Here is a 57,264-nt window from a genome sequence, read left to right as displayed (position 1 = left end):
CTGCCCCTTTTTCAGACTATGGTCCTTCCTGCCATAAGACACTTTACCACCCTGCATGGAGGCCCCCTTGAGCCAGATGCTCACGGATTTTTATGTAAAACCCACATCGGATATTTTCATCAAGTTTCTCTTCGGCAAGGAAGAGCATAAGCCCATTCTCATTGATTTCATCAATGCCGTTATGAAGAACTCAGGATTCCCTCTGATCACAGACCTTGTGATTAAAAACCCTTTCAACATCCAGACCATCCTCAATGCCAAAGAAACCATACTGGATATCAAGGCAAAATCTTCTGACGGCAGGTGGATTGATATGGAAATGCAGAACTCGRATAAGGGCTTTTTCGGGGAACGGGCTTTGTATTACTGGACTGACCTCTACGGAGATCAGCTGGTTACAGGGGATAATTATTCTACCCTGCGTCCTGTGGTCTGCATCAATATCCTTGATTTTAAGATGTTTAAGAATGTGGATCGATACCACCTTTGCTTCATGCTTAGAGAAAAGGATACGCCGGAACTGCTCCTGACGGATCACCTTGCCCTGCATTTCCTTGAACTTCCCAAGATTACTGATTACAATCTGGATAAGAGTCTGGACAACTGGCTTTATTATCTCAAAAATGAAGGCCTGAACAAGGAGGATGGTATTATGGAAAACATCTTGAAGAACAATCCTCAGATAGCCAACGCCAGAGAAAAGTACATGAGTTTTACTCAGGACGAACATATGCGTGAAGCTTATAATTCCCACATCAGATGGAAGCGGGATCATGAATCTGCTTTGTTTCTTGCCAGAAACGAGGGTTTGAATGAGGGGTTGGAGAAGGGTGAGACCAGAGAGAAGTTCCAGACTATCATGCGTTTACAGAAGTACAGGATGCAGCCAGAAGAGATAGCAGACATTACGAGTCTCACCCCTGAAAAGGTAAGAGCTGTTATTGCCGCAGGTGACAAGGGTCTGGATCTGCTTATGGAAGATGATGCTACCAGGCATTAAGCCTTCTTGCTTTGCTTTTTTAACTACATGCAGCCAGAGACAGCCCAGAGTGTGTCTTACATCCGGTGAAGGCTTTGAGGGTTATTTTGTGGCTTCGGTGTGAGAGAGTGTGACTCTTGCAAAAAAGAAAAGAGGAAAGCAGAGATTGAAAAAAGACTAAGACAGCCCCTGTAAAAGAGGCTGTCTTCAGATATTGCCTTGTTCTTACAAAAACCTGCCTTGCCTACAGGCTTCGGTAAAAGTCTTTGCCATCCTGCCTCTTACCGAAGCATAGGCAGCAGTACCCCTTCTCCGAGATTTTCCAGATCAATGTAAGTCTCCGTACTGTCTCCCCTGTTGCAGACTACCGGGATATTGCGTCTGCAAATCTCTTCGACAAGACTACAGGAGAATAATGAAACCAGCTTCTTACAGCTGACAACTCTGCCAAAGCTCCCTTCTGCCAGAAAAACTCCGTATCTATTCTGGCTTCATACACCGGGTATTCTGTCTCAGGGCCTCCGGCTCCATAGATGTGCAGAGTCATGTCCAGATCCCCCCAGTGACAATCCTTTACCAGCTCAAAACTTATCAGGGAAAGGTCAGCAATAGTCTCCTGTACACTGTTAAACTCAGCCTGGATCAGAAACAACAAAAATCCACAAAAACAAAAGAACTTCCCACAGTCACCAAAGCCTCCAAACGATCAATTTCCCCCTTTCAGATTATGCAGTTTCAGGATATTTTGATATAAGCATGAATGGCAAAAACAGATAAGGTTTAAAATGATTAGACGGCTTGTTGCAAGAGGTCGTAGAGAGGTGTTTTAAGAGTCTTTGGCTCTTTTGTTCTCCCCCTCCCCACATTCACGACGAGGTAGGCTGGAGTCAAGATCTTGAATTTATAGATAAAGATCTTCAGAAAATAGTCAGGAATTCTAATGTGGGAAGGAGTATCAGAGAAGAGTATGCAGAAGATTTTTTTATATCATCCATCAGGAGTAAAGCAGCGATGAATACCCCTTTTTTTCCAGCAGACAGAGATGCCCGCAGATCAAACCTTTCCATTAAAGAAAAAAGGGAGGTGCTGCATTCCGGATTGTCATTTGTTTTTTTTCTGATTTTGATTCTTGCCTTAAGCGCATGCTCGGGCAAAAGACCACCCCTGCCGGACCCGGAAGCCGCACAGCCGGAAACTCATCGTCCCCTGATCCGGCTCAGTCCGGAAGCCTACCCGGTTTTCAGTGATGATCTTCAGTATGAGGGCATGCTGGCAGTCCTCTATAAAAGTCTTGAATTCTACAGGAGGATTTCCCCGGACAGGCCTGTTCGTTTTGGTGAGGATGTGTATCCGGCCAGTCACATGATAGCAACAACCCGTGAACTCATGGCCCTTGTCCACACCCGTCCTGACCGAGAAACCCTTAACCGGGCCATAAGGGAGAAATTTCTTGTGTACCGGGCCGCAGGTACGCCTCCTCCGGGGAGTGATTCAAGGCCCGAAGGAAAAGTTCTTTTTACGGGGTATTATGAACCCCTTTTGAAGGGCAGCCTTTCCCAAAGGGAAGGGTTCAATGTTCCTTTGCATGGCATGCCCGAAGATCTTGTTGAGGTGGATCTTTCCCCCTTTGGTCAGGAATATCAGGGCAAGCGCATCCGGGGCCGGTGGACTGGAAGTACCTTTGAACCCTATCCGGACAGGGATGCCATTGTCTACAAAGGAGCTCTGAATGGAAAAGCCCCTGTGGTTGCCTATCTTTCCTGCCCCATAGACAAATTTTTCCTTCAGGTACAGGGATCGGGCATTGTGTATCTGGAGGAGGGTGGTTTTATCCGTGTGCATTACAGGGGGCAGAATGGCAGGGCCTACCGCTCCGTTGGCACCCACCTTATCCGTACGGGCAAAGTTCCAAGAGAAGAAATGTCCATGCAGCGGATACGGCAGTATCTTATGGAAAATCCCGAAGAGCAGAGGGAAATTTTAAGCTATAATCCCTCCTATGTATTTTTCCACACGGTTCCGGACGGGCCCATTGGTGCTCTGGGCTTCCCCCTGACGCCGGGGCGGTCTGTGGCTGTGGACCGAAGAATTTTTCCAGATGGCGCTCCGGTTTTCGTAGAAGCAGAAAAGCCCGTCATCTATGCCGATGGCAGCATTGCAAACTGGCAGCCCTTTTCCCGGTTCATGGCAGCTCAGGATACGGGAGGGGCCATACGGGGCAGTGGCAGGGCAGATATTTTCTTTGGTAATGACAGGTACGCTGAAATTGCCGCAGGCCATCTGCAGCATGCAGGGGAAATGTACTTTCTGGTGCTTCCCATGCCATAAAGCTCCCGAATCCGGCGTTCAGGATCCTTAGGCATTTTTGCTCCCCTAAAGGGCCTGTTTTTTAGTTTGAGTGCCGGACTGCGTCGCAGGTAAACAGGCTGGGTTCCTTTGCCGCTGTCTGGCAGAGATGGCTGTTAGCAATCGTAAATTTGACGGGAATTTACACTTTTTTTATAAGTAAAAACTTGACGAAGATTCTAAAATAGGATTTAGTTAGTACACAAGTTATTATTCATGGGGCCTTATGGCTGATTGGATATAAAAATCTTTTATTTGCAGGCTCTTTTCAAAAACATAAAAATATAAAAAATGTTCGTATGCAACCAGATTAAAGGAGGCAGTATGACCACCCAGATTCGGGGAATCGATCCCCTGTTCCAGCCCATCCAGATCGGCAGCATGACGGTAAAAAACCGTATTTATATGCCTGCCATGCACCTTGGTATGTGTGAAAATTATGAAGTATCCGATCAGGTTACGGCCTTTTATGAGGAAAGGGCCAGAGGTGGTGCCGGTGCCATCTGCGTGGGTTACGCTTCCGTTAATGAACTTTCCGCCAACGTCACCCACATCGGTGCCCACGAGGATGCCCACATTCCCGGCCTTAAAAAAATGGCCGATGCCATAAAACAGCATGATTGTCGTGCTCTGGTTCAGCTCAACCATGCAGGCCGTTACAACCATTCCATGCTGCTCAATGGTAAACAGCCCGTTGCACCGTCTGCCATTGCTTCCAATCTCACCCGTGAAGTTCCAAGGGAAATGACAAAGGAAGACATTGATCAGACTGTCGCGGATTTTGCTGCTGCCGCAGGCCGTGTGAAGGCTGCCGGTTTTGACGGCGTGGAAATCCTGAGCGGCACGGGCTATCTAATCAGCGAATTCCTTTCTCCTTTGACCAATAAACGGGAAGACGAATACGGTGGTCCCTTTGAAAACCGCTGCCGTTTTGCCATGGAAATTTTCTCAGCCATCAGAAAAACCGTAGGGTCAGATTATCCCGTTGTGGTCCGCATGAACGGTAACGACCTCATGCCCGAAGGCATGGGCCGGGTGGAGCTGCGGGAATATGCAAGAAAACTTTCCGATTCCGGCCTTGTGGATGCGGTATGCATCAATGTGGGGTGGCACGAGGCCCGCATTCCCCAGATTGTCACCAGCGTTCCCAGAGGCGTGTATGCCTATCTGGCAAGGGGCATTAAGGAAGTGGTTTCCATCCCTGTCATTGCCAGCCACCGTATCAACGACCCCAAAGACGCCCGCAGGCTTATTGCCGATGACATGTGCGACATGGTGGCCATGGGCCGCAGCCTCATTGCTGATGCCTTCCTGCCCAAAAAAGCGGAAGAAGGCCGGGAAAATGAGGTCATTCACTGCATTGCCTGCGCCCAGGGATGCTTTGACAATCTCTTTAAATTCAAGCATGTGGAATGTCTCTGTAACCCGAGAGCTGGCTATGAATTTAAAATGGCTGCGGTTCAGACAGATAAGGCTAAAAAGGTCTTTGTCATCGGCGGTGGTGCTGCTGGCATGAGTGCTGCTCTGTCAGCCAGGGAAAAGGGCCATGACGTTACCCTTTTTGAGGCTTCCAGCCGACTGGGAGGTCAGCTTTATCTGGCAGCCGCACCTCCGGGGCGTGAAGAATTTGCAGAGCTTGCAAAGGATCTTGCCACCCAGGTACAGGTGAACAATATCCGGGTTATGCTTAAAACCACAGTGGATAAGGCCCTGCTGGAAAAAGAAAAGCCCGATGCCGTGATCCTTGCCACCGGTGCGGAACCCATCTCTCCGCCCATTCCCGGTGCAGATCTTCCCCATGTGGCTCAGGCCTGGGATGTGCTGGAAGACCGGGCCCATACGGGTAAAAACGTGGTGGTCATCGGCGGGGGTGCCGTGGGGGTGGAAACGTCCATCTTCCTTGGGGAAAAGGGTACCCTTTCCGGAGAAGAGCTGAAGTTTCTCTTTGTGAACAGGGCCGATGACGTGGATAAACTCTACGAGCTGGCCACAAAGGGCACCAAGAACGTGACCCTCATCGAAATGACCCAGTCTGTGGGCAAAGATATCGGCAAATCCACCCGCTGGACCATGATGCAGGAGATGAAGCGTATTGGTATTCGCACTGACGTGACCACAAAAGCCCTTGAAATCACAAAAGACGGTGTGAAGGTGGAAGGCAGCGAGGGTATTGAGCTGATTCCTGCGGACTCCGTGGTATTGGCGGCAGGCTCAAAGCCCGTTTCCGCACTGAAGGAAACCGTGGAAGGCCTTGGCATTTCCTGTCAGGTAATCGGTGATGCGGCAAAAATTGGCCTTGCCTTTGACGCCGTGCATCAGGGTTATGCTGCTGGAAGGGCTGTGTAAAATCTTTGTTTTTTATGCTTAATTGCTTCTGTAGCCCTGACTTCTCAGGAGAAACGAGCGTTTTGAGAAGGTGTACAGGCCTTTTGTGAGTGACATTGCAATCGTTTCGGATCAGAGCTTTGAAGGCCTGTGCGTAAAGAATCGCCAACTGTCTGAAGTCGGCACAAAAGGCAGCGTACTAAAGTTGCTATGGTAAAACAAAAGCTTAAGCTGCCTGTGCCGACAAGTTTTGGCGATTCAGCACAGGACAAGAAGCTCCCGAATAAGATTGCGTCACGAACAAAGGGCCTGTATGCCTCATATCAACTGAGTCTGAACAGGTTTTAATCTCCCGCCATAAATGCTCCGGACACCTTTTTTAAGGAAAGGGTCCGGAGTTTTTTATCTGAAATTCTTCCGCAGCAATAAACAGAATGGCCTGCCGTTAAAGGCTGAGATCCATCCGGATACCCGTCAGCAGCTCCCCCGTATCCGCCGCACGGATGGCCTGCACACAGCGCAGCCCATTTTCTGTATCTTCCCTTGTTGTGTGTACCCTGACGCTGCGGGGAGGGCCGATATCATGGTGGTATCGGATATCAAGCTTTCTGATGCGGCAGGGAAAAAGCTCCGATGGCGAAAGGGCTTCCAGCGCCCACTTGAGGTAGGCTGCATTGTTGGCGTGGCGGTTGTAATCCATATCTTCCTGAAGTACTTGAAAATCCATGGTCCGGGCCGTATCCGGAGGCAGGGGGATTTCTTCCATATCAAAGGGAATGCTGCCGTCATTTTCGCACAGCTCTGGAGGCATGGCCCTGGACAGTCGTACAGGCTTCCCCGTATTTTTATCCACCAGCACCCAGGCACAGGTGCTTCCCATGAGAATCTGGTCCTTTTCATCAAACAATTCAAAGCGCCTGATCTCATAGAGCCTGCGAAGGGGTGCCCGCCAGGACCTCAGGGTAAAGACCTCATCCCAGGCCGGGAATCGATAAAAATCAAAGTGATATCTGTTCACCACCCATATTTTGTCCTGGGGTGCCAGATGCAGGGCCGAAACGCCCATAGCAAAGGCATGGCGGCTGGCAATGTCCTGACAGAGATTCAGTACGGCTACGGGTTTTAAGTATCCGTCCATCCCCACATGGGAATAGGGAACCCTTCCTGTCTGGGTGAATACGGCAGTGTCATGTTCTGTTTTCATCATTTTTCCCGGGAAAAAAAGTGGAAGACACAGCTGTGTCTCCCGGTGCTGTCAGATAGAAAGACAGACATCATCCATGCATTTTACCGCCAGTGGCAAAATCAGCGGGTGAAAAGTCATCAAAACGTATCCAGATTTTGGAAGGATCAACTTCCATGTTTTCAGCAACAATACGGGTTATTTCTTCGGCAACCTTTTTTTTCTGTTCCTGGCTGCGGCCTTCTTTCAGGGCAATGGTGATGATGGGCATGGGATCTTCCTTATGAAAAAAGTGTTTTTGAAAACAGGGCCGGATCTTCATGGTTCTTTCCGCCATTAATACTTTATAGCCGTAAACCGTCATTTTCCCAAGTATGAATTTTCGTAAGTGTTGCTGGATAATCAGCATATGTCCATGACAAAAGCGGGTTGAAGAATAAGGCATTGTAAAAACTCGTTTTGAATGGAATTTCTTTTTGTTTCTTGACTTGGTTTCCGTCTCTCTGTAAAGAAAATTCAGATGGTCCTGATTCTGAGACGAAATTCCCTTTTGTCCAGACCATCCCTCTCCCCTGAACCTCCATGAAGGAAACACCTGTCCATGCTGCACCCCCATACGGAAGTGCGTTTTATCAGTGAAGAAATTGGCAGAGGCGTTTTTGCCACCCGGCCCATTCCCAAAGGCACAGTTGTCTGGGTACAGGACCGCTTTGACAGGGTTTTTACGGAAGCGGAAGTCCGCAGCCTTGAGCCCGTTTATCAGGAAATACTGGAAACCTACTGCTTCCGGGATCGCTGTGGCCGGTGGATTTTCTGCTGGGACAATACCCGCTATGTCAACCACAGCTTTTCGCCCACCTGCATTCTCACACCCTATGGCTTTGAACTGGCCGTACAGGATATTGAAGTGGGGCAGCAGATTACCAATGATTACGGATTTTTTAATATTATTGAACCCTTTGACTGTCTTCCGGAAGAAGGGTGTCAGCGCAGTCGTGTCCTGCCCGATGATATACTTCGTTTTGCAGAAATCTGGGATACCCGGCTGGCGGAAGCCTTTACTTTTTTTAACAGGGTGGCTCAACCCCTTTCAGGTCTGATTTCAAAGGAGAACCATGATATCGCCCTTGCCATTGCAAAGGGGGAGCGGAGTGCAGACTCCATCCGCTGTTGCTATTTTGCCGGTGAAAATGCCTGCTGCCATGCTTGATTTCACTATCCTCACAGCGGATAATTTTCATATGTTTGAAAAGGACATTCTGGCTTCCGAAGAAATTTTTCCTGAAAACATAAGGGAATCTTCGGAAAGCTGTCTTGGAACACTGGAAAGTACCGGAGGCATGGGGCTGGTGGCTTTTTTTCAGGACCGATATCTGGGCAATGCGCTTGGATTTCAGCCCCTTGGAGATGTGTTCACGGATCTGAAGCTCCATGAGGTGTATGGAGAGAAGAGAGTTAACCTCATCTATCTCAGCAATATAGTTACCCTGCCTGAATTCCAGCATAAGGGCTTTGGCAGGCAGCTTCTTAAAGCCTTTGTGGATGCCGCTGAAAAGGCCGGATTTAATAGGGTTGGCGGACATTTCAGGTGTAACGGGTCCCTGAAAAATTTTAAAGCCCTGGGAGGGCAGGAGCTGGCAAGCTTTGACAACTGGTATGATACGGGTGAGACCTACACCTATTGTGACCTTGCTCTGGGTGACTGCAGACCTGCCTGACAGGTTTTGCATTATCGGGCGTAATGATTCAGCATCTTTTATCCTGAAAAATTGCGTCATGAACAAATGGTTCGGTTGTCCATGCACCTGATTAAAGGCATTCGATTTACCGAAGAAAAAGTGTGCTGAACAGTTACTAAATGGCAAGATACCTTTCCACGGCTTCGGCACTGGCCATGCCGTCCATGGCTGCAGATGCGATCCCACCTGCATAGCCTGCCCCTTCTCCGCAGGGGAAAAGTCCGGACACCTCCGGATGCATACGGGTTCGTGAATCCCTTGGAATACGGAGGGGTGAGCTGGTGCGGGATTCCACCGCAAGTAAGGTAGCTTCTTCACTCAGATATCCCCGGTGGCGGCGGTCCAGAAGGCGAAGACCCTCGGAAAGTCCCTTTGCCACCACGTCCGGCAGCCACTGATGCAGGGGGGCACTGTATATGCCGGGAATATAGGATGTCTTTGGAAGATCCGCAGACAGCCGCGCAGCCACAAAGTCAGAAGCCCGTTGGGCAGGGGCTTTCTGGCTGCCATCTCCTTTGCTGAAAAGGGACTGTTCCAGCGCCTGCTGAAAATGAAGCCCTGCAAAGGGATTGTTCTCCGGATCTTCAAGATCCCTAAGCCGTATTTCCGTTACAAGACCTGCATTGGCAAAGGGGCCGCTGCGCTCGGCAAAGCTCATGCCATTTAAAACCAGCTCCCCCGGTGCTGTGGATGCGGGAACCACAGAGCCTCCCGGACACATGCAAAAGGAAAAAACTCCCCTGCCCGAAGCCTGACAGCTGATCCTGTAGGAAGCGGGCGGCAGGGCAGGGTGACGGGGCGATGTGCCATAGAAAATCCGGTCAATGCTTTCCTGGGGATGCTCAATGCGCACTCCCATGGCAAAGGGCTTGGCCTCCACAAGGATGCCCTTTTCATGGAGAAGGGCATAGATATCCCGGGCCGAATGACCCGTGGCAAGGATCAGGGCATCACCCTCCACCCTTTCCCCGTCTTCCAGAACAGCAGCCTTAAAACGTCCGTCTTCAAAGAGGAAATCCTTCACAAAGGCGTTGAAGTGAACCTCTCCACCAGCCGCTATAATGGCTTCCCGCATGGATTTTACAATGGCCGGAAGGCGGTTGGAGCCGATGTGGGGATGGGCTTCAGTACGGATGGCCTCACTGGCACCAAAGGAGCAGAAGAGATCCAGTACCCTTCGGATATCTCCCCTTTTTGTGGCACGGGTATAGAGCTTGCCGTCGGAATAGGTGCCAGCCCCTCCTTCGCCAAAACAATAGTTGGAGTGGGGATGCACCTCTCCTTTGTACAGGGTCTTGATGTCAAAACGACGGGAACGCACATCCTTTCCCCGTTCCAGCACAAGGGGCTTGATGCCCCTTTCCAGAAGACTTAAGGCCGCAAAATACCCCGCAGGTCCGGCACCAGTAATCACAACCCTTTTGCCGGAAAGGGCTTCTGGTTCAAAGCCCCGGATCTTTTCCAAAGGTGGAGCTTCACCCTCCCAGCATTCAATCAGAAGAACAAAAAGGGGCTTTCTGCCCCTGGCATCTAAAGACTGTTTACGGATGCGCCAGTCAAAACGCTTTGGATCTCCGGAGCCTGCCCTGGCAAGGATCATGTGGTGGAGCTTTTCCTTGTCTTCCATCTCTTCCGGAGAAACCCGTATGTCAAAACGTTGCATGGTTGCTTCTTTATTGGAGGGTAAATATTATTGCACCGGTTAAGGCCGGAATTTTATGACTTCAAGATTTTTAAGTATTTTATAGTGTCTATCATTGGCGGTAAGAACGGGCAGGCCCTGTGAAATTGCAGTGGCTCCTATCAGGGCATCTGCCAGCTGTATGGAATGGCTGAGATAATGCTGCTCTACAAAAAACATTGCCTGAATGGATATTTCTTCTGAAATATAAATGATTTTTGACTTCCAGTTGTGGAGAGCCTTACGAAGGGCATTGAGTTCGCCTTTATTTCTCATACCCTGAACCAGCTCCATATATGTAACAACGGAAACGAAAAAAACCCCGGCCTCCTCAATGATGCGGTATGCCTTTTCATTTCCCTTCATGTACCAGATCAGGACATCGGTATCGACAAGCATTCAGAATCTTCCTTTTCTTAATCTACGGACATAGGCAGCCACATCCTGAATTGTATCCTTATCTTTCCAGATTCCAAACAGTTCGTTTTCAGCAGGATCTTCTTTTTTTTCACTGTAGGGTATTAGCTTTGCGCAGGGTTTGCTGCGATAGGTTATGATCACTTCCTCACCCCTGCTTATTGTATCCAAAAGCCTTTTTGAGTTAAACCGAAGCTCTTTTGCCGTTGCTTTCATGGTCTGTCCTCCATTGCTTGAAGTTTATATCTTGAAATATAAACTGCTGGACAGGCTGTGTCAATTTTTTCCCGGAGCAGAATGATCTGTTCCCATGTAGCGCTGCCAGATATGTCGAACCCCTTCCCTGAGTTTTTCAAACCGGAATTCCGGTACACGGGAAGGCTGATTCTGAAGATTTTTCCGGTGCACGGCCACCCGGAAAAGCAGATAGGCGCTGCGTAGAAAGGTGGCCTCTTCCTGCCGCATGACCCCGGTTTCCGAAAGGGTTTCCAGAATGCGGATGTTGTCCGTCCAGCGTGTGATGGCCGGAGTATCGTGGGCATGGGCCAGAACCATATACTGAACCAGAAACTCGATGTCCATGATACCGCCGGGGTCCTGCTTGAGATCAAAAATACCCGGCTCCGGTCTGGCATGGGCGCTGCGCAGTTTTTCCCGCATATTCACAATTTCTGTCCGAAGGGGCCCACTCTCCCTTTTCAGGCAGAGCACTTCACGGCGGGTGGCTTCAAATCGTTCTGCCATACGGTGATTGCCGCAGACAGGCCGGGCACGGACAAGGGCCTGATGCTCCCAGGTCCAGGCCTGACGACGCTGATAATCTGCAAAGGCGGCAACGGGCACCACAAGAATCCCGGTATTGCCGTCGGGCCTCAGGCGCAGGTCGGTTTCGTACAGGGTTCCTGCACGGGTGTGGGCCTTGAGACAATGGATAACCCTCTGGCCGAGGCGGGTGAAAAACTGGGATGAAAGCAGGGGCTTTTCTCCGCCTTCGGTCATGCCTTCCGTATCATCATGGAGAAAAACCAGATCCAGATCCGAACCATAGCCAAGCTCAAGCCCGCCGAGCTTGCCATAGGCAATGACGGCAAAACCCCAGCCTTCCATGGGTTTTTCCTGACTGTCCAGCGGCCTGCCATGGCGTCGGACCAGATCCCTGTGGGAAAAATTCACAATCTCGTTCACCACGCACTCGGCAATTTCCGTAAGGCGGTCGCTGACCTTCATCAGGGGAAATTCCCCCGTAACGTCCGCAGCAGCCACCCGCAGAAGTCCGGACTGTTTGAACACGCAGAGGTTTTCCAGTCGGATTTCAAGATCTTCCGGGTCCAGCTCTTCCAGCCGACGACGGAGATCTTCCTCCATCTCCCCGCGCTCCGGTGGACGGTAAAGGGTTCGGGGGTCCAGAAGTTCATCCAGCAGCACCGGGTGCTGAGAAAGAAAATCCATGATCCACGGGCTGGCATTGGCAAGGCGTACCAGATGATCCAGAGCGGAAGGATATTCCAGAAAAAGGGCGAAATAGGTGCTGCGTCGCTGAATGGCCCTCAGCAGATCAAGAATGCGGCCAAGGGATTGTGCCGGATTTTCACCCCTGCCACAGGATTCCAGCAGAAGGGGCATAAGGGTGTCCAGCCGCCGTTTGCCCTGACTGCTCATGGCCTGAGCCGGAAGGCTGTCACGGAAATACCCCAGCATGCGGAAGGCGGCGGACGGGTCCCTGTAACCGGCCTGGGCAAGAAGGCCTTCTGCCCTGTCCGGCTCCATATGACGCTGGGTCCACAGGGCCACCATGGGTCGTACGGATTCTTTACCTTCGTCCTCAACGGTAAGGAGTTTCCGGAAGTGGTCATGTACCCGCTGGCGCTGCTCATCCAGATCGGCCATAAAGCTGTTCCAGTTTTCAAAGCCCATGGCTGCAGCCAGTGCTTTTCGGGCCACGTCTTCCTTGGGCAGCTGATGGGTCTGCCGGTCTTCCCAGGCCTGAATGCGGTGCTCCGTATGGCGCAGAAAGACATAGGCTTCCGTAAGATTATCCCTTGTTTCCTGAGGAATGAAGCGGAAGCGTACAAGGGTTTTCAGGATTTTCAGAATTCCCCTTTGCTGAAGACCCGGCACCACCCCACCCCTGAGCAGCTGAAAGGCCTGACCGAAGAATTCCACCTCCCGGATACCACCGGAGCCGGTTTTGATGTTGCTTTCCATCCCTTTTCTGCGGATTTCAAGCATGATGGACTGCTTCATTTCCCTCAGGCTGTCAAATACGCCGAAATCCAGATATCTGCGGAAGACAAAGGGCTTCAGGCTTTCCAGAAGTTCTCTTCCGTCATCCTTATTGCCGGAGATGGGGCGGCATTTGATAAGGGCATAGCGTTCCCATTCCCGGCCCTGGGTCTGGTAGTAAAATTCCATGGCATCAAAATGCATGACCATGGGACCGTTTTCGCCAAAGGGTCTCAGCCTTAAGTCAACCCGGAAAAGGGGACCTCCGGTGTTGCCGCTGAAAACCGCCGTCAGCTTACGGGCAAGACGGATAAAAAAGGTTTCATTGGTTATGATCTCAGGGCCACTGGTTTCTCCCGGTTGAGGGTAGGCATAGATCAGATCGATGTCGGAAGAAAAATTAAGCTCACCGGCCCCAAGCTTGCCCATGGCCAGCACCACAAGACGCTGGGTTTTGCCGGAATCCTCTCCCAGGGGTTCCCCATGGATGGCGGCCATTTTTGTATGGAGATAGTTCGCGGCTTCGTCCACCACGGCTTCAGCCAGTTCGGAAAGGGATGCCATGGTTTCTGCTAAGGAAGCCCTGCCGGATAGATCCCTGAAGCAGATGCCCATCATGGAAAGGTGGCGGATTTTTCTTAAACTTAAGGACAGAAGGCTTTCCGAATCCACGGTCCGGAGTGCTGCAGAGATTCTCTCTCTGGCCGGAGCCGGGGGCGCAGTCAGGTTGCTGTCCATGAGTTCTGCAAGGGTATCCGCATCCCGGAGCAGGCCCCTTGCAAAAAAATCACTCATGGCTGCCACCCGGCGCAGGTCATCCCCAAGCCCATCGGGAAGGGAGCCGGAAGCTGCATCAAGCAGGGCAAGGGTGTCCGGATGGCGTTGTGCCAGAAGGTCCAGAAGCTCCTCGGATACCAGAGGAACTGGGGTTTTCATTTCTTCTGTCATACAGATTCTTTCTCGCTGGATGATGCTTTTCTTGTCTTTGACGAGCTTCACGACCTGGCCTTTTTCAATCACAATTTTGCTGCCCATCCGTTTTGTTAGCTGTATTTTTTAAATTATTCCAATGATTAATATGTTGTATCGTCAAGGAGATAAGGCAACTGCTTTTCGCTTTGATCGATTTCAATTTTTTCACGGTTAACAACATAATCCGCAATTTATCATGATAAGCAAAAAGCCTCATGTCTTCGATTTTTCAGCCCCCGCCTGAGTTCTTTCAAAAAGAATACTCACACCCACGGCAACCAGAAATCATTCATTTTTTTAAACCAGCCCTTCTTCCATGACAAGCAGTTCTTTACCGAAAGTCGCCGTAAAGCCCCTGGCTTTAGCCATGGGGATATAAGGCGACGGTTTTGAATTGATTTGTATTGAAATATACAGCTTCTTGATATATAAATCAGGTATGAAATATAAAAACAATAACAATGTCGTATACTCCTGTAAATACCATGTAATATGGTGTTCAAAATATAGAAGACAAGTATTGACAGGAGCCGTTGCTGAACGGCTCAAAGATCTTATAAATCAAGTTGCTTCTGAGCGTCAATCTGAGGTCATTGAACTGAAAATTATGCCGGATCATGTGCATCTGCTGATAGAAGTTGATCCCCAATATGGCATTCACAGGTTGGTAAAGCAGCTTAAAGGCTATTCATCAAGGATACTACGCAAGGAATTTTCAACTATAAAGTCACGCCTGCCAACTCTCTGGACAAACAGTTATTTTGTGGCAACGGTAGGAGGTGCGCCTCTTTCCATAATAAAACAGTACATCGAGGAACAGAAGAACCGATGACTGAAACCTTCATACATGAGATACCGCTGATAACAACACCCCATGACGAGGCAGTGCTTGATGTGCGTCTGGATGCGGGAAGGAACCTGTACAACGCCTGCTTGCGTGAGTCTTTGCGCAGGCTGGATCTCATGCGTGAATCAAAGATGTTTCGAGCTGCACGCAAAACTCCCAAAAGTAAAGAAAGAACTGCCCTATTCAATGAGTGCAATAACAGGTTTGATTTTAAAGAATACAGCATTCATGCCTTTGCAGCAAAAACCTGTAAAGCCTGCTGGCTTGGGGATCACCTTGATGCATTCACAATCCAGAAGACAGCCTCAAGAGCGTTTAATGCCGTAAAAGAATATGCCTTTGGTGGACGGGGAAGACCCCGTTTCAAAAGATACGGTTGGTTCACCTCCATTGAAGGCAAAAGCAATGCTTCGGGTATTCGATGGAGGAAGGGGCGTGTTCTCTGGAACGGTCTTGATATAGCTTCAAGGTTTGATCTGAAGGATAAACATGGTGTCGAGGCTCATGCCCTTTCATGCCGGGTTAAATATCTGCGTCTTATAAAACGGACCATCAAAGGTAAAATCTGCTGGTTTGTTCAGCTTGTCCTTGAGGGAAAACCCCATCAAAAGAGAAAAAATGAGCTTTCAGAGGATATATGCGGTCTGGATATTGGCCCTTCAACCATTGCCATTGTCGGCACAAAAAATGCCGTTCTCACTCAATTTTGTGATGAAGTCGTCCAGCCATGGAAAGAAATCAGACGCAAACAGCGAGCCCAGGACAGAAGCCGCAGGGCAAGCAATCCCGATAACTACAATGAGGATGGTACGATAAAAAAAGGATCACGGAAATGGCACCGCTCAAACCGATACAAAAAACGCCAAAAACAGATTGCTGAATGTCAAAGAAAACTTGCTGCAACCAGAAAAAAACAGCATGGAGAGCTTTGCAACAAAATTCTAAGCCTTGGCAAAAATGTAAAGACGGAACAATTATCCTATAAATCCTTCCAGAAAAACTATGGGCGCAGTGTTTCAGTGCGTGGCCCAGGAATGTTTATCACTGAAATAACCCGCAAAGCTGCAAATGCTGGCGGTGGTGTTGAGCTGATAAATACCCGGACAACCCGCCTTTCCCAAACCTGTATCTGCGGCACTATCAAGAAAAAATCCCTCAGCCAGCGTCATCATATTTGCAGTTGTGGTGTAACGGCTCAAAGGGATCTATTTTCGGCTTTTCTGGCAAAACATTGTAGCAACAACACCCTTGGCATCCATCAGGCGAATAAAGACTGGTCGGCTGCGGAACCGCTGCTGCGACGGGCGATGTCAAGGGTAACAGAAACAGCAAGTCGGAGGTCTGTGCCTTCGAGCTTCGGTATCCGGAGACAGAGCTGTTCGTCCGTCAAAGACAGATCGGAATGTATCGAGGTCGTGGATGCTGTAGCCGTAAGGCGAGAGCCACGAAGAGATGCAGCCCTTGCTGTCAGAACCCCCTGGCTTTAGCCATGGGGAGGTTCAGTGATTCCCAAAGCCGTTCTGCTCTCCGCAATCCGGACAGACCCAGGTAATACCGTTGCAGGACAGCCCCCAGAAATTCTCATCCATACAGGTCTGACATATCCTCAGACCGCAGCGGCACTGCCAGACAAAGGGAGCCGTATTACGGCACCAGTGGCATGGCTCCATACGGGATTTTTTCCGCCGCTCCCTGTATCCCGTTCCCCCTGCCCTTTTATTCTCAGACAACAAGTCTTGCATGTTCCACCTTGATGCATTTATCCATAATCACGTCAATGCCAGCCGCCATAAGCCTTTCCGCAGCCTCCATGTTCTCCACACCCAGCTGCATCCAGACAAGCTTTGGCTTTAAGGATATGGCCGCATCCACATGGCCTGCCACATCCTCTGACTTCCTGAACACATCCAGAATATCCACGGAACCCGGTGCCAGATCTTCTATCTTTTCCTGCACAACCAGACCAAGGATTTCTCCCTTTGCCGGATTCACGGGAATCAGATCATAACCGGCAGCCATCATATAGCGGCCCACCTTGTTGGAATCCCGCTCAGGCTTAGGGCTCATACCTAAAACAGCAATGATCTTTGCATCCTTAAGAGCCGATTGAATATCCACATCCTCTTTCAGTATGCGTCCTTTACTCATGGTTCTCTCCTTTTCTTGTCCTTTAAAAAAGCCCATGGTACAGATCTTTATTTTATTGTGTATTCCCCTTTACGGGTAAACACCAACTTATTCCAAGGAAGCAGGGCCATGACAGCACCCACCCTTTATCTCATAGACGGTTCCGCCTATATTTACCGAAGCTATCACGCCATACGCAACCTTTCCAGCTCTAAAGGTGAACCCACCAATGCCACCTTCGGTTTCACCCGAACCATCATAAAACTCATGGAAAGCTATAGCCCCGAATATGCCGGCGTGCTCTTTGATGCCAAAGGCCCCACCTTCCGCCATGAAATATACCCGGAATACAAGGCCAACCGACCCCCCATGCCGGAAGACCTTGTATGCCAGATTGACCGCATCCATACCATCACCAAAGCCCTTGGCCTTCCCATTCTCCGCATGGAAGGATGGGAAGCCGATGACCTTGCGGGCACGCTTGCACTACAGGCAAAAAATGCAGGATTCCATGTGGTGCTGGTGACAGGGGACAAGGATTTTCTGCAGCTTGTGGATGAAAACACGAGAATCTTTGACCCCATGAAGGATGTCTGGAGCGATGTGGCGCTTTTAAAGGAAAAATTCGGTTTTGATGCAAGGGGAATCGTGGATATGATGGCCCTGACCGGAGACAGCTCCGACAATATTCCCGGTGTACCCGGCATCGGACCCAAAACCGCCACAGCCCTGATAAAAGAATACGGAAGCCTTGAAAAAATCTATGAGGCCCTTCCTTTAATGGGCAAAAAAAAGGTGGTGGAAAACCTCGCAAACAACAGGGAAAAGGCCTTTTTAAGCCGGAAGCTGGCGGCCATAGACTGCCATGCGCCCATAGAATTCAAACCCGAAGAGTGGCGAAAAAAAGATAGCGACAATGCCTTACTGGTATCCCTTTTCCGGGAGCTTGATTTCCGTCAGCTTCAGGAAAGCTTTAGCGCAGAAGGCAGCACTGCCCCGGAAAAATCAGAAGTCGTGAAGGATTATCAGGCCATCTTCAGCATAAAAGATTTAAAAATTGCCGCAGAAGCCATAAAAAAAGCAGGCATCATGGCCTTTGATACGGAAACAACAGGTCTTGATGCCCTGTCCGCAGGTCTTGTGGGTATCTCTTTCAGCTGGAAAGAGGATCAGGGGGTTTATATTCCACTGGGGCATCTGGGTGAAGACTTCCCTGCCCAGCTTTCCCTTAAAGAGATCAGAGAAGAACTTGAAGGCCTTTTTTCTGATCCGGATATCATCAAAGTTGCCCAGAATCTCAAATACGACTGGACAGTGCTCTCCCGTCAGGGAATCAGCCTTGAAGGCCCCTTAAAAGACACCCTCATTACAAGCTATCTCATTGATCCCACCCGCAGCAGCCACAGTCTGGATGCACTGGCCATGGACATGCTGGGCCACAGAACCATTCAATATAAAGATGTGGTGCCTAAAAAAGGGATGGGTTTTGAACATGCATCCTTGGAAAAAGCCCTGCCCTATGCCTGTGAGGATGCGGATATCACCCTTGCCCTCTGGAAAAAACTTCAACCTGAGCTGGAAGAAAAAAAGCTCACAACCCTATTTGAAACCCTTGAAATGCCCCTTGTTCCGGTTCTCATGCGCATGGAAGAAAGGGGCATTGCCGTTGACCGGGAAAAGCTCCGCAACCTTTCGGCATCCATGGAAAAGGAGCTTTCTTCCATCACCGTAGAAATCCATGAACTGGCAGGCTCGGAGTTCAATATCAATTCTCCCCAGCAGATGGGCCATATTCTCTTTGAGGTTCTAGGGCTGCCCGTACAGAAAAAGACCAAAAAGAAGACGGGCTATTCCACGGATGTTTCCGTGCTGGAAAGCCTTGCGGACAAACATCCCCTTCCGGCAAAGGTGCTGCGGCACAGAACCCTTACCAAGCTTAAAAACACCTATGCCGATGCCCTGCAGGAACTGGCACACCCTGCAAGCGGCAGAATCCATACCAGCTTCAATCAGGGAGTAACTGCCACGGGCCGTCTTTCAAGCTCCAACCCCAATCTGCAGAACATTCCAATCCGCACGGAGGAAGGCCGGGAAATCCGTAAGGTTTTCATCCCCCATGAAGGATGGAGCATGATGGCTGCGGATTATTCGCAGATTGAGCTGCGCCTTCTGGCCCATTATTCCGAAGACAGGATTCTCATGGAATCCTTTAAAGAAAACGAAGACATTCACACAAGAACCGCTGCGGAGATTTTTCAGGTTTTCCCGGAATTCATGACAGAAGAACTACGGCGTCAGGCAAAAACCATCAACTTCGGCATTATGTATGGCATGGGCCCTTACAAGCTGGCAGGAGAACTGGGCATAAGCCAGAAAATGGCCAAAACCTATATCACCCACTATTTCGCACGCTATGCTGGCGTAAAGGCCTTTATGGAAAAAACCGTGGAAGAAGCCAGGGAAAAGGGCTTCACCACCACCCTTTTTGGCCGTATCCGCCCCCTGCCCGACATAAACAGCCCCAACCACAACCTGAGGCAGATGGCCGAACGAATTGCCGTGAATACACCCATACAGGGTTCTGCCGCAGATCTCATCAAAATGGCCATGATTCAGATGGATGCGGCTTTAAAGGAAAACTCCATGCAGACCCAGATGCTGCTGACCGTACATGACGAACTGGTTTTTGAAGTGCCGGAAGAGGAAAAGGAAAAAACCGCAGGAATGGTCAGGCAGATCATGGAAAATGTGGCTGCCCTCAAGGTGCCTCTCCTTGTCAACCTTGCCTTTGGAAACAACTGGTCCGAGGCCCACTGAAAGAATATATCAAGGGACATAACAGGGAAAAATATGGGACAGTATAGCGTGAATCCGTAGAGCTTGAACTGAAGGATGAATCTGAAGGACTGCAACAGGAGGGCTGAAACCAAAGAACTTGAACAGAGCAGGGCAAAGAACAATACCCCCCTACCCCCTGCCATGGCTGCCAGTACAGCAACCACAGCAGAGAAGATGGAGAGCCTTCAGGTGCACAACAAGGACTAATGCTTGGTGGCATTATTGCCTATGAGCAGATCCAGACCCTTGTCACCGGCAGCAAGGACTTCCTTAACTTTTTCGGGGGTAAGCCTTGTAATCTTGGCTATCTCCTCGGGCTTCATTTTGAAATCCCGAAGCTCCATGATGGTCTGATACTTCTCGTTGTACATGCCCTTAAGCACACCAATTTCTTCGCCTTGATTACGGCCCTCATTCATCAATCTTTCCGCTGTAGTCATGGCAAGCTCCTTTCCTTTCAGGCTTACAGTACCTATGGTCTCAGCCACATATTCAGGCTGAAGATCTGTGGCTTTAAAAATGTACTCGATGGCATTTTTGATTATCTTCAGACCTTCTTCATCTTCAAATAATGAAGATGCCAGCTCAAAATATTCCTTTATATTGTCTTTCAGCTTATCAGGATCAAAAATGTTCTTTAAAATGAGCATACAGAACTTCATGGAAACCATGGCAAAGAGCTTATTATTGATCTCTTCATCTGACCAGTTTGAAAGATCCACAAAAATGTACTCTGAATCCGGAATGAAGGGCTTTATCATAGAGGGCAGCTCTTTAAAGCAGTCACTGAGAAGACCGGGCTGCCATTTTCTTTCTCCATGATAAATCACTATGGGAATTATGGGGGTTCGTTCTATCTTCTGCTTACGGCAGCGTTCCCAGAAACCACCCGTGTATAAATGAATCTGAAAAGGAAGATCATGATCCACATAGCTTTTATGCTCAAACAAAAGGGCGATACGGATCAGCGCACCTTTAAACTGGCAGGTGTAAAGGAGATCAGAAAAATACTCTGATAATTCCTCACCCAAAAAGGAACCCTTTTCCTCCTTCAGGGTACTCAGATCTAGTCCCTCAAGTATGGCAGGTGGCAGGGATGAGCGTACCAGTTCCTCTGCATGGCCCTCTACATCTAAAATCTTCTTGAAAAAAACATGGAAGAGGAAGGCCTCCCCTGAACTAACCTTCCTTCTTTTCCTTTGGCAGGGAATTTTCCTCCACAGCCTCACACACGGTCCTGTACACATTTTTAAAAATATCCTCAAAGGTGGTGGGCGAAACCCGGCCCACCTCTATGAATTTTACCACCATTTCCTTGGTGGTACGCAGTATCTGCTCATCCATGGACCCCATAAAAACTCCTTTCAGACAAAAGAGGCTGTTATTTTTTCCTGAAAAAGGCCGCCTGTAAAACAAGGCAATGGACAAAGGCCCTCAGCTTCGCTATGGTATAAAAAACAGTGTTTTTATCAAACAAAATCTCCGGGACATTATGAATTCCCCTCATTTTTTTCACTCAGAAACCGCCCGTATTTTAGCAGAAACGGCTGCCAGAGCTGCCATAGGCATTGTTCTTGTGCAGGACAGCCCCGAAATAACCGGGGAAATTCTTTACATGAACAGTCATATGAAAACACTCTGCCAGCATGATGCAAAAGTTGGCAATCAGAGCCAGACCATAAAAGAAATTCTGCTCATGGGCAATGAAGGCCGGGGGCTGCTGCTTCTCCCGGAGTCCGAATACGGTACTCCCGTGGAGGTGGCACACTGCATACGTCCCCTTGAAAATACCCCCGTTGATATTTATTATATTAGGGATATCAGTGACCAGATCCAAAAGGAAAAACAGCTCATAGAGTACAGCCACAACCTTGAGCGTATGGTTGAAAAAAATACCATGGATCTGCAGAACACCCTGAAAAATTTAAGGCAAACCCAGTCCCAGCTCATACAGTCGGAGAAAATGGCTTCGCTGGGACAACTGGCCGCAGGCGTTGCCCATGAAATCAACAATCCCGTCGGTTTTGTCAAAAGCAACCTTGGCACCGTACGCGATTATTTTGAAGATATTTTTGAACTTTTTGATGCCTTTGACAGGCTGGAAAAAGATATTGAGAATAAAAAAGACTCTACTGCAACCAGAGAAAAAATAAAAAAAATCCGTGCCCGGATTGATCTGGATTTTATCCGTGAAGACCATCAGGCCGTCATTACTGAATCTTTAGAAGGCATAGAACGGGTAGCCCGCATTGTGTCTGACTTAAAGGATTTTTCCCACACAGGGAAAATAGATACAGAATTAACGGACATCCACCAATGCCTGGAGTCCACACTGAATATTGTACGAAACGAGGTTAAATATAAAGCAGAAATTATCAGAGAATTTCAGCCCATCCCCCAGATTCTTTCGGTTCCGCAGAAACTCAGTCAGGTTTTCATGAATATTTTAATCAATGCGGCCCAGGCCATTGAAAAACAGGGAACCATAACCCTGGCTACATTCATTGATAATTCCTTCATTGTTGTGGATATAACAGATTCCGGAGAAGGCATTCCCGAAGACATTCTCCCTAAAATTTTCGACCCCTTTTTCACCACCAAACCCGTGGGAAAGGGAACAGGTCTTGGCCTCAACATCTCATACAATATCATGCATCAGCTCGGCGGCGACATTAACGTCCGCAGCACACCGGGCAAAGGCAGCACCTTCAGCATACGTATTCCCTTAAGAGAACCATGAACGAACCATCCTTAATAACAAAGAGGATTTCTCCATGGATATCATTGTTGCCGAAGATCATCCTGTTTCCGCAAAACTTCTTGAAAAAATCCTGATAAGGGCCGGACACAGGGTCCATCTGGCAGCAGACGGTGAAGAAGCCTGGGATATTCTCCAAAAAAAGGAAGCCCGTATTCTTCTGACAGACTGGATGATGCCCCGCCTCGATGGTCTCAGGCTCTGCCGCAGGGTACGTGAAACCCCTTCCACATCCTATGTATATATCATTCTTCTCACGGCAAGGGATGCCACAGAGGATCTTCTTTCCGGCTTTGAAGCCGGAGCCGATGACTATATTGCCAAACCAGTAAATCCCGACGAGCTCATGGCCCGTATCCGGGTGGGCCTTCGGCATCTGTCCATGGAAGACCGCCATGAAAAAACCCTGCGCCAGCTCATGAACACGGAAAAAATGGCATCCCTTGGGCATCTGGCTGCGGGTATGGCCCACGAAATCAACAACCCCTTAAGTTTTCTTGCCAGCAACATCCGGACCCTCGGAAAATACACAAAAGAAGTGCAGACCTTTTTTACAGAATATCAGGGCCTCGCAAAGGAGATTGAAGTCAAAGACACAAAAACAGAACATATTCTTCAGAGAATGCACGCCCTTGAAGCCAGCGCAGAGATTGCCTATATCCTTGAAGATCTCACAGCCCTTGTGGGTGAATCCGGAGAAGGAATAGAACGCATTAAAAAAATTGTGGAAGACATGCGCATCTTCACCCATCCGGGCAGCCAGACACCCCAGCTTACGGACGTCCGCCAGTGCCTCAGCGAAAGCCTTGCCCTTGCTGAAAAAAAATTCGGAAAACCCCTGCCCGTAAAAAAAGATCTGGCAGAGCTGCCTCTGCTTTCCTGTTATCCCGGCCAGCTCACGCAGGCACTTTTCAACATCTGCATCAATGGCATGCAGGCCCTGGACGAAAAAGGAGAGCTTCATATCCAGAGCTTCAGAAGCGATGACCATCATATTGTAATCCAGATACGGGATACAGGACACGGTATTGCACCTGAAATCCTGCCAAAAATATTCGACCCCTTTTTCACCACAAAGCCGGCGGGCAAAGGAACAGGACTGGGTCTGCATGTGGCCTATACCCTGATCCAGCAGCATGGCGGGCATATCGAAGTTAACAGTGAGCCGAATAAAGGCAGCACCTTCCGTATTCATCTGCCTGCAGACGGCGTAAAAATACAGAAAAACAGTCAGAGCAGCCCTCAGAAATCACAGGATGGACCATGAGCACAGAAAACGTTTTAAAATACACCCACCATGTTCTTCTTGTGGACGACGAACCTTCCATACTGAAAGCCCTTACCCGAACCCTCCGCAGGCTGCCCTGCACCCTGCACACGGCATCCGGAGGCCCGGAAGCCCTTCGTCTTCTAGGGGAAAGCAAACACGCCTTTTCCCTTATCCTTTCGGATCAGCGCATGCCAGAAATGGACGGGGCCACCTTTCTGGAAAAAAGCCGTAAAATATATCCCTACGCCTCCCGCATTCTGCTAACAGGATACTCGGATCTGGAAGCCCTTGCCCGGGCCATCAATATGGGAGGGATTCACCGTTTTTTTTCCAAACCCTGGGAAGACGAAACCCTGATTCAGGCCGTCACGGAAACCCTGCAGCAATATGAGCTGATTCTGGAAAATAAAAGACTTCAGGTCATGCTCTCCCGCCAGAATCAGGAGCTGGAAGCAAAAATTCAGCAGAGAACCGCAGACATCCAGAAACAGAACGAAAGCCTTTCCCGCGTCAATCAGATGCTGGAAGACAGTTTCTACAGCACGGTCCGGCTGCTGGCCTCACTTGTGGACATGAGTGCTCCTGAGCTTGCAGGCCATGGCCGCAGGGTCAGTGAAATGGCAGCAACCCTTGCCCGGCATATGGAACTGGATGCCGAAGAAATACTGCACATAGAAGTGGCGGGACTCCTGCATGATATCGGCAAGGTGGGTGGTACACCGGGAATTATCAAGGGTAACCCCCAGCAGATGAGCAAGGAAGAGTTTCAACGTTACAGAAAACACCCGGCAGAAGGCCAAAGCCTGCTTCAGCTCATCCCCCGTCTCGACCATGTGGGTATTCTGATTCGCTGCCACCATGAACACTACGACGGCCAGGGTTTTCCCAACGGCCTTTCCGAGCAGGAAATTCCCATGGGTGCCCGCATCCTTTCCGTGGCGGACGCCTATGACAGATATATTCATATTCCTGAATTATCCACAGAAGCGGTCCGCCAGCTCTCCCGCCAGGAAGACAGCACCATGGATCACATCAAGAGTCAGACCCTAAAACGTCAGGCTGCGGCAGCCAAAATCAAACAGGATGCCTTTTCCCGCCATGACCCCGATGTGGTGAAGGCCTTACTGGATCTTCTCAAAAGTCAGGGCCTCGGTGTAAAGCGGGAAAAAAGCCTGATACTGGAACAGATGGAGCCCGGCATGAAGCTGGCCCGCCCCCTGTACACGGTTCAGGGACGCTTTCTTCTGCCATACAATACTGTTATAACAAAAGAGATTCTTCAACGCCTGAATCAGGTACACACAAATGAAGCCATACAGGAACCCATACAGATTCTGCCAGCCTGAGGTCATCATGTGCAATAAAGCCCCAGAGTCACCCTTGAAAGAAATTCTGAGTGCAGCAGAAAAACTGCCGTCCCTGCCCAGAGTCATCCTCACCGTCAATGCCATGCTTCAGAATCCTGATACCCGTACCCAGGATCTCAGCCGGATCATTGAAAAGGACATCTCGCTGGTCACACGTATTTTAAAACTTGTCAATTCAGCATTTTTCGGGCTACGCTCCACCGTAGGGAATATTCCGGATGCCGTTTCCCTTTTGGGTTTTGATACCCTGCACCGCCTTACCCTTTCCCTTTCCATACTGGATATTCTGGGACCATCAAAAAAAATGCCAGGCGACTGGCTCTGGCCCCATTCCATCCGCACGGCGGTTTTCTGTGAATATCTGGCAATGAAAACAAAACTATGCAGGCCCGATGATGCCTTCGTAGCGGGACTTCTCCACGACATAGGCCTGATTGTGCTGGCCCGCTGCATGCCGGAGGTTTTTATAAGTCTTGAAGAAAAAAGCAAAGAAACCGGAAAACCTTTTTTTCTCATGGAAGCATCGGTCATTTCAGATTTTTCCCATGCAGACATGGGAGCAGCCATGGCATTGAAGTGGCAGCTTCCACCTGCCCTGAAACAGGCCATTGCCCAGCACCACCGACTGCCAGAAAACAATATTCCTCCCCTTTCGCTGCTGGTGCACACGGCAAACATGCTGGAAAATCAGAGAGATCTGGTTCGCAACGAAATACCAGCCGGCATGCTGCATCCTCTGGCCATTAAGAAAATGAAGAGTATTTTAAAAAATCCGCATATCTGGTTTCCCCCCCTGCATGAAAAGGGTATGGAAGCCTGCCATCTTTTCCTGGGAGGCTCCCATGGATGATGCATGCATTCTCTGCGTAGATGATGAAACCGGTATTCTTCAGGCCCTCAAACGTCTGCTGCGCCGGGAAGCATACCAGATCCTCACCGCTGCCAGCGCAGAAGAAGCCCTGGAAATCCTGCAAAGGGAAAAAGTCCATGTCATGATCAGCGATCAACGCATGCCCGGTATGGACGGTACAGATCTTTTTTCAAGGGTCCGGAAAAAATGGCCGAACATCATCCGCATCATTCTTTCCGGATACACGGACATCGACAGCATCACCGAAGCCATCAACAGAGGGCACATCTACAAATTTATTCTCAAGCCATGGAATGATCAGAATCTGCGGCTTGAAATCCGTCAGGCTCTGGATCAGTATGCCCTGGCCGAAACCAACCGCAGGCTGCAGCATACCATTCTTGAGCAGAACGAAGCCTTAAAAAACAGCAATGAAAGTCTTGAAAAAGCTGTCAAAGAACGCACCCGTGAACTTAAAATGCAAAATCATGCCCTGGAACTGTCCCGGGCCGTACTGGAAACCCTGCCCTTTCCCGTACTGGGTGTCAGCAGTGAAGGCCTAGTGGCCGTAGCAAACCAGAGCGCCATGGATGTTTTCAGTAAGAAATCCGGCTTCGGTCCCGGTGCGGAAGCCTCGGACTTTTTTGAAGAGGAAGTTCTTAAAGCCATTCATCTGGTAATGGAAAAAAATGAAACCCTAAGACTTCAAGTCCTGCCGGAGCAGATATCCCTCACCATCACCCCCCTGACAGGCCGCTTTCAGGGCGCCGGTGCCGTGCTGGTCTTCAGCCCTCCGGCCTCAGGGGAATAAGGAGCTTTTTATGCGCATTCTTATTGTTGAAGACGACCCCATCAGCCGGATGGTTATGGAAAAAAACCTGAAATCCCTTGGCATTTGTGATCTGGTGGAAAATGGCAGGGAAGCACTGGAGGCCTTTGAAAAGGCTCTTCTGGAAAACAAACCCTATGATCTCATCACCCTGGATATCATGATGCCGGAAATGGACGGGCAGACGGCCTTACAGGAAATCCGGAAAATGGAAGATGAAGAAGGAATTTATGGTCTTTCCGGTGTCAAGGTCATCATGACCACGGCACTGGATGATAAGGATAACATCATGCGGGCCTTTAAATCCCAGTGCGAGGGATATCTCACCAAGCCCATACAGAGACAGAAACTCTTCCAGCTCATGGATGAACTGGGACTTTCGGGTGAACAGGATCAGGCGTAAAACCTTCTGTGAAGGAGCATGCCTTTCCTGCGGGCACCCGTAAGGGGTGCCCCTACGAACCGGAGTCTTGGAATGGATGTATGGGCAGAGAAGGTACCTTCTTCTTCTCTCCAACCGGCTCTGGCTGAGGCTCTCGAAGCCAGAGCTTGTCGAAGCGATGAGCCAAAGTATGCAAGCCTCAAAAGGAAATCACCTTGTCTGCAACCCCACAACCCGTCACAATATCCAGCATGTTGGTTGTGCTGCCAACGGCCTTTTCTTCCGTAAGGCCATAATGTTCCAGACAGGTGCCGCAGACAAGAACATCAACGCCCTCTTCTTCCAGCTCCTTAAGGGCAGTGAGCACAGGAGATTCCTTAACGGCCAGCCTTACCCCACCGTTGAGACAGACAATCCGCCAGAGATCATCCCCAAGCTCCTTCAGGGTAAGGATGAAATTTTTCATCAGTGCGGCTCCCAGTACCACATCCCCATCACCGATGCGGTCTGCGGTCAGCAACACAAGGATTCTTCTTTTCCCTCCCTCCTGTTTTTCGGATTCCCTGATTTCCGGTACAGCCTCCGGCAACCCGCTCCGGGAAACAATTAAAAAATCTGTTCCAGCTTCCTCCAGCACACAGCCGAAACCGGCATTTTCCAGAAACCGTTTCACATTTTCCGCTGCGGCCCGATTATCAACAAGGATTCGAAAATCCTCCGCATCTTTATGATCCACAAGAAAACTCCGGGTAATCAGTACTGGCTGGGGACATGCCTGCCCCCTGCAATCCAGCTCTTTCATGTTCATCTCCCCTCCATGCCATCTTTATAATGATATCAAATCAAGAGAAAAATTCTTTTGTCAAAGACCACCCTTTGATACAAGATAAAAAATTCTGAAATAAACCTCAGACAAACAGAATTTTAAAATACCAGCTTAGGCTTTCTTCCGCCACCATGACAGTAAAGGAAGTAAAATGAAAAAATACAATCTGCCAGCCTTAGCCATCCTTGTTTTTTTTATTCTTCTGCCAGCCTGCGGCGGTAAAAAAGAAATGCCGAAAATACCGGAATGGGAACAGCAGGCCCACCGCTCCGTGCGTCAGGGTAATGCCGCCTATCATAAAGGCTGCTACCTGCTGGCATCCCGGCATTATCAGGCGGCACTGGAGGGATACACCGCCGCAGACAACAGCTATGGCACAGCCCTTGCCTTAAACAACCTGGGTAATGCCTTCCGCATGCGCCATCAGTATGAGGATGCCCTTGCCTGCTATGAAGAAGCCGGACAGCGTGCAGCCCTCCTTGGTGAAACGGACCTTGAAATGTTAAGTTCTGCCAACCGGATTTCCCTGCTTCTTGATATGGACCAACCCGATAAAGCAGCATACTTAATGGAAAAGATTGCAGACAGGGAGGCTTTTCCTGTATTCAAAAGACCGGAAGCAAGGCTTCTGGATCTTTCCACCCGGCAGAAAAAGGCTGAAGAGCTGCTCAAAACTGCACTTCATGGGGCAGGCCCCGATGAAAAAGCAGGGTTATATTTCACTCTTGGAAAGATCATCCTTGAACAGAACCGGGCTGAGGAAGCCAGAGAAGCCTTTACAAAGGCCCTTGCTCTGGACAAAGCAGCAGGACGCTTCGGAGCCACGGCATCGGACCTCATGGCCCTTGCCCGCTGTGAATCCCTGCTTGGAAATGACTTTAAAGCCTATGATGCCGCCCGCAGGGCCATGGAAATATGGGCACTGACCGGAGCGGCCCATGAAGTGGCAGAACATGAAGCTTTTTTTATGGAGCTTTCAGAAAAAAGCGGTGCAGACACAAGCCTCTCCCTGCACTTCATCAAAACATGGCTGGCCGGCAGAGCCATTGCTGGTCCCTGTGACTGAATTCCCCAACCCTTGAACTTTTTTTAAGTATTGGAAAAAACATGAGCGCTGCTGAACCTGCACAGGATACATACGAAAGCGAAAATCTCACCCTTCTCCATCACGGAGAAAAAACCATCTACCTCATAGGCACTGCCCACGTTTCAAGGCAGAGCGCCGACGAAGTTGAAGAAGCCATACGGGCATACCAACCGGACACCGTGGCCGTGGAACTCTGCGCATCCAGATATGAATCCATCCGGTCTCCGGACCGCTGGCAGAACATGGATATCCTTCAGGTCATCCGGGAAAAAAAGGCCTTTCTGCTGCTATCCAACCTCATGCTTGCAGCTTTTCAAAAACGCATAGCCGACCGCATGGATATACGCCCCGGAGAAGAAATGCTCCGGGCCATTGAGGGGGCTGAAAAAACCGGGGCCGCCATTCATCTGGCAGACCGGGAAGTACGCATAACCCTGGCCCGGATCTGGGGGGAAATGGGCTTTTTTGCCAAAAGCAAACTGATTTTTCAGCTCTTGGGCTCCGGCTTTGAGGCGGATACCATTAAAGAAGAAGAAATTGAACGCCTGAAAAACAAAGATGCCATGGCTTCCCTCATGGAAGAAATGGCCGGTGCCCACCCTGTTCTTCAGAAGGTGTTGATTGATGAGAGGGATCAGTATCTTGCGGAAAAAATACGGACGGCTCCGGGTAAAAACATTGTAGCCGTGGTAGGTGCCGGGCATGTTCCTGGCATTGTCAATTACTGGGAAAAAACCATAGACACAGCTCCCCTGGAAACCACGCCTCCGCCGGGGAAAACCGGAAAGATCCTCAAATGGCTGCTTCCTGCTATCATTCTTCTGATCTTTGCCGCAGGTTTTTTTTTCGGGGGAAAGGATACGGGCATTGAAATGATTGCCTTCTGGGTAATTGCCAACGGTATCTTTGCCGGTATCGGTGCTGCAGCCTCCATGGCACACCCCCTCACCATACTCACAGCGGTTGTTGCAGCCCCCCTCACCTCCCTCAACCCCATGGTGGCTGCGGGATGGGTGGCCGGACTCACGGAAGTCTTTCTCAGAAAACCCTGTGTGGCAGACCTCCAGAACTTAAATCAGGACATCACAAGCCTTAAGGGCTTCTGGAAAAATAAAGCCACAAGGATTCTTCTGGTGGTGGTCTTCACCAACCTTGGCAGTTCTGTGGGCACCTTTGTGGCCCTGCCCCTTATGCTCCGGCTTCTGGGCTAGGAAAGCACCCGCACCACCCTGCGGACGGCCCCACTGCGCTGGGGCCGGTTTTCCAAAGCCAAACGGCCTTCGGCGTACAGGCTTATACATTCAGGATACAGCTTCCATTCTTCCCCAAGGCCTCTGCGCTTCACATCCTCGAGACTGTCTCCGGGCATAATGGGAAAGGCAGCCTGCCCCACTATGGGTCCGGAATCTTCGCCGTAATCCACAAAATGCACCGTACAGCCCCCCACCCTGCATCCATGCCTGAAGGTATCTCCATATCCGTCCGTACCGGGAAAGGCAGGCAGCAGGGCAGGATGGATATTCATGATCTTAGGCAGCTCCCCGGGCTTCTGAACCCTGTCTATGAAATAAGGGGAAAGGGTACGCATGAAACCTGCCAGAACAATGAGATCCGGCTCAAAAGGCAGAAGAGCATCCAGCAGCATCCTTTCCGCAGCAGCCCTGCGCATAAAAAAATGCCTTACCTTTTCAGGCTCACTATCTGAGGGAAAAAGATTCTGTTTTTTCAAAATATCCCCAAGATCCAGATCCGAAGGACAGGCGAAAGCTTCTCCTTTATCCTGAAGTATGCTTTTATAATCAACTACAAAATGATCCACACCCATATCAGCAGCCCGGTCCAGCCCCCCTGCACTCAGCCGGTCTGCCCCCACAATACGGACCTCGGCATTAAGGACACCGCTTCTGCATGCATCCATGATGGCCTGGGCGTTACTGCCGCCTCCGGACAATAGAATGGCAAGCCCCAGTTTTTTTTTCATCATTAACCTTTCACAAGCGATCCCAAGAAGCAGATGACAAAAAGAATCCACACTGCTATATCTTTCTATCATGCATGATTTATCCGCTTACGGTTCATGGCGGAATCCATATCCGATTATCATATTTTTTTCCAGACATACGAAAAAACGCACCTTATCTTCAAATGAGGCCGCCATGGAAACCTTTGTTGCAAGACAACCCATCTTCAATCATAAAAAACAGATAGTTGCCTTTGAACTGCTTTTCCGCAACGGTATGAACAATGCCATGCCTGAAATGGACGGAGATCTGGCATCCTACCAGCTAATTGCCAACAGCTTCATGGATATAGGCATGCAAACCCTTACGGAAGGTAAAAAAGCCTTTATCAATTTTACGGAAAACCTTCTGCTACAAAAAATCCCCCTGATGCTGCCCTCAAAGAATACGGTGGTGGAAATCCTTGAAACCGTGCACCCTACGGTGGAAATCATTCAGGCATGCAGGGAAATGGCGGACAAGGGCTATGTGCTGGCTCTGGATGATTTCATCTATACTCCTGAATGGAAAGAACTGGTTGAAATCGCCCATATTATAAAAATAGATTTTATGAATACATCTCCGGAAGAAATCAAAGACTTCATGATATTGGAAACAAAGAGAAAACCCATTTTTCTGGCGGAAAAGGTGGAAACCTATGAGCAGTTTGCCATGGCAGTCTCCATGGGTTTTTCTCTTTTTCAGGGATATTTTTTCTGCAAACCGGAAATTCTCAGGGGCCGCCAGATTCAGGGGCAATACCTCAACCTACTTCAGATAACCGCAGAAAGCGCTATACCGGATATGGATTTTGACCGCATTGAGGCCCTGATCCATAGGGACGTGGGCATTGCCTACACCCTTTTACGCTACATCAATTCCGCCTTTTTCAAAAGGATACGGGAAATCACATCCATCAGGCAGGCCCTTGTGCTACTGGGAACCGATGAAATCCGTCGTTTCATAGCCATCATTACCCTGACAAAATTATGCGGCAACAAGCCCGAGGCCCTGATGAAGGCCTCCTGCATCAGGGCAAGGTTCTGTGAGCGTCTGGGAGTGGCAACGGAAAAACCCGGACTCTCCAGCCAGCTTTTTACCTTAGGTATGTTTTCCCTTCTCGATGCCATCCTTGATGAACCCATGGATAAAATTCTTGGCCAGTTGTCCCTTTCCAAGGATATTGAAAGAGCCCTTTTGGAAAAAACCGGTCCCCTTTATCCCTTCCTCAATCTGGCCGAGGCCTATGAAAAGGGCTCGTGGGATCAGGTACCCAAAGCCCTTGCCGCCATCAATCTTTCGGAAACCCTTGTTCCGGGACTTTATCTGGAAGCCTGTGAGTGGAGCAGAAATCTGACTGCAACTTAAAAAACTGAAGAGAAGGTCAGGCTCTGAATTTTTGAATAAGGTATGTAACATTCCGGAAAATATATGCTCTGTTAAGGAAACAGGCAGCGCCACCATGCAACCCTGGCGGGCTTCATTGACAAGGTGCCAACCGGCCCCTATAGTAGCCTGTAATTAAAATAAACGGGCTGTTTTTCAGTCCGTTTCTTCCTACAAAAAAGATATCAGTAAAGGAGAAACTCCATGGCAGAAGGTGTTCTTGAAATTGGCGATGCGGATTTTGAAAAAGAGGTTCTTCAGTCAGACAAGCCGGTCCTCATTGACTTCTGGGCTCCCTGGTGCGGTCCATGCAGAGCCATGACACCTATTATCGAGGAAATGGCAAAAAAATTTGAAGGCAAGGCAAAAATTGCCAAGTGTAATGTGGATGACAACCCCATTACTCCCGGAAAATTTGATGTCAAAGCCATTCCTACCCTGATTTTCTTTAAAGACGGTAAAATGGTGGAACAGGTCACAGGCATGATGGCCAAACCCAAAATTGAAGAGCTTCTGAACCAGATGATCGGATAAAACATCCATGGATGCAAACACATACGACCTTATCATCATCGGAGGGGGACCTGCGGGTCTTACAGCCGGAATCTATGCCTGCAGGGCCCGCATGAAAACCCTGCTCATAGAAAAGATGATTCCCGGCGGGCAGATCATGATCACGGACTGGGTGGAAAACTACCCCGGTTTTCCCGAAGGCATTGCCGGAGCTGAGCTGGCCGAACGTATCACCGCCCAGGCCAACACCTTTGGCCTTGAAACGGCATATGAGGAAGTTGTAGCCATCCGCCCGGAAGGGGATGTCAAGGAAGTGGTGCTGACGGACAAAAGCCTTTATGCAAAAACCCTGATAATTGCCACAGGAGCCTTTGCAAAAAAACTGGGCATACCCGGAGAAGATGAGTATTACGGCAGGGGTGTTTCCTTCTGCGCCACCTGTGATGCACCCTTTTTCAAGGAAAAAACCGTTGTGGCCATTGGCGGTGGAGATACCGCAGTCCAAGAATCCATTTACCTGACCCGCTTTGTGGACAGAGTCTTCCTTGTCCACCGAAGGGATCAGCTAAGGGCTACACGTATTCTTCAGGAAAGGGTCCTTTCCAACCCGAAAATCACCATGGTCTGGGATTCTGTTCCGGAAGCCATACTCGGGGGAGACCGGGGGCTGGAAGCAGTAAGCATACGCAATGTCAAAACCGGAGAAGTCAGCAGGCTGCCTGCGGATGGGTGCTTTATCTGGATAGGCATCACGCCCCATACCTCATTTATCAAAAACACCCTGGCCACAGACGAATACGGCTTTATTATTGTCAATGAACGAATGGAAACCTCGGTACCGGGGGTCTTTGCCTGTGGAGACGTGCGCAACACGCCCCTGAGACAGGTGGCAACCGCCATAGGCGACGCCGCCATAGCCGCTGTAGCAGCAGAGCACTACATCACAGCCTGAAAAAAATGGCTGAAAGGCAGATTTCCGCCGCCATGGATTTCCAGGGCGGCCTAACGGGCAGGTTGAAAAACCGCAGGCCACCCTGCCGGGCACCCCAAATGTTTTTTCAGGGAATCATGAAATCAAATTTTTTTTCCATCCTTTTAGTTATTTTTCTATGCACCCTGATTGGAGGATGTGGTCTTTTCGGTAAAAAACCGGAAAAAACAGCTCCGGAACTTCTCTTTGAAGGCAGGGATGCCTTTGAAAATGAAAAATACCGCCGTGCCCTGGAAAGCTTCCAGCGCCTGCGGGACTGGTATCCCTTCAGCCAGCACGCCACAGAAGCCACCATCCGCATTGCAGACTCCCATTATGCACTTAAGGAATATGCAGAAGCAGCCGTTGTTTACGCAGAATTTGAACGCCTGCATCCAAACAATGAAGAAACGCCCAGGGCGGTTTTCCAGCTGGCCATGTGCCATTTTGAACGCATGGACAGCATTGACAGAGACCAGACAGCCGCCAGAAATGCCCTTTATATATTCCTGAGACTGCAGGAAGACTATGCAAATTCTCCCTATGCGGCAAAGGCGGGAGAAAAAATCCAGCACTGCCGTGAAAGCCTTGCCGGTGCAGAACTCTCTGTTGCAAGCTATTATTTCAGAACCAAAGCCTTTACTGCGGCAAAAGCCAGGCTAAAAACCCTGATAAACGCCTATCCTGAAACACCCCAGGCCGAAGAGGGCAGACTTCTTCTGAAGAAAATCAGCCAGGTTCTGGAAAAAGCTGAAAAAGAGTAACTTAACTTTAAATACCACACAGCCCTTTACTTCCATCCCGCCTTGGTGTATTGGGTTATGGTTTTGGTATCTTATCCGGCCTCTCCTCCGCTTTAAGGACCGGAATCCGGGAAAATTAAAATCTAAAGCGGATATATGCCTGCATGATTCCATGCATTCTTATCCGTATTTTCTATCAGCAGGGAGAATTCATCATGTCCAAAGAATGTGATATCTGTGGAAAAAAACCCATGGTCGGCAACAACATCAGCCATGCCCACAACGTGAACAAGCGTCGTTTCAACCCCAATCTTCAGAGCGTGCGTGCCGTTCATAATGGTGGCCTCAAGCGTATGAAGGTCTGCACCCAGTGCATCAAATCAGGCCGGGTCACCAAAAAAGGTTGATCTTAGGGGCTGACAGGCTGATTGCCATACCTGTGAACAATCAAAAAAGGGTCCTTGGAAATAACTTCCAGAGACCCTTTTTTACATAATCATCTGCCTTAAAAAAAACTGCTACAGATCCATACGCCGCACATCGGTCACTTCACGGATACGCAAAAGGGCACCCATCACCTTCTCCAGCAGCTCCCTTCCCGTTACACCTACAGTAAAGAAAGTCGTCACATCCATACTTTCACCGGTTTCCGTATGGGCAGAAAGAATATTGGCTCCTGTTTTAGTGACAGCCGTTGCCAGATCCGCCAGCAGGCCCATCCTGTCATTGGAAAGAACCTGTATACGGACAGGATAATATTCAGCACGCTCTCCGGCCCAGTCCACATCCACATAACGATCCGGATTCAGGGTTTTTATGCTGGGACAGTTTTTATGATGCACACTGACTCCCTGTCCCTGGGTAATATAACCCATGACAGGATCTCCGGGAACGGGCTGACAGCACTTGCCGAAACGTACAAGGATATCATCCAGCCCCTTGACCACTACCCCTTCTCCCTTGGGTTTGCGTCGATTACGGCCCGGAATTAATTTCTGAATAAAAGAAGATGTCTTTTTCTCCGGTTCTTCCGAAGGCGCATACCTGCGCAAGACCTGCAACGGGGTGATTTTCCCGTAGCCAACATTGGCTATAAGATCCTCAACCGTTTTAAAATTAAAAAACTGCGCCACCTCCAGCATGGTATCAGTATTAACCAGAGAGTTGAAATTCAGCTTCTGCTTCCGGAAAGCTTTTTCACAAAGCTCCCGGCCCAGGGAAAGGGAACGCTCCTTTTCCTGGTTTTTCACCCACTGGCGGATACGGTTCTTCGCCCGTACGGTTTTAACAAAGTTCAGCCAGTCCTTGCTGGGCGTGTGTCCTTTGGCCGTAATAATCTCAACAATATCACCATTACGCATTTCATAACTGAGGGGCACCATGCGACCATTGATCTTTGACCCGGCGCACTGTTCACCCACCTCAGTATGGATCATATAGGCAAAATCCACGGGCGTGGCCCCTTTGGGAAGATTCTTCACTTCTCCCCGGGGAGTGAACACATAGACCTCGTCCGGAAAAAGATCAATGCGCACATTCTCCATAAACTCATCAGGATCCCGGTATTCTTCCTGATTTTCCACAAGATTCTGTATCCATGCAAAGGCCCGGGCAATATTGGGATCCGCACTCTTTCCTTCCTTGTAACTCCAGTGGGCAGCAATACCGCTTTTGGCCACCCGATCCATATCCCAGGTCCGTATCTGCACTTCTATACGCTCCCCATAGGGACCAATGACAGTGGTATGCAGACTCTGGTACATATTGGGTTTGGGCATACCTATGTAATCTTTGAACTTCTTGGGCAGAGGCCGCCAGAGGGAATGGATCACCCCCAGAGCTTCGTAACACTGGGGCACAGTGTTCAGGATAATTCTGAATGCCGTAAGATCATAAACCTCATCAAGGCTAAGCTTCTGCTGCACCATCTTCTGATAGATGCTGGGAATCTGCTTATACCTCCCCGTCACATCCGCAGGGAGACCAACTTCGTCCATGCGCTTACGGATAATCTCCTGCACCTCATCGACATAATTTGCACGCTCTTCCCTGTCTTTGGCAATGCCCGCCTCAATCTCGGCATAGGCCTCGGGCTTCAGGTAGCGGAAAGCCAGATCGTCCAGCTCATTTTTCAGCTGGTACATCCCCAGCCGGGCGGCTATGGGGGAATAGATGTCCCAGGTTTCCTGGGATATCTTCATGGCCTTGTCTTTCTTCTTATGAAAATGCAGGGTTCGCATATTATGCAGGCGGTCCGTGAGCTTAATCAGAATCACACGGATATCATCGGCCATGGCCAGAATCATCTTGCGGATACTTTCCGCCTGTCTGTGCTCGGAAGTCTGGAAGGGAAGCTTACTGATTTTTGTGACTCCCGCCACAATATGCCCCACTTCCGCACCGAACATCTGCCGGATTTCCTCTTCCGTGGCATGGGTGTCCTCCACCACATCATGGAGAAGACCCGCAGCCACGCTGATCACATCCAACCGGAGATCCGCCAGAATGCCAGCAACCTCAAGGGGATGTGTCAGATATGGCTCACCGGAAAGCCTGACCTGGCCATCATGGACCCGGGCTGAATAAATATAGGCCCTTTCCACCAGATCAATGTCTGCATCCGGATCATAATCGAGAATACTGTCAATGATATCGTTAATACGAATCATGGCCTTCCGTCTCTTTCTATCCCCCGTTCCGTTCAGGCAACCCTTTTTAGCAGCTATTCAGCATCAGTAGGATTTGGAAAAAACCACCCGCCCCATACTTTTTTCCCCACAGAAAATACAGCTTCCCTCCTCTTCAGGAGCATCCAGGGGAATGCAGCGTATGGTAACGGCAAGATCCTTTTTTATGGCTTCTTCGCAGGCCGCATCCCCGCACCAGTGGGCCATGGCAAAGCCCCCGTGAATTTCCGGTTTTTCCGGGTTTTTTGCCGTAAAGAAATCGTAAAAAACTGCTTTATCATCCATATTACAGGTGTGGGTCTTCTGAAAGGCCAGTGCCCTGTCATACAAATTCTTCTGAATGGCATCCAGTGTTTCTGCCACAACCCTTGCAAGATCAACCCTTTTAACGGCACAGCGCTCGCCCGTATCCCTGCGGAACATGAACACCGCATCTTCGGCCATATCCCTCGGACCCATCTCAAGACGCAGGGGAACACCTTTTTTGATCCAGTCCCAGTTTCGACCCGGCATATCCCGGCTGTCAATCTCCACCTCAAGGGATCTGCCTCCATAGTTTTCAAGGCGAAGAAGATCCGCCGTCTCCCGTGTATAGGCAAGAATGGCTTCGGGATCTGCATTTTTGGGGAAAACGGGCAGAAGCACCACATGGGCAGGCGCCACCTTAGGCGGCATGATCACTCCGTCATCATCACCATGGGTCATGATGAGACCACCTATCATACGGGTGGATGCACCCCAGGAAGTGGTCCATGCAAAGGATTCCACACCGTCTGAACCCTGAAAGCGGATATCCGAAGCCTTTGCAAAATTCTGGCCCAGAAAATGGGATGTACCGGCCTGAAGGGCCTTTCTGTCCTGCATCATGGCTTCAATGCAAAAAGTCTCTACGGCACCGGGGAAGCGCTCGGAAGCTGTCTTTACACCCCGGATTACCGGAACCGCCAGCCAGTTTTCCACAAAATCCGCATAAATATCCAGCATGGTCCGCGTGCGCTCCACGGCTTCTTCGGCTGTTGCATGGGCCGTATGGCCTTCCTGCCAGAGGAATTCACTGGTACGCAAAAAGGTGCGGGTCCGCATTTCCCAACGCACCACATTGGCCCACTGATTGATCAGCAAAGGCAGATCCCTGTAACTTGTCACCCAGCGGGAAAAGGAGTCACCGATGATGGTTTCCGATGTGGGGCGCACGATCAGGGGTTCCGCAAGGGGGCCCGCCGGAACAAGGCCGCCATTGGGTCCGGCTTCAAGGCGATGATGGGTCACCACGGCACATTCCTTGGCAAAACCCTCCACATGCTCTGCTTCCTTTTCCAAAAAACTTAAAGGAATAAACAGGGGAAAATAGGCATTTTTCACCCCGGTTTTCTTGAACATACCATCAAGGACCGCCACCATCCGTTCCCAGAGAGCATAACCCCAGGGCTTGATCACCATACAGCCCCGCACCGGTGAATTCTCTGCCATGTCCGAGGCTTTCACCACCTGCTGATACCATTCCGGATAATCTTCCATACGTGTCGGCGTGATCGCCGTTTTTTTATTCTGGCCCATATTTCATCCTGTTTTTACGGTTTTACGCCATTCTTCTTCCAAAACTGCCACTTCCGCCATCAGCACATCCACCAGCTCATCCTCACGGCACTTGCGGACGACTTCACCTTTTCTGAAAAGTATACCCTTACCCATACCCCCGGCAATGCCCACATCCGCTTCACGGGCTTCTCCCGGCCCATTGACCACACAACCCATGATGGCCACCTTTATCGGTGCCATAACTCCCATCAGCCGCTTTTCCACGGCATCCAGAATGGAAAAAAGATCAATGCGGGTGCGGCCACAGGTGGGACAGGAAATGATATCCGGCCCCCGCTGCCGCAAGCCCAGACTTTTAAGAATCTCAAAGCCCACACGCACCTCTTCCACAGGATCACGGGTCAGAGAAACCCGCAGGGTATCTCCTATACCCTCGGACAGGAGCATACCTATACCCAGGGCACTTTTCACCACTCCCGGAAAAAGCCCCCCAGCTTCTGTCACCCCCACATGCAGCGGATAGTCACAGCGTTTTGACAAAAGCCGGTAAGCAGCCACGGTTCTCGGTACATCCGAAGCCTTCAGGGAAATTTTTATGTCCCCGAAGCCCTGTTTCTCGAGGATGGCCACATGCCCCAGGGCACTTTCCACCATGGCATGAGGAGTAGCCCCCCCATAGCGGGCCATCAGATCCTTCTCAAGGGAACCGCCATTCACACCGATACGGATGGGAAGTCCTTTGTCCTTTGCCGCTGCCACCACTTCCCGTACATGGATTTCTGATCCTATATTACCGGGATTAATGCGCAGGCCATCACATCCAGCATCCGCAGCAGCCAGAGCAAGCCGATGGTCAAAGTGAATATCCGCCACCAGGGGAAGATCCGTCTGTTTTCTGATTTCCGAAATAGCTCTGGCGCTCTCCATGTGGGGAACAGCCACACGGACAATCTCACAACCGGCTTCGCCAAGCTTCTGGATCTGAGCGACGGTGGAAGCCACATCTTCTGTGAGGGTATTGGTCATGGACTGCACGCTGATGGGAGCGTCTCCCCCCAGTTCCACAGATCCAAGTTGCAGTTTCCTGGTCAGCCTGCGCTGCATCGGAATGGTCACAGCAGTGGAAGATTCCATGTTTTCCAAAAAAAACTCCCTGCGGCAATGCCGTTTTTCTATATTTAAAGGCAGGATGCTAAAAAAACTTTTTCTGCATCACAGTAATTTCTGGTAATAACAGAGGCATCGGTGAAGTGCAAGAAGCCACAGTGGTCATATCCCATCACCTTGCAATAAAACGTCATCCATCCCTTGCGTACGGATGACCCTCTGGAGAGGAAACAAGTGAATTTTTTTCTATTTACCCTCCGCTGCATTCTGGAACTTCTGATTCTTTTCAGCCTGTGCTTCTGCCTGCGCTTTGTATACCATCTTCAGAATCTGCCACAGGAGCCGGAGCTGAGCCTTGCACGGATACTGGAAACCGGCATCCTGCCCGTGGTTACACGGAACTCACTGCACTCCTATTATATCTATAATGGAAACGAAATGGGATTTGAATATGAGCTGGTAAAAACCCTGGCAGACCAGCTGGAATTAAAACTTGATATCGAAGTGGCAGACAGCATGGAGGAGATGGAAGAGGCTCTGTCTCAAGGCAGGGCAGCCATTGCCATACCCGGTGTACCTGTTCAGGAACAAAGCCTTTTCCGGACCACCCAGCCCTATATGCATATGGAGCTGGAACTCGTCGTTCACCGCAGCAACATCCAGGTTCAATCAAAGGAAGATATAGAGGGAATGCGCATCCATGTTCCCACAGGCTCCGACAGCTATATACTGCTCCGGCATCTGCAGGATGATGGTCTGGATATTGAGCTTGTGGAAGAAAATCTCTTAGCAGAAGAACTCTTTGCAAAGGTTGCTGCCCGGGAGATTGAAGGAACGGTCATCCCCGGCCATATGGCCCGCCGCTACCAGCGCTACTACCCCCAGGCCCTCCCTGCCTTTACCCTGGGCAGACCTGCGCCCTTTGTCTGGATGATACATCCCGAAGCCCACAGACTCCATTACACCATCAACCGCTTTTTTGACAACATTCTGAAAGACGGGATCTTTGAGACCCTTTACAACCACCACTACAGAAATCTGGATCTCTTTGACTACGTGGATCTCATGCGCTTCCATAACAGACTAAAAACAAGGCTTCCCAGATACCAGCATCTTTTTGAAAAATATTCTGAGCTGCATGGCTTTGACTGGCGACTCATTGCAGCCCAGTCCTATCAGGAATCCCATTTCAACCCATGGGCCCGCAGCCATGCCAATGCCAGAGGACTGATGCAACTGATGCCAAGGACGGCCCGCAGTCTTGGAGTCACCAATGTCCATGACCCTGAGCAGAGCATAGAGGCCGGTGTCCGCTACCTTAAAAATCTCCACAATATTTTTTACCTCGCAGAAGAACCCCACCGCACCTACAAGGCCCTGGGGTCCTACAATGTGGGTCAGGGCCACATGTACGATGCCCGAGCCCTGGCCCGACGCTTCGGGCTGGACCCCAACCGCTGGTACAACATGGAAAAAATGCTGCCCCTGCTGGAGAAAAAAGAATACTATAAAGATGCTACCTACGGATACTGCAGGGGATCGGAACCTGTTATTTACCTTAAAAAAATCATGCTTTATTACGATATTATCCGCCACAAAAGCCTGCTGGAATCCCGCAAACTGCCTCCGGAATAAAAAAAGCAGGGGAAAACTATCTCCCCTGCCCGTAAACTCCCTGCTCTCTCACCACAGCTACATGGCCCTACAAAAAAATCAGACACCACCCACAAAGGGATTAAAACGCTTTTCACTGGCAATGGAGGTATCCGGTCCATGCCCGCAGCATACCCGCATTTTGTCGCCCAAAGGAAAAAGACGCTCCCTTATGCTGGAAATTAAGGTGTTATAGTCTCCCCCGGGCAGATCCGTCCGACCTATGGACCCTGCAAAAAGGGTGTCCCCCACAAAAACCACGTCTTTTCCTGCAAAGGACAGTCCGCCCCTTGAATGGCCCGGTGTATGAATCACCTTCAGAACCTCTTCACCGAAACGAATTTCCTCACCACCTTTAAGGGGCAGGTCACAGGGCGGGGAATTTTCCGCCCGAAGCCCAAAGGACATGGCCATGGTGGAAAGCTGTCCCAGCATGGGAGCATCCTCAGGATGGATGCAGATTTCAGCCCCTGTCACCTCTTTCAGCCTGCGGTTGGCAGCCACATGGTCAAAGTGGCCATGGGTGTTAAGAATATATTTTACCGTAAGCTTTTCATTGGCAAGGGCCATAAGGATGCGATCACCCTCATCACCCGGATCTATGACCACTGCTTCCCGTGTCTTCTCACAGGCAGCAATAAAACAATTGGCCATAATGGGACCTACAGCCAGGGATTTGATCATCATAACTTGCCTCCCCTTCCTTTTTCAGTTTTCCGTTATTCAGCCTGACAAGCAGACTTTCTACGGGTTTTCCTGCGTCCCTTCAATGCCGCTTTCTCTGTGCTTGCGGATACTGTCCAGAATACCATTGACAAAGCCACCGGAATCCCTTGTACCGAATTTTTTGGCAAGGTCAATGGCCTCATTGATGGATACCTTATCCGGTATCTCTGGCAGATAGAGCATTTCAAAAACAGCCATACGCAGCACATTCCGGTCCACCCTGCCCATGCGGGGAATACGCCAGTTACTGGAAAACTGTTCTATGGTACGATCCAGCACTTCCCTGTGATCCAGAATTCCCTGCACCAGAGTCTCAAACAGGTTAATGGTAGTATCTTCAGGGATAAATGAATGACAGAAGAGATTTTTCATATGCCCTGAATAATCTCCCCGAAGATCCATTGAGAACAGCAACTGCAAGGCCTGCTCCCTCGCCCTACGCCGGTATCCCATCAGGCTTTATCCACCACATCCATAAGGTTTGCCATCTCAAGGGCAGCCACAGCAGCATCAAAGCCTTTATTACCAGCTTTGGTTCCGGCCCGCTCTATGGCCTGCTCAATGGTATCCGTTGTAAGGATGCCGAAAATCACAGGAACACCCGCTTCCAGCATCACCTGGGCAATACCCTTGGCCGCCTCTCCCGCCACATAATCAAAGTGGGGGGTAGCACCACGGATAACAGCTCCCAGACATATCACCGCATCATAGCAGCCCTTGGCAACAAGCTTTTTTGCAACCAGGGGAACTTCATAGGCACCAGGGGTTTTTACAATATCAATGGAATCCTCCGATGCCCCGTGCCGTACCAGAGCATCCACGGCACCACCTACAAGGCGTTCTGTGATAAAATCATTAAACCGGGTACTGATAATGGCAAAACGCTTGCCATCGGCCCTCAGATGGGCCTCCAGAATTCTTGGCATTTTTTTCTCCTTATATGTCCAGAGGACCTCAGGCATTCTTATCCATCAGGGTAAGCAGGTGGCCCATTTTCAACTTTTTACACTCAAGGTAGCAGCGGTTCACATCATTGGACTCAATTTCTATGGGAACCTGCTCCACAATACGCAGACCATAACCTTCAAGGCCCACCATTTTTTTGGGATTATTGGTAATAAGCCGCATTTCCCGGATACCCAGATCCACAAGAATCTGTGCTCCAATACCGTAATCACGCATATCCGGCTTAAAGCCCAGCTTCACATTGGCATCCACCGTATCCATACCCTCATCCTGCAGATTATAGGCCTTGAGTTTATTCACAAGACCTATACCCCGGCCCTCCTGACGGATATAGAGAAGAACACCACAGCCATCATCTTCCATCATTACCATGGCTTTGCGCAATTGATCTCCGCAGTCACAGCGCAGGGAACCAAAAATATCTCCGGTGAGGCATTCGGAGTGCACCCGCACAAGAACCGGCTTTGCCGGATCTATCTCACCTTTGATAAAGGCTATATGCTGAAAATCATCAATGGCATTTTCATAAACAACGGTACGGAACTCACCTGCAAAGGCAGTGGGAACCCTGGCCTCCACCTGACGTTTAACAAAGGTTTCCGTACGCAGCCTGTAGGCAATAAGATCCGCAACGGTACAGATACCTATGCCGTGCTCTTCACTGAACCTCTCCAGAGAAGGCATACGGGCCATGGTTCCGTCATCATCCATTATCTCGCAGATCACACCGGCAGGCTCCAGACCAGCAAGACGGGCAAGGTCCATGGAACCCTCAGTCTGGCCGGAACGGACAATCACACCACCATCTTTGGCCCGAAGGGGGAATATATGCCCCGGACGCACAAGATCCCTGGGTTTGGCTTCTTTTTTTACCGCCGCCAGAATGGTGGTAGCCCTGTCTGCTGCGGAAATACCTGTGGTGACCCCTTCCCTGGCTTCAATGGAAACCGTGAAACCCGTGCCAAAGGGAGAAGTATTGTTACCCACCATCATGGGCAGATCCAGGGCATCACATTTTTCCGCTGTCAGGGAAAGGCAGATCAGGCCACGCCCATATTTTGCCATAAAATTAATAACTTCAGGAGTAACCTTTTCTGCGGCAATGGTCAGATCACCCTCGTTTTCCCTGTCTTCATCATCGGCCAGAATAACCATTTTCCCGGCCCTGATATCCTCAATGGCCTCTTCTATCGATATTTTCGGCATAAAACCTTTGCCTCCCTCTTGGTGCTTGCTTAAAGCCCTTGTAAGAATCCGGGTAATTTTCTACAGAAACCCGTTTTTTGCCAGAAAAGAAAGATCAATACCGGAAGATGCCGGCTTTTTCTCCCCTGCACCACCGGGCATTGTGATGAAACGCTCTATATATTTTCCCACAATATCCGTTTCTATATTCACGCTTTCTCCCACTTCCCTGACAGCCACAGTGGAAAGCCCTGCGGTATGGGGGATAATGGAAACAGAAAAACGATCTTTATCACAGGTATTCACCGTCAGGCTGGTACCATCCACAGCCACAGATCCCTTGGGAATCAGGTAGCGTGCAAGGGAAGCCTCAACACCTATGGTGATAATAATGGCATTGCTCCGGCTCTCCCTGTGAAGAATCCTGCCTTCACCATCCACATGGCCCGTTACAATATGCCCGTCCAGACGGGATGAAAGGGTCAGAGCCCTTTCCAGATTCACCCGCTCACCAACTCTTGCAATTTTAAAACGGGATCGCATGACGGTCTCGGGAGCCACATCCACAACAAAACGCCTGCCAGCCAGATGCACGGCTGTCAGGCAGGCACCGTTTACGGCAATACTGTCTCCGATGCGGGTACCGGTAAGGTCAAAATCCGCCTCCACGCTCATCCGCCGACCCTCTCCGGCCGCAGTAAGCTCCCGGATAGTGCCCATTCCTTCAATAATTCCCGTAAACATTTATGCTCCTTAAAGAAAACGTAACTGTTCAGCACAGTTTTCCAAGTCCATACCTGCAAGACAGATGCACAGGCCCCAGGCTATTTGCCCGTGACGCAATCTTATTCGGGATACCCTTCCACACGGATATCTTCTCCACAGGAAAAAACCTCCATACCCGAAAGGGTCATACACTGGGCCATACGCTCAGGACCGGGACCATCCAGCACAGGAATACCATCCCCGCCAAGGATTTTTGGAGCATAAAAAAACACCACCTGATCCACAACACCACTTTTAAGGGCCGATGCAGCCACTCGCCCCCCTCCCTCAATAAGAAGACTCTGAATCCCCTGTTCCGCCAGAAGGGGCATCAGAGCCTTAAAATCCAGCCTGCCATCACTGCCTGAAGGAGCCTCAAGAATCCGGACACCCAGATCATAAAAAGGCTGCTTCCGGGATTCTGCAACTCCTTGAGCACAGACAAGCAAGGTAGCAGAATCACTTTTCTGGCGCAACACTCTGGCCTCGGGGGAAAGATCCAGGCTGGATGCCAGCACAATGCGTAAAGGGTCCCTGCCGCCACCCTCGGGCAGTCTGCAGGTGAGACTGGGGTCATCCGCCCGCACCGTGGCACTGCCCACCAGAATGGCATCCAGCCGCTGCCGCAGATGCCTGTGGCACCACTGCCTGGCCTCCGGACCCGTCACCCACTTTGAATCACCACTGCGGGTAGCAACACGGCCGTCAAGGGTCATTGCACACTTCAGCACCACCCAGGGCAGACCCGTTTCCACCTTTTTAATAAAAGGAGCATTGAGCTTTCTGGCCTTGCCTTCACAGACCCCCGTATCCACAATCACACCGGCTGAACGCAGACGATCCATACCCCCTGCTGCTTTGGGATTGGGATCTTCCATGGCAATTACCACACGCCTGATCCCTGCATCCAGAATGGCCTGGGTACAGGGCGGAGTTTTTCCAAAATGGTTACAAGGCTCCAGGGTAACATAAATGGTGGCTCCCTCAGCCGCAGCTCCGGCGGCTTTCAGGGCATGAACCTCCGCATGGGGACCACCGTAGGCCATATGCCAGCCTTCCCCCACAGTCTCACCGTTCCGGACCACAACAGCACCCACCAGCGGGTTGGGGGATGTTCGGCCACTGCCCTTCAAGGCCAGCTCAAGGGCCCTTTCCATGAAGAAGTCATCTTCATTCATGCTTCTTTTTCCCGTATGAGAAGGGATTTCAGCTCTTCCACAAAGTCATTCACATCTTTAAATTCCCGGTAAACGGAAGCAAAGCGCACATAGGCAATGGCATCAAGGTCATGGAGTTTATGCATCACCCTTTCTCCCAGAATTCTGGAAGAGATTTCCTTTTCTCCGGATTCCCTCAGATCCCTCTCCAGCTCGTCAATGAAGCCTTCTATGGTATGCATGCTCACATTGCGTTTTTCACAGGCCCTGAGAATGCCACTGCGCAGCTTTTCCTTGCTGAACTGTTCCCTGCGACCGTCTTTTTTGACAATCATCATGGGAATTTCCTCAATCTGCTCATAGGTGGTGAAGCGACGGGTACAGCTCAGACACTCACGCCGTCTTCGGATCATGGTGCTATCCTTGCTCAGGCGGGAATCAATGACCTTGTTATCCCCTTCTCCACAAAACGGACACTTCATCGGGACTCCTTTTACCTTCTTTAAAACCAGGCTCTGCAGACATTACGGATGCATACTTTTCTAACAAATTTCTACAGAAGGCTTCTGCGCCTTAAAAGTACAGCTCTGTTATGTCAGAAAGAACCAAAGCAGCAATATAACCGCTGCCTGAAATTTCAGTCTAAAGCTATCTGCTGACAAGGAATCCCAGCCTCTTCCAGCATTTCAAGAGCCAAGGGATCTGCATAGCCTTCTTTATAATATACTTCCTTAATACCAGCATTGATAAACATACGGGCACAGATAGAACACGGTTGAGTAGTGCAGTAGAGGGTGGCTCCTAAAATAGAAACCCCGTGCCGGGCAGCCTGAATAATAGCATTCTGCTCCGCATGCAGACCTCTACATATTTCATGCCGCTGCCCGGAAGGCACCCCCAGTTGCTCACGCAAGCATCCTTTTTTTTGCCCACAATGCATAAGCCCTGTCGGAGCACCATTATAACCAGTTGTTAAAATCCGCCGATCCTTCACCAGAATGGCACCCACGGCCCTGCGCAGACAGGTGGATCTACATGCTACAAGAGTAGCAATATCCATAAAATACGCATCCCAGGACGGCCGGTCTTCTGTCATCACACCCCCTTTTATCTTAAACCATCAGTACTTAAACAGAGGAAAACCATCCGTAAGGGCCGCCACTTCCCTGCGTATGGAAGCTATCTTCGCTTCATCGGAGGGATTTTTCACGCAATCGGCAATCCAGGAAGCAATGGTCTGCATTTCTTTAACACCCATACCGCGGGTGGCCAGAGCTGCCGTACCAATGCGGATACCCGAAGTAACAAAGGGACTGCGGGTTTCAAAGGGTACGGTATTCTTGTTAACAGTAATACCCGCCTGCCCCAGCACCGCTTCGGCCTCTTTACCCGTAATACCGATATTGGTGAGATCCACCAGCATCAGATGGTTATCCGTGCCGCCGGACACCAGATTAAGACCCGCATCCATCAAAGAAGCAGCCATGGCAGCAGCATTTTCCACCACACGCATCTGATATGCTTTAAAATCATCAGACAAAGCTTCTTTGAAGGCCACAGCCTTGGCTGCGATGACATGCATCAGGGGGCCACCCTGAATGCCGGGGAAAATCTGCTTGTTGAAAACGGCAGCCTTATCTTCACCCGCCAGAATCAGTCCACCACGGGGTCCCCTCAGGGTTTTATGGGTGGTACTGGTCACCACAGTGGCATGGGGAATGGGAGAAGGATGCACGCCTGCGGCCACAAGACCTGCGATATGGGCCATATCCACCATCAGAAAGGCATCTACGGATGCGGCAATGGCGGCAAAACGCTCAAAATCCAGAATACGGGGATAGGCGCTGGCTCCGGCAACTATCATCCGGGGCCGGAATTCTTCGGCCTGCTTCTGAAGGGCATCATAATCAATGCGCCCCGTTTCCCTGGCAACCCCGTAATGGTTAAAATTGTATAACCTGCCGGAAAAATTTACAGGAGACCCGTGGGTAAGATGGCCGCCGTGGGAAAGATCCATGCCGAGAATTTTATCCCCCGGCTCCAGAAGGCCGAAGTAACAGGCCATGTTAGCCTGGGAACCGGAATGGGGCTGCACATTGGCATACACGGCACCAAAGAGCTCCTTTGCCCTTGCAAGGGCAAGGTTTTCCGCCTCATCCACAAACTCGCACCCGCCATAATAACGCTTGGCAGGATAGCCCTCGGCATACTTGTTGGTCATGATGCTGCCCTGGGCAGCCATAACCGCGGGACTTACAATATTTTCAGAGGCGATCAGCTCCAGACTGCCCTGCTGACGCCCAAGCTCCCTTGCCATGGAATCGGCAATTTCCGGATCAACCGCACGAATGGTATCCATATCCACTTTTTTCTCCATCACTTGAAGGGTTCACAGAATCCCTGATTAAATTGATCCAGCCGCACCTGATGACGTCCGCCCTCAAAGGGCGTATCCAGCCATGCATCCACAATGGCACAGGCCAGCACATCCCCCAGTACCCGCCCGCCAAGAACAAGGATGTTGGCATCGTTATGACGACGGCACATACCAGCGGCAAAAAGGTCATTACAAAGGGCCGCCCTTACACCGGGAAAACGGTTGGCAACCATGCTCATGCCAAGGCCACTTCCACAAAGAAGAATCCCCCGCTCGGCACGACCTTCGGAAACAGCCCTGGCCACCTGTATTCCATAATGGGTATAATCCACGGAGTCCCTGCCATGGGTTCCCATGTCTTCGGTATCCAGTCCCCGGGATTTCAGATGTGCCATTACAATGGCCTTAAGATCCACTGCGGCATGATCGCTGCCCAGCAGAATGGCTTTTTTCTCTGTCATAGATTGCCTCTTTTGCTGCCGGAACCTGAAACCATACACAGACAGGCATTGGTACCACCAAAACCGAAGGCATTGGTCAGCGCCCCTCTTACCGCCTGTCTTCTGGCCAAGTTCGGGATATAGTCAAGGTCACATGCGGGATCCGGATTTTTCAGATTCCTTGTGGGGGGAAGTACACCATGGAAAAGTGCCATGGCACTCACCCCTGCGGCAAAGGCACCCGCCGCCCCCAGAAGATGGCCGGTCATGCTTTTCACGGCACTTATGGCAAGCCTGTCCGCATGGGTCCCGAAAACATGGCGGATGGCCCTTGTTTCACATACATCATTCAGGGGAGTCCCCGTACCATGGGCATTCACCCAGTCTATCTCTTCCGGAGAACGCCCCGCATCCTTCAGGGCTTCCTGCATACAGGCGGCCATCCCCTGACCTTCCGGCTCAGGAGCCGTAATGTGGTAGGCATCGCATCCGGCACCATAACCCTCTATACAGGCATAGATACGGGCACCCCGGGCCTCTGCTTTTTCCAGATTCTCCAGCACAAGAAAACAGGCACCTTCTCCCACCACAAAACCATCCCTGTCCCTGTCAAAGGGACTGCTGGCACTTTCCGGTGTATCATTGCGGGTGGAAAGGGCCTTCATTGCTGAAAAACCCGCAAGACATACAGGGCTGATAACCGCCTCACTGCCTCCGGCCAGCATCACATCCGCATAACCATCCCGGATTCTGCGAAAGGCCTCACCCACGGCATGGGCTCCGGCGGCGCAGGCCGTGGCATAGGTAAGATTTGGCCCCTTAAGCCCCAGATGCATGGCCACCATACCTCCGGCCATATTGCCTATGAAATGGGGAATCAGAAAGGGACTGACCCTCCCCGGCCCCCTTTCCGCAAGGATACGGAAATTTTCCTCCATGACTTCCAGGCCACCTATACCACAACCAGCATACACACCGGTTCTTCCGTCAAGGGTCCAGCCTTCCGGCATGGATGCATCCTCAACGGCCATGCGGGATGCGGCAAGGGCATAGGCCATAAAAAGCGGAGTACGCCTGGCTTCCTTCCTTGCAAGATAATCTGCGGCGGAAAAACCCTTCACCTCTCCTGCTATGGTAACGCTCTGACCCTTTGTGTCAAAACGGCTTATCTGCCCGATACCGGAACGACCCTGCACAAGGCCCTCCCAGCTTTCAGAAAGATTAAGCCCAAGGGGAGAAACCATACCGATGCCCGTTACCGCAACCTTCTGCAGGGTACGGATATTTCCGGCTCCCATTACAGGGCGTCCAGAAATTCTATCACGTCTTTTACCTTGCGCAGCTTTTCCGCCTGCTCATCGGAAATATCCACATCAAAGATATCTTCCATGCTCATCATCAGCTCCACAAGATCCAGAGAGTCAGCCCCCAGGTCCTCCACAAGGGAAGCCTCGGGAACAACCTCGTCAATATCCACATCCAGCTTTTCCGCAATAACCTTACGAACCTTATCCTCAACGGACATGATATCTTTCCTTTCCTCTTAACCCAAAAAGGGAGCTGCAAAAAAAACGTCCCTGCCCACAAGCCTCTCCGGAAAAAGAAAAGGGGTGAAGCATTCCCCTTGGTACACGGGAAAAAACACTCCGGACCCCCTCCTTTCCCTGCCTTTTCTCCGATTTTAAAAAACCGGATCAGGCCTCCATTTCCGCCATAACACTGCGTCCTTTATAGGTACCGCAGCTTCTGCAGGCAGCATGGGACTGTTTTGCTTCGCCGCACTCAGGACAGGCAGAAACATTGACTCCAGCCGTTTTTTTATGGGTCCGGCCCTTGTCTCTTCTTGACTTGGATACTTTTCTCTTAGGTACAGCCATATCAATCTCCTGAAATAATTTACATTTTTTAATAAACAGCCCACAACACCCACAAAACCGCGACATGATAGCTGTTTTCCTATGAGAATTCAACGGATGCTGTCAAGTTTTTTCCTATCCCCCCTTGTCCACAGAGGACAGCCTGTGTTAATTCTCTTTTTTCATGCGCCTCTCTGGCGCATTCCGGGCCTTTCAGGCAAAACCAAAAAACCGAGGTTCATCGTGACAGACACCATTATTACCCGCTTTCCGCCAAGCCCTACGGGATACCTCCATGTGGGGGGTGCCCGAACTGCCCTTTTCAACTGGCTCTATGCCCGGAAAACCGGAGGAAAATTCATCCTGCGCATTGAGGATACGGATACCCTGCGCTCCACCGAAGAATCCGTCAAGGCTATTTTCGAAGGACTGGAATGGCTGGGCATAGACTGGGACGAAGGTCCCTTCTACCAGACAAAACGTTTTGACATCTATAAAAAGTATCTGGACAAGCTCCTTACCGAAGAAAAAGCCTACTGCTGCACCTGTTCTGCCGAGGAAGTAGAAGCCATGAGGGAAAAAGCCAGAGCTGAGGGCCGCAACCCCATGTATGACGGCACCTGCCGCCATAAAAAACTTCCCCCACAGCCCGGTGCCGTAGTCCGCCTTCTCACTCCGGATACGGGCAGCACCCGCATTGATGATGTGGTCAAAGGTCCCATCTCCATACCCAATACAGAGATCGATGATTTTATTCTCTGCCGCAGCGACGGTGTGTACACCTATAATTTTGCCGTGGTCATTGATGACCTCACCATGGACATCAGCCACGTCATCCGGGGAGATGACCACGTCAGCAACACACCCAAACAGATTCTCATTTATAAAGCTCTGGATGCCCCCGTGCCGAAGTTCGGCCATGTACCCATGGTACTGGGTCCGGACCGTGCCCGGCTTTCCAAGCGCCATGGTGCCTTAGGCGTCATGGAATACAAAAAAATGGGTTTTCTCCCGGAAGCCCTGCTCAACTACCTTGTCCGCTTAGGCTGGTCCCATGGGGATCAGGAGTTTTTCACCATAGAAGATATGAAAGAGCTTTTCACTCTGGAAGCCATAGGCCGCTCTCCCGGAGTGTTTGACGTGGACAAGCTGACAGCACTCAATGCAGAGCACATGCAGAAGAAAAGCCCTGCTGAACTCCTTCCCCTGCTTCTGGAGCAGATGACAGCCCTTGGCATCCCCCATGAACCGGAAGATCCGAGACTGCCTGCCATCATTGCCCTGCTGCAGCCCAGAAGCAAGACCCTTGTGGAAATGGCAGAGCAGACGGAAAGCTTTTTTGTGGCCCCGGCCACTTATTGTGAGGTTGCCGCCAAAAAGAATTTTAAAGCCGGCAGTGTCGATGTCCTTAAAAAGGTGGAAGAAAAACTCATGGCAGTGGAAGAAGACTCTCTGGAAGCCATGGAGTCCCTGCTGCACAGCGTCTGCGAAGAAATGGATCTCAAGCTTGGCAAGGTCGGCGGCCCCCTCAGGGTGGCCCTCACTGGCAAAGGACAAAGCCCCGGCATGGGAGAAACCCTTGCCCTGCTCGGAAAAGAACGCAGCCTGCCCAGAATAAGGGCAGCCATCACCCATCTGGAAAAAACCTGAAAAACATAAGGGCCTGTATTTTTTTCTTGACACAGGCCCTCTTTTTCTCTAGTCTATTTCTCGTTTGCAGAGGGGTCGTCTAATGGTAAGACTACGGACTCTGACTCCGTCTATCGGGGTTCGAATCCCTGCTCCTCTGCCACTTAAAAATTAAGGACTTACAGCATAATGCTGTGGGTCCTTTTTTTATTGTTTTAAAATTATCCCGATTTTTAATCTGGCACAACGAATACCCAGATACCACAACCATCCCTTCAATTCTTAAAAAGCACTCCTAAGGCAGATTTCCAGTATCCTAAAAAAAGAAGAACACCACCCACCATCGAAAAAAAATTCCCCATCCCTACCTAAAATTACTGGAATTACTCATCCATTCCCCCTTGAATCTTGACCCCCGCCCCATGCTTGTGCATAAGGTGAAAAAATGTTTTCCTGCAAAAAAAGCCCTGAGCTTCATCCATTACTATATATGGGCTGCACCATGGCAGCAGGCCTGATCAACAGGGGACAAAAGGAGTTTCCTATCATGCTAAAACTTAAAAAAATCAAAACCAACACCATGATCCGTGGCATAAAGGGTAGTGAATTTGTAAAGGCCGTTCAGAAGCAAGCGGATTTATGAATACGGAAAGTAACGAAACAAGGCAAAACCCTTGCAAAGGAAAAAACATATGCTGAGAACCTTTTCCATTAAAAATCTGAGTGTTTTTTCAGAAGCAAAACTGCACTTTTCTCCGGGCCTGAATGTCCTTATCGGAGAAAACGGCTGCGGCAAATCCCACCTTCTTAAAACCGCCTATGCGGTCATGGCGGCCAGTGCGGAAGAAGGCAGAAAACCAGGCGGGGAAAGCCCTTCTAAAACCACCCTGCAAAAAATCCTTGCCGATAAACTCATCCATGTGCTGCGTCCGGAGTCCCTTGGCCGTATCGCCCGAAGAAAGCAGGGCAAGGAACGTTGTGAACTTTCCTTTTCCTTTGCGGACAAGACCCTGGACTGCGCCTTTCATTTTTCGTCTTCCAGCCGCTCTGAGGTACAGCTTACAAAGCTTCCTGAAATCTGGCAGGACAAGGCCCCGGTCTTTCTCCCTACACGGGAACTCATGACCCTTTACCCCAATTTTGTTTCCGTCTATGAGAACCATTATCTGGAGCTGGAGGAAAGCTGGCGGGATACCTGCATTCTCCTTGGAGCCCTTGCCTTAAAAGGGCCAAGGGAAAAAAAGGTGGCAGAACTCCTTGCCCCCCTTGAAAAAGCCATGGACGGCAAAGTGCTGCTGGATCAGAACGGACGCTTTTATCTTCAGCGCACAGGCCAGGGCCGCATCGAAATGAGCCTTGTGGCCGAAGGTCTGCGAAAGCTTGCTATGGTCTCCCGCCTCATCGCCACGGGAACCCTGCTGGATAAGGGTTGTCTTTTCTGGGACGAACCCGAAGCCAGCCTCAACCCCAGACTGATACGCCTTGTGGCGGAAGTGATGATAAGCCTTGCGGAAAACGGCATCCAGATTTTTGCGGCCACCCATTCCCTTTTCCTTTTAAAGGAACTGGAAGTTCTCAGCAGGCAGAAAAATAAGTCTTTTCCTCCCCACAGGTACTTTGCCCTCTCCCTGAAGGACAATGAAGTGAGCGTGGAGCAGGGGGAAAGCCTGGATACCCTTCAGACCCTTGTGCTGCTGGATGAGGAGCTGGCCCAGTCCGACCGCTTCATGGAAACGGAGGCATAGCATGACAGACTGGCAGGAGGGCAGCCTCACATTCCGTTTTCCTGAGGGCATGAGGGTTTTTAAATACGATGACAGCACCTTTTACCGCAAACAGTTCCACGCCGCCTTTGGAGGCAACAAGGCCCTTGATTTTATCCTGATGGAAAAAGGCCAGACCTGGCTGATGGAGGTCAAGGATTACCGGGGAAGATCCCGAACCAAGGCCCTGGATCTTGCGGATGAGCTGGCCTTCAAGGTGTGGGATACCCTGGCCGGGCTGACCGTGGCCCAAAATACTGCCAGCGATGGGGATGAAAAAGAGCTTGCCGTGCTTGCCCTTGCTAAAAAACGTTTCCGCATCGTGCTGCATCTGGAACAGACAAAAAATCCGTCAAAGCTTTTCCCCCAGGCCGTTGATCCTGCCAATCTGCTGATAAAAATGAAGCAGAAACTGAAAGCCATAGATCCCCACCCCCGCATTGTAAATCAGGCCCGCCTGAAAACAGATCTGCCCTGGGATGCTTTGGAGTGAAAAAATAATCCATTATCGCACAACGCCACAGGGATGTGCTGGAAGGTACATTTCAGCAGTCTGAGTTTGCCGCAGACTTAACCCAGGTGGCTTCCGGTAAAGCGCCTGAAGAATATCAGAATCCTGAAAAGTTTTTCTCCCGAACCTTCATCACAGAGGGAATGAGGCTTCTCCTTCTTTCCGTGGCAAAACGGCTTTCCGGCATGGGAGGCGATCCTGTCATCCAGCTCCAGACCTCCTTTGGCGGCGGCAAGACCCACCCCCTTATTGCCGTGTTTCATCTGGCCAAAAGCCTTGTACCCGCAGACAGGCTCAAAGGGATTCCGCCCATTCTGGATGAGGCGGGAATCCTCACCCTTCCCAATGCTAAAATTGCGGTGATCGACGGCATCAAATTTTCCCCTAGCAAGCCCCGTATCTACAAAGGGCAAAAGGTGGCCACCCTCTGGGGAGAGCTGGCCTGGCAGCTTTTAGGAAAAGAAGGCTATGCCATGGTTGCAGAAAGTGACGCAGAAGGCACTTCTCCGGGCAAATGGAAAGCCGCATCAAAGGCATTTCAGAAAACGAAATCCTGCGCCCCCTTCTGCAAAAAAGGCTGTCTTCCCTCTTTGGCCGCAGGCATCTTTTTTCCGGCATCCATGTGTTCACACCATCGGGTGATGTTCCCGATGATTACGGTGACGGCCCCCGCCTTGTGGTGCTGCCCACCTCTGCTGGATACAGCAGCAGCGCAAACAGCCCCGCCCGTGATGCCGCCGAGACCATCCTTCGCAAACGGGGAGATCAGCCAAGACAAAAGCAGAATCGTCTGATTTTTCTTGCACCGGATGCGGATACCGAGCTTCGGGTAAGGGATCAGGGAAAAACCTATCTTGCCTGGGATTCCATCGTAAAAGACATTGAAGAGGGCAACCTGAATCAGGACATCGCCCACCTCAATCAGGCAAAAAGGAACCGGGACACCGCCGATAAAACCCTCAGTCTCATGATCCGGGAATGCTGGAAATGGCTCATGGCCCCCATGGAAGACTTCATCAAGGGAAAACCCGTCCTTACCTGGGAAGCCGTCTCCCTGCCATCTTCCGGTCAAGCCCTTACCGAAGCCATTGAATCCAGACTAAAAGAAGAAGAATGGCTGATTTCCGCATGGTCTCCCATTCATCTGAAAAACATGCTGGAAAAATGGTATTTCAAGGATGATATAGAGGCCGTAAGCGCTAAAAAAATCTTTCAGGACACCTGCCATTATCTTTACCTTCCCCGCCTGCTCAATGAGGGCGTTCTGAGATCCTGCATTGCCAAAGGCCTTGAAAGCGAAGATTATTTTGGCTTTGCCGCAGCAAAGGATGACAAGCGCTATGTGGGTTTCCGTTTCGGCAGAAGCCTTTCTCTGGATATGCTGGACGATGCCTGCCTTCTCATTCAAAAAGATGCTGCCATCAGAATCCTTGAAGAAATGAGAGAGCAGGAAAGAAAAAGCGCAGAGCCCGGCACTTTTAAGCCTGAAACCACAGAAGGGGAAACAGGGGAACCTCCCTCCCCTCTCCGTGAAGACAGCCCAACCAGAGCTAAAAATGATGGCCGGACGGCCTCTCCTTCAGGATCATCAGACCCAGGCCCGGCTTCCCTGAAAACCAGTTTCTTCGGAACCGTCTCCCTTGACCCCGTTCGGGCCAAGATGGATTTCAATGTTCTGATGGATGAAGTGGTACAGCAGTTCACCGCAAGGCTTGGCGTGGATGTGGAAATCTCCGTTGAAATTCACGCAAAAAACACAGATGGCTTTGACGAGGGCATACAGCGCAGCATTCGGGAAAACTGCTCTGTTCTCAAATTTGATGCCGCAGAATTTGATGAGAGCTGATGGGAGACCATGGGCCTTGCTGAATTTAATGAAGGATTTAAGACCGCTTTTGATCCCCGATCTTTCATCAAAAAAATAAAAATCCCCGTTGTTACTGTAAAAACAGTATGATAGAGTATTTGTTGCGAACAAAAACTATCACCAACGGGGATTTTAAAAATTATGACACAAGGCATCCTTCCATTCAAGTACGAAGAAGAAAAAAGAGGCGTAGGATTAACAGCACTGGGAGGTCTTCCGCTTTATCTGGATCTGATACATGCCATGGGTCTGCGGGATTCTATTGAAAAACATATGAAGATCGGAGCCAATAAAAAGCAGGGTTTTACAGACAGCGAAGTGATTATTTCACTTATGATGCTGAATCTTGCTGGTGGTGAAAGCGTCGAAGATATGAGA

General features: G+C 50.2%; 55 protein-coding genes, 1 tRNA gene and 1 pseudogene. 28 read left to right on the top strand and 29 right to left on the bottom strand.

Annotation, left to right across the window (positions count from 1 at the left end; all coding sequences use genetic code 11):
- Positions 1–76: 76 nt before the first annotated feature.
- Entirely contained in the window at positions 77–1,000 is a 924-nt protein-coding gene (locus FIM25_RS13610) for an Rpn family recombination-promoting nuclease/putative transposase (RefSeq protein ID WP_246052207.1), read from the top strand.
- Positions 1,001–1,343: 343 nt separating this feature from the next.
- Here FIM25_RS13610 and FIM25_RS13605 read toward each other — a convergent pair whose 3' ends face one another.
- Positions 1,344–1,631: a hypothetical protein gene (locus tag FIM25_RS13605; protein WP_139450328.1), complete on the bottom strand. Its 288-nt coding sequence runs from the start codon at positions 1,629–1,631 to the stop codon at positions 1,344–1,346.
- Positions 1,632–1,990: 359 nt separating this feature from the next.
- Between FIM25_RS13605 and mltA the strand changes: the two genes are divergently transcribed.
- Together mltA and FIM25_RS13595 are read left to right on the top strand one after the other, a co-directional pair.
- The gene (gene mltA / locus FIM25_RS13600; RefSeq protein ID WP_139450326.1) at positions 1,991–3,307 is read left to right on the top strand and encodes a murein transglycosylase A; all 1,317 of its coding nucleotides are present in this window, start codon (positions 1,991–1,993) and stop codon (positions 3,305–3,307) included.
- A gap of 342 nt (positions 3,308–3,649) precedes the next feature.
- Positions 3,650–5,671, top strand: coding sequence for an FAD-dependent oxidoreductase (locus tag FIM25_RS13595; protein ID WP_139450324.1), 2,022 nt, complete (start codon positions 3,650–3,652; stop codon positions 5,669–5,671).
- 424 nt (positions 5,672–6,095) lie between these two features.
- Here FIM25_RS13595 and FIM25_RS13590 read toward each other — a convergent pair whose 3' ends face one another.
- On the bottom strand, positions 6,096–6,854 hold the full coding sequence (locus FIM25_RS13590; RefSeq protein WP_179953382.1) for an acyl-[acyl-carrier-protein] thioesterase: 759 nt from the start codon (positions 6,852–6,854) through the stop codon (positions 6,096–6,098).
- Between the two features lie 70 nt (positions 6,855–6,924).
- Entirely contained in the window at positions 6,925–7,104 is a 180-nt protein-coding gene (locus FIM25_RS17145) for a tautomerase family protein (protein ID WP_179953381.1), read from the bottom strand.
- Positions 7,105–7,434: 330 nt separating this feature from the next.
- Between FIM25_RS17145 and FIM25_RS13580 the strand changes: the two genes are divergently transcribed.
- Together FIM25_RS13580 and FIM25_RS13575 are read left to right on the top strand one after the other, a co-directional pair.
- The gene (locus FIM25_RS13580) at positions 7,435–8,043 is read left to right on the top strand and encodes an SET domain-containing protein (RefSeq protein ID WP_139450318.1); all 609 of its coding nucleotides are present in this window, start codon (positions 7,435–7,437) and stop codon (positions 8,041–8,043) included.
- Complete coding sequence (locus tag FIM25_RS13575) at positions 7,985–8,551, top strand: GNAT family N-acetyltransferase (protein ID WP_246052201.1); 567 nt, start codon at positions 7,985–7,987, stop codon at positions 8,549–8,551. Before FIM25_RS13580 ends, FIM25_RS13575 begins: the two co-directional genes overlap by 59 nt.
- Positions 8,552–8,687: 136 nt before the next feature.
- On the opposite strand, the gene FIM25_RS13570 is transcribed toward FIM25_RS13575, so the two are convergent.
- From FIM25_RS13570 to glnE, 4 genes are read right to left on the bottom strand one after another with little or no spacing between them, the layout of a single operon-like run.
- Positions 8,688–10,235, bottom strand: a complete 1,548-nt coding sequence (locus FIM25_RS13570) for an NAD(P)/FAD-dependent oxidoreductase (RefSeq protein ID WP_139450314.1) — start codon at positions 10,233–10,235, stop codon at positions 8,688–8,690.
- A 39-nt stretch (positions 10,236–10,274) separates the two neighbouring features.
- Positions 10,275–10,652, bottom strand: a complete 378-nt coding sequence (locus FIM25_RS13565) for a type II toxin-antitoxin system VapC family toxin (RefSeq protein WP_139450312.1) — start codon at positions 10,650–10,652, stop codon at positions 10,275–10,277.
- Complete coding sequence (locus tag FIM25_RS13560) at positions 10,653–10,886, bottom strand: type II toxin-antitoxin system Phd/YefM family antitoxin (protein ID WP_139450310.1); 234 nt, start codon at positions 10,884–10,886, stop codon at positions 10,653–10,655.
- A 60-nt stretch (positions 10,887–10,946) separates the two neighbouring features.
- Positions 10,947–13,841: a bifunctional [glutamate--ammonia ligase]-adenylyl-L-tyrosine phosphorylase/[glutamate--ammonia-ligase] adenylyltransferase gene (gene glnE, locus FIM25_RS13555; RefSeq protein WP_179953379.1), complete on the bottom strand. Its 2,895-nt coding sequence runs from the start codon at positions 13,839–13,841 to the stop codon at positions 10,947–10,949.
- Between the two features lie 463 nt (positions 13,842–14,304).
- Here glnE and tnpA point away from each other — a divergent pair, with 463 nt between their 5' ends.
- On the top strand, positions 14,305–14,697 hold the full coding sequence (gene tnpA, locus FIM25_RS13550) for an IS200/IS605 family transposase (RefSeq protein WP_139450306.1): 393 nt from the start codon (positions 14,305–14,307) through the stop codon (positions 14,695–14,697).
- Positions 14,694–16,199, top strand: a complete 1,506-nt coding sequence (locus tag FIM25_RS13545) for an RNA-guided endonuclease TnpB family protein (RefSeq protein ID WP_139450304.1) — start codon at positions 14,694–14,696, stop codon at positions 16,197–16,199. The genes tnpA and FIM25_RS13545 overlap by 4 nt, the downstream gene beginning before the upstream one ends.
- A 12-nt stretch (positions 16,200–16,211) precedes the next feature.
- Here FIM25_RS13545 and FIM25_RS13540 read toward each other — a convergent pair whose 3' ends face one another.
- Together FIM25_RS13540 and FIM25_RS13535 are read right to left on the bottom strand one after the other, a co-directional pair.
- Positions 16,212–16,454 (bottom strand): hypothetical protein, encoded by a 243-nt coding sequence (locus FIM25_RS13540; RefSeq protein ID WP_139450302.1) that lies wholly within the window; start codon positions 16,452–16,454, stop codon positions 16,212–16,214.
- Positions 16,435–16,860: a CoA-binding protein gene (locus tag FIM25_RS13535; protein ID WP_139450300.1), complete on the bottom strand. Its 426-nt coding sequence runs from the start codon at positions 16,858–16,860 to the stop codon at positions 16,435–16,437. Before FIM25_RS13535 ends, FIM25_RS13540 begins: the two co-directional genes overlap by 20 nt.
- Positions 16,861–16,968: 108 nt before the next feature.
- Here FIM25_RS13535 and polA point away from each other — a divergent pair, with 108 nt between their 5' ends.
- Positions 16,969–19,656: a DNA polymerase I gene (polA, locus tag FIM25_RS13530; RefSeq protein ID WP_139450298.1), complete on the top strand. Its 2,688-nt coding sequence runs from the start codon at positions 16,969–16,971 to the stop codon at positions 19,654–19,656.
- Between the two features lie 224 nt (positions 19,657–19,880).
- Here polA and FIM25_RS13525 read toward each other — a convergent pair whose 3' ends face one another.
- Entirely contained in the window at positions 19,881–20,924 is a 1,044-nt protein-coding gene (locus FIM25_RS13525; RefSeq protein WP_139450296.1) for an Rpn family recombination-promoting nuclease/putative transposase, read from the bottom strand.
- Complete coding sequence (locus FIM25_RS17140; protein ID WP_179953377.1) at positions 20,857–21,030, bottom strand: hypothetical protein; 174 nt, start codon at positions 21,028–21,030, stop codon at positions 20,857–20,859. The genes FIM25_RS13525 and FIM25_RS17140 overlap by 68 nt, the downstream gene beginning before the upstream one ends.
- Positions 21,031–21,169: 139 nt before the next feature.
- On the opposite strand from FIM25_RS17140, the gene FIM25_RS13520 reads away from it, so the two are divergent.
- Genes FIM25_RS13520 through FIM25_RS13495 form a run of 6 tightly spaced genes read left to right on the top strand, consistent with a single transcriptional unit; the run spans position 21,170 to position 27,154 of the window.
- Positions 21,170–22,417 carry an ATP-binding protein gene (locus FIM25_RS13520; protein ID WP_179953376.1) on the top strand — a complete coding sequence of 416 codons (1,248 nt, stop codon included), beginning with the start codon at positions 21,170–21,172 and terminating at the stop codon, positions 22,415–22,417.
- Positions 22,418–22,451: 34 nt separating this feature from the next.
- Positions 22,452–23,702, top strand: a complete 1,251-nt coding sequence (locus tag FIM25_RS13515; protein WP_139450293.1) for a sensor histidine kinase — start codon at positions 22,452–22,454, stop codon at positions 23,700–23,702.
- A complete protein-coding gene (gene nosR, locus FIM25_RS13510) occupies positions 23,699–25,051 on the top strand; it encodes a response regulator c-di-GMP phosphodiesterase, NosR family (RefSeq protein ID WP_139450291.1) in 1,353 nt (450 codons plus the stop codon). Before FIM25_RS13515 ends, nosR begins: the two co-directional genes overlap by 4 nt.
- A 34-nt stretch (positions 25,052–25,085) precedes the next feature.
- Entirely contained in the window at positions 25,086–25,922 is an 837-nt protein-coding gene (locus FIM25_RS13505) for an HDOD domain-containing protein (protein ID WP_179953375.1), read from the top strand.
- Positions 25,915–26,733: a response regulator gene (locus FIM25_RS13500; RefSeq protein ID WP_179953374.1), complete on the top strand. Its 819-nt coding sequence runs from the start codon at positions 25,915–25,917 to the stop codon at positions 26,731–26,733. The genes FIM25_RS13505 and FIM25_RS13500 overlap by 8 nt, the downstream gene beginning before the upstream one ends.
- Positions 26,734–26,743: 10 nt before the next feature.
- Positions 26,744–27,154 (top strand): response regulator, encoded by a 411-nt coding sequence (locus FIM25_RS13495; protein ID WP_139450285.1) that lies wholly within the window; start codon positions 26,744–26,746, stop codon positions 27,152–27,154.
- Between the two features lie 178 nt (positions 27,155–27,332).
- Here the strand turns inward: FIM25_RS13495 and yedF are convergent, their stop codons facing one another.
- Entirely contained in the window at positions 27,333–27,941 is a 609-nt protein-coding gene (gene yedF / locus FIM25_RS13490; RefSeq protein ID WP_139450283.1) for a sulfurtransferase-like selenium metabolism protein YedF, read from the bottom strand.
- Positions 27,942–28,110: 169 nt separating this feature from the next.
- On the opposite strand from yedF, the gene FIM25_RS13485 reads away from it, so the two are divergent.
- A complete protein-coding gene (locus FIM25_RS13485) occupies positions 28,111–29,025 on the top strand; it encodes a tetratricopeptide repeat protein (RefSeq protein ID WP_139450280.1) in 915 nt (304 codons plus the stop codon).
- Positions 29,026–29,066: 41 nt separating this feature from the next.
- Positions 29,067–30,257 (top strand): TraB/GumN family protein, encoded by a 1,191-nt coding sequence (locus tag FIM25_RS13480; protein WP_139450278.1) that lies wholly within the window; start codon positions 29,067–29,069, stop codon positions 30,255–30,257.
- On the opposite strand, the gene purN is transcribed toward FIM25_RS13480, so the two are convergent.
- Positions 30,254–31,027 carry a phosphoribosylglycinamide formyltransferase gene (purN, locus tag FIM25_RS13475; protein ID WP_139450346.1) on the bottom strand — a complete coding sequence of 258 codons (774 nt, stop codon included), beginning with the start codon at positions 31,025–31,027 and terminating at the stop codon, positions 30,254–30,256. The two genes, FIM25_RS13480 and purN, sit on opposite strands and share 4 nt — an antisense overlap.
- A gap of 175 nt (positions 31,028–31,202) precedes the next feature.
- On the opposite strand from purN, the gene FIM25_RS13470 reads away from it, so the two are divergent.
- The 5 genes from FIM25_RS13470 to rpmB all read left to right on the top strand — a co-directional run bounded on the left by FIM25_RS13470 (position 31,203) and on the right by rpmB (position 35,065).
- Positions 31,203–32,414, top strand: a complete 1,212-nt coding sequence (locus FIM25_RS13470; protein ID WP_179953373.1) for an EAL and HDOD domain-containing protein — start codon at positions 31,203–31,205, stop codon at positions 32,412–32,414.
- Between the two features lie 222 nt (positions 32,415–32,636).
- Positions 32,637–32,966, top strand: coding sequence for a thioredoxin (trxA, locus tag FIM25_RS13465; RefSeq protein WP_139450273.1), 330 nt, complete (start codon positions 32,637–32,639; stop codon positions 32,964–32,966).
- 7 nt (positions 32,967–32,973) lie between these two features.
- Entirely contained in the window at positions 32,974–33,897 is a 924-nt protein-coding gene (gene trxB, locus FIM25_RS13460; protein ID WP_139450270.1) for a thioredoxin-disulfide reductase, read from the top strand.
- Positions 33,898–34,013: 116 nt separating this feature from the next.
- A complete protein-coding gene (locus FIM25_RS13455; protein WP_179953372.1) occupies positions 34,014–34,679 on the top strand; it encodes an outer membrane protein assembly factor BamD in 666 nt (221 codons plus the stop codon).
- A gap of 194 nt (positions 34,680–34,873) precedes the next feature.
- The gene (gene rpmB / locus FIM25_RS13450) at positions 34,874–35,065 is read left to right on the top strand and encodes a 50S ribosomal protein L28 (RefSeq protein WP_139450344.1); all 192 of its coding nucleotides are present in this window, start codon (positions 34,874–34,876) and stop codon (positions 35,063–35,065) included.
- A 111-nt stretch (positions 35,066–35,176) separates the two neighbouring features.
- Here rpmB and FIM25_RS13445 read toward each other — a convergent pair whose 3' ends face one another.
- The 3 genes from FIM25_RS13445 to ispG all read right to left on the bottom strand — a co-directional run bounded on the left by FIM25_RS13445 (position 35,177) and on the right by ispG (position 40,018).
- Entirely contained in the window at positions 35,177–37,327 is a 2,151-nt protein-coding gene (locus tag FIM25_RS13445) for a RelA/SpoT family protein (RefSeq protein WP_139450265.1), read from the bottom strand.
- Positions 37,328–37,390: 63 nt separating this feature from the next.
- Positions 37,391–38,902: a proline--tRNA ligase gene (gene proS / locus FIM25_RS13440; RefSeq protein ID WP_139450262.1), complete on the bottom strand. Its 1,512-nt coding sequence runs from the start codon at positions 38,900–38,902 to the stop codon at positions 37,391–37,393.
- A gap of 3 nt (positions 38,903–38,905) precedes the next feature.
- Positions 38,906–40,018 carry a flavodoxin-dependent (E)-4-hydroxy-3-methylbut-2-enyl-diphosphate synthase gene (ispG, locus tag FIM25_RS13435; protein WP_139450342.1) on the bottom strand — a complete coding sequence of 371 codons (1,113 nt, stop codon included), beginning with the start codon at positions 40,016–40,018 and terminating at the stop codon, positions 38,906–38,908.
- A gap of 207 nt (positions 40,019–40,225) precedes the next feature.
- Here ispG and mltF point away from each other — a divergent pair, with 207 nt between their 5' ends.
- The gene (gene mltF / locus FIM25_RS13430) at positions 40,226–41,626 is read left to right on the top strand and encodes a membrane-bound lytic murein transglycosylase MltF (RefSeq protein WP_179953371.1); all 1,401 of its coding nucleotides are present in this window, start codon (positions 40,226–40,228) and stop codon (positions 41,624–41,626) included.
- 78 nt (positions 41,627–41,704) lie between these two features.
- Here the strand turns inward: mltF and FIM25_RS13425 are convergent, their stop codons facing one another.
- From FIM25_RS13425 to rpmF, 13 genes are all read right to left on the bottom strand, one after another.
- Positions 41,705–42,331: an MBL fold metallo-hydrolase gene (locus tag FIM25_RS13425; protein WP_139450258.1), complete on the bottom strand. Its 627-nt coding sequence runs from the start codon at positions 42,329–42,331 to the stop codon at positions 41,705–41,707.
- Between the two features lie 57 nt (positions 42,332–42,388).
- Positions 42,389–42,823 carry a transcription antitermination factor NusB gene (gene nusB, locus FIM25_RS13420; protein WP_139450256.1) on the bottom strand — a complete coding sequence of 145 codons (435 nt, stop codon included), beginning with the start codon at positions 42,821–42,823 and terminating at the stop codon, positions 42,389–42,391.
- Entirely contained in the window at positions 42,823–43,296 is a 474-nt protein-coding gene (ribH, locus tag FIM25_RS13415; protein WP_139450254.1) for a 6,7-dimethyl-8-ribityllumazine synthase, read from the bottom strand. Before ribH ends, nusB begins: the two co-directional genes overlap by 1 nt.
- A gap of 28 nt (positions 43,297–43,324) precedes the next feature.
- On the bottom strand, positions 43,325–44,542 hold the full coding sequence (locus FIM25_RS13410; RefSeq protein ID WP_139450252.1) for a bifunctional 3,4-dihydroxy-2-butanone-4-phosphate synthase/GTP cyclohydrolase II: 1,218 nt from the start codon (positions 44,540–44,542) through the stop codon (positions 43,325–43,327).
- Positions 44,543–44,602: 60 nt separating this feature from the next.
- A complete protein-coding gene (locus FIM25_RS13405; RefSeq protein ID WP_139450249.1) occupies positions 44,603–45,265 on the bottom strand; it encodes a riboflavin synthase in 663 nt (220 codons plus the stop codon).
- Positions 45,266–45,366: 101 nt separating this feature from the next.
- Positions 45,367–46,464, bottom strand: a complete 1,098-nt coding sequence (ribD, locus tag FIM25_RS13400; RefSeq protein ID WP_139450247.1) for a bifunctional diaminohydroxyphosphoribosylaminopyrimidine deaminase/5-amino-6-(5-phosphoribosylamino)uracil reductase RibD — start codon at positions 46,462–46,464, stop codon at positions 45,367–45,369.
- Positions 46,461–46,925 carry a transcriptional regulator NrdR gene (gene nrdR, locus FIM25_RS13395; RefSeq protein WP_139450245.1) on the bottom strand — a complete coding sequence of 155 codons (465 nt, stop codon included), beginning with the start codon at positions 46,923–46,925 and terminating at the stop codon, positions 46,461–46,463. The genes ribD and nrdR overlap by 4 nt, the downstream gene beginning before the upstream one ends.
- A 155-nt stretch (positions 46,926–47,080) precedes the next feature.
- Complete coding sequence (locus tag FIM25_RS13390; RefSeq protein ID WP_139450243.1) at positions 47,081–47,539, bottom strand: deoxycytidylate deaminase; 459 nt, start codon at positions 47,537–47,539, stop codon at positions 47,081–47,083.
- Positions 47,540–47,563: 24 nt separating this feature from the next.
- A complete protein-coding gene (gene glyA / locus FIM25_RS13385; protein WP_425456387.1) occupies positions 47,564–48,808 on the bottom strand; it encodes a serine hydroxymethyltransferase in 1,245 nt (414 codons plus the stop codon).
- 11 nt (positions 48,809–48,819) lie between these two features.
- Entirely contained in the window at positions 48,820–49,281 is a 462-nt protein-coding gene (rpiB, locus tag FIM25_RS13380; protein WP_139450239.1) for a ribose 5-phosphate isomerase B, read from the bottom strand.
- A complete protein-coding gene (fabF, locus tag FIM25_RS13375) occupies positions 49,278–50,558 on the bottom strand; it encodes a beta-ketoacyl-ACP synthase II (RefSeq protein ID WP_139450238.1) in 1,281 nt (426 codons plus the stop codon). Before fabF ends, rpiB begins: the two co-directional genes overlap by 4 nt.
- Positions 50,558–50,785 carry an acyl carrier protein gene (gene acpP / locus FIM25_RS13370; RefSeq protein WP_342774347.1) on the bottom strand — a complete coding sequence of 76 codons (228 nt, stop codon included), beginning with the start codon at positions 50,783–50,785 and terminating at the stop codon, positions 50,558–50,560. The genes fabF and acpP overlap by 1 nt, the downstream gene beginning before the upstream one ends.
- A gap of 169 nt (positions 50,786–50,954) precedes the next feature.
- The gene (gene rpmF / locus FIM25_RS13365) at positions 50,955–51,137 is read right to left on the bottom strand and encodes a 50S ribosomal protein L32 (protein ID WP_139450233.1); all 183 of its coding nucleotides are present in this window, start codon (positions 51,135–51,137) and stop codon (positions 50,955–50,957) included.
- A gap of 144 nt (positions 51,138–51,281) precedes the next feature.
- Here rpmF and gltX point away from each other — a divergent pair, with 144 nt between their 5' ends.
- The 6 genes and pseudogenes from gltX to FIM25_RS13335 form a co-directional block, all read left to right on the top strand.
- Entirely contained in the window at positions 51,282–52,766 is a 1,485-nt protein-coding gene (gene gltX, locus FIM25_RS13360; RefSeq protein WP_342774346.1) for a glutamate--tRNA ligase, read from the top strand.
- A gap of 68 nt (positions 52,767–52,834) precedes the next feature.
- Positions 52,835–52,908, top strand: a tRNA-Gln gene (locus FIM25_RS13355).
- Between the two features lie 529 nt (positions 52,909–53,437).
- The gene (locus FIM25_RS13350) at positions 53,438–54,490 is read left to right on the top strand and encodes an AAA family ATPase (protein WP_139450230.1); all 1,053 of its coding nucleotides are present in this window, start codon (positions 53,438–53,440) and stop codon (positions 54,488–54,490) included.
- A gap of 1 nt (position 54,491) precedes the next feature.
- Positions 54,492–55,001, top strand: coding sequence for a cysteine--tRNA ligase (locus tag FIM25_RS13345; protein ID WP_139450226.1), 510 nt, complete (start codon positions 54,492–54,494; stop codon positions 54,999–55,001).
- Between the two features lie 640 nt (positions 55,002–55,641).
- Positions 55,642–56,865 (top strand): hypothetical protein, encoded by a 1,224-nt coding sequence (locus FIM25_RS13340; RefSeq protein WP_218961431.1) that lies wholly within the window; start codon positions 55,642–55,644, stop codon positions 56,863–56,865.
- 162 nt (positions 56,866–57,027) lie between these two features.
- Positions 57,028–57,264: pseudogene (locus FIM25_RS13335) on the top strand (IS1380 family transposase); the annotation flags it as partial.

Source organism: Desulfobotulus mexicanus (genome assembly GCF_006175995.1).
Taxonomy (GTDB): Bacteria; Desulfobacterota; Desulfobacteria; order Desulfobacterales; family ASO4-4; genus Desulfobotulus; species Desulfobotulus mexicanus.
The sequence above is the reverse complement of the archived record's forward strand: the minus strand, read 5'-3'. Positions and strand labels throughout refer to the sequence as shown.

Bases quoted from the DNA above. Each gene is read 5' to 3' on its own strand.
- mltA (WP_139450326.1), top strand. From the start codon at position 1,991: ATGAATACCCCTTTTTTTCCAGCAGACAGAGATGCCCGCAGATCAAAC.
- FIM25_RS13595 (WP_139450324.1), top strand. From the start codon at position 3,650: ATGACCACCCAGATTCGGGGAATCGATCCCCTGTTCCAGCCCATCCAG.
- FIM25_RS13590 (WP_179953382.1), bottom strand. From the start codon at position 6,854: ATGAAAACAGAACATGACACTGCCGTATTCACCCAGACAGGAAGGGTT.
- FIM25_RS17145 (WP_179953381.1), bottom strand. From the start codon at position 7,104: ATGCCCATCATCACCATTGCCCTGAAAGAAGGCCGCAGCCAGGAACAG.
- FIM25_RS13580 (WP_139450318.1), top strand. From the start codon at position 7,435: ATGCTGCACCCCCATACGGAAGTGCGTTTTATCAGTGAAGAAATTGGC.
- FIM25_RS13570 (WP_139450314.1), bottom strand. From the start codon at position 10,235: ATGCAACGTTTTGACATACGGGTTTCTCCGGAAGAGATGGAAGACAAG.
- FIM25_RS13565 (WP_139450312.1), bottom strand. From the start codon at position 10,652: ATGCTTGTCGATACCGATGTCCTGATCTGGTACATGAAGGGAAATGAA.
- FIM25_RS13560 (WP_139450310.1), bottom strand. From the start codon at position 10,886: ATGAAAGCAACGGCAAAAGAGCTTCGGTTTAACTCAAAAAGGCTTTTG.
- glnE (WP_179953379.1), bottom strand. From the start codon at position 13,841: ATGACAGAAGAAATGAAAACCCCAGTTCCTCTGGTATCCGAGGAGCTT.
- tnpA (WP_139450306.1), top strand. From the start codon at position 14,305: ATGAAATATAAAAACAATAACAATGTCGTATACTCCTGTAAATACCAT.
- FIM25_RS13545 (WP_139450304.1), top strand. From the start codon at position 14,694: ATGACTGAAACCTTCATACATGAGATACCGCTGATAACAACACCCCAT.
- FIM25_RS13540 (WP_139450302.1), bottom strand. From the start codon at position 16,454: ATGCAAGACTTGTTGTCTGAGAATAAAAGGGCAGGGGGAACGGGATAC.
- FIM25_RS13535 (WP_139450300.1), bottom strand. From the start codon at position 16,860: ATGAGTAAAGGACGCATACTGAAAGAGGATGTGGATATTCAATCGGCT.
- polA (WP_139450298.1), top strand. From the start codon at position 16,969: ATGACAGCACCCACCCTTTATCTCATAGACGGTTCCGCCTATATTTAC.
- FIM25_RS13525 (WP_139450296.1), bottom strand. From the start codon at position 20,924: ATGTGTACAGGACCGTGTGTGAGGCTGTGGAGGAAAATTCCCTGCCAA.
- FIM25_RS17140 (WP_179953377.1), bottom strand. From the start codon at position 21,030: ATGGGGTCCATGGATGAGCAGATACTGCGTACCACCAAGGAAATGGTG.
- FIM25_RS13520 (WP_179953376.1), top strand. From the start codon at position 21,170: ATGAATTCCCCTCATTTTTTTCACTCAGAAACCGCCCGTATTTTAGCA.
- FIM25_RS13515 (WP_139450293.1), top strand. From the start codon at position 22,452: ATGGATATCATTGTTGCCGAAGATCATCCTGTTTCCGCAAAACTTCTT.
- nosR (WP_139450291.1), top strand. From the start codon at position 23,699: ATGAGCACAGAAAACGTTTTAAAATACACCCACCATGTTCTTCTTGTG.
- FIM25_RS13500 (WP_179953374.1), top strand. From the start codon at position 25,915: ATGGATGATGCATGCATTCTCTGCGTAGATGATGAAACCGGTATTCTT.
- FIM25_RS13495 (WP_139450285.1), top strand. From the start codon at position 26,744: ATGCGCATTCTTATTGTTGAAGACGACCCCATCAGCCGGATGGTTATG.
- yedF (WP_139450283.1), bottom strand. From the start codon at position 27,941: ATGAACATGAAAGAGCTGGATTGCAGGGGGCAGGCATGTCCCCAGCCA.
- FIM25_RS13485 (WP_139450280.1), top strand. From the start codon at position 28,111: ATGAAAAAATACAATCTGCCAGCCTTAGCCATCCTTGTTTTTTTTATT.
- FIM25_RS13480 (WP_139450278.1), top strand. From the start codon at position 29,067: ATGAGCGCTGCTGAACCTGCACAGGATACATACGAAAGCGAAAATCTC.
- purN (WP_139450346.1), bottom strand. From the start codon at position 31,027: ATGAAAAAAAAACTGGGGCTTGCCATTCTATTGTCCGGAGGCGGCAGT.
- FIM25_RS13470 (WP_179953373.1), top strand. From the start codon at position 31,203: ATGGAAACCTTTGTTGCAAGACAACCCATCTTCAATCATAAAAAACAG.
- trxA (WP_139450273.1), top strand. From the start codon at position 32,637: ATGGCAGAAGGTGTTCTTGAAATTGGCGATGCGGATTTTGAAAAAGAG.
- trxB (WP_139450270.1), top strand. From the start codon at position 32,974: ATGGATGCAAACACATACGACCTTATCATCATCGGAGGGGGACCTGCG.
- FIM25_RS13455 (WP_179953372.1), top strand. From the start codon at position 34,014: ATGAAATCAAATTTTTTTTCCATCCTTTTAGTTATTTTTCTATGCACC.
- rpmB (WP_139450344.1), top strand. From the start codon at position 34,874: ATGTCCAAAGAATGTGATATCTGTGGAAAAAAACCCATGGTCGGCAAC.
- FIM25_RS13445 (WP_139450265.1), bottom strand. From the start codon at position 37,327: ATGATTCGTATTAACGATATCATTGACAGTATTCTCGATTATGATCCG.
- proS (WP_139450262.1), bottom strand. From the start codon at position 38,902: ATGGGCCAGAATAAAAAAACGGCGATCACGCCGACACGTATGGAAGAT.
- ispG (WP_139450342.1), bottom strand. From the start codon at position 40,018: ATGGAATCTTCCACTGCTGTGACCATTCCGATGCAGCGCAGGCTGACC.
- FIM25_RS13425 (WP_139450258.1), bottom strand. From the start codon at position 42,331: ATGATGATCAAATCCCTGGCTGTAGGTCCCATTATGGCCAATTGTTTT.
- nusB (WP_139450256.1), bottom strand. From the start codon at position 42,823: ATGGGATACCGGCGTAGGGCGAGGGAGCAGGCCTTGCAGTTGCTGTTC.
- ribH (WP_139450254.1), bottom strand. From the start codon at position 43,296: ATGCCAAGAATTCTGGAGGCCCATCTGAGGGCCGATGGCAAGCGTTTT.
- FIM25_RS13410 (WP_139450252.1), bottom strand. From the start codon at position 44,542: ATGCCGAAAATATCGATAGAAGAGGCCATTGAGGATATCAGGGCCGGG.
- FIM25_RS13405 (WP_139450249.1), bottom strand. From the start codon at position 45,265: ATGTTTACGGGAATTATTGAAGGAATGGGCACTATCCGGGAGCTTACT.
- ribD (WP_139450247.1), bottom strand. From the start codon at position 46,464: ATGAATGAAGATGACTTCTTCATGGAAAGGGCCCTTGAGCTGGCCTTG.
- nrdR (WP_139450245.1), bottom strand. From the start codon at position 46,925: ATGAAGTGTCCGTTTTGTGGAGAAGGGGATAACAAGGTCATTGATTCC.
- FIM25_RS13390 (WP_139450243.1), bottom strand. From the start codon at position 47,539: ATGACAGAAGACCGGCCGTCCTGGGATGCGTATTTTATGGATATTGCT.
- rpiB (WP_139450239.1), bottom strand. From the start codon at position 49,281: ATGACAGAGAAAAAAGCCATTCTGCTGGGCAGCGATCATGCCGCAGTG.
- fabF (WP_139450238.1), bottom strand. From the start codon at position 50,558: ATGGGAGCCGGAAATATCCGTACCCTGCAGAAGGTTGCGGTAACGGGC.
- acpP (WP_342774347.1), bottom strand. From the start codon at position 50,785: ATGTCCGTTGAGGATAAGGTTCGTAAGGTTATTGCGGAAAAGCTGGAT.
- rpmF (WP_139450233.1), bottom strand. From the start codon at position 51,137: ATGGCTGTACCTAAGAGAAAAGTATCCAAGTCAAGAAGAGACAAGGGC.
- FIM25_RS13350 (WP_139450230.1), top strand. From the start codon at position 53,438: ATGCTGAGAACCTTTTCCATTAAAAATCTGAGTGTTTTTTCAGAAGCA.
- FIM25_RS13345 (WP_139450226.1), top strand. From the start codon at position 54,492: ATGACAGACTGGCAGGAGGGCAGCCTCACATTCCGTTTTCCTGAGGGC.